Genomic DNA, 56,612 nt, shown 5'->3' with positions numbered 1-56,612 from the left:
TCTTCACGGCCTCGGGGCGCGCCACGGGTTCGTTGCCGATCACGGCAGCCAGCGCGGCACTGGGGGCCTTGCCAGCGGCGGCCTTGCGCGGTGCCTTGGTGGCAGCGGTCTTGGTGGCTGGGGCCTTTTTGGCAGCGGCAGGTTTGGCGGATTTTTTGGCTGCAGCGCTTGTCTTGCCTGCCTTGGCAGCTATCGTTTTAGCAGCAGCGCCTGGGCGCGGCGGGAACTTGCTGGGCGCAAACTCAAAGTTGACCTTGCCCGCCTCCTTGTCCCACGCCAGGTGGGCCTTGAAGGCGCGGCGCGTGCGCATGCTCACGAACTTGTCGAGCAGGTCGGTCTTGCCGGTGTCCAGCAGCTTGGTCATCTGCTCGCGCTCCACAGGCTGTTGCAGGATGATCTTGCCGCTTTTGAAGGTGCAACTCGGTGTGGGCTGCGCAGCGGTGGGCACGGCCTTGCTGCACACGTAGTTGCTGCCGTGCTCGTGCACTTCCGATCCGCAGATGGGGCAGGCACCCAGCGACGCGTCTTCAAACTCGACGATCTCGCCGGACTCTTCGCCCTTCTTGTCATCGCCAAAGTCGAATTCGAGCTTGTAGTTGTGCGCTTCGTCGTCGTACTTGATGACGATCTCGGACGTGAAGGGCCAGCCCGCCTTGGAGCGGAAGCCTTCCAGCGGGCCGATCTTCTTGTCGCGCAGCAGGGCGTTGGCCTCTGCGGTTTCAAACGTGCGGCCTGCGGGCGACTTGCCAAAGCTGAAGCCGCAGCCTTCCGAGCCGGGCTTGCCCACGCAGGCAAAGCGGCGGTAGTTCTCTTTGACCACGCCGCCGCAGTTGGGGCACGGCGATTCGAGCGTGGCGTAGTCGCCGGGGATGGTGTCGCGGTCGTATTCCTTGGCCTTCTTGACCATGCGCTCGGTCATAGCGGCGATCTCGGCCATGAAGGATTCGCGGCTGAGCAGGCCCTTTTCCATTTGCGAGAGCTTGAACTCCCACTCGCCGGTCAGGTCGGCGCGGCAGAGTTCTTCGACCTCCAGCCCGCGCAGCAGCGTCATCAGTTGAAACGCCTTGGCCGTGGGGATGATCTCGCGGCCTTCGCGCAGCATGTACTTTTCAGTCAGCAGGCCTTCAATGATGGCCGCGCGCGTGGCTGGCGTGCCCAGGCCTTTTTCCTGCATGGCTTCGCGAAGTTCGTCGTCGTCGATCTGCTTGCCCGCGCTTTCCATGGCGCCCAGCAGCGTGGCTTCGGAATAACGTGCGGGCGGTTTGGTCTTGAGGCCCTTGGGGTCCACCTGCAGGGTGTTGACCATTTCACCGGGCTTCACGGGCACCAGGTTCTGGCCCTTGTCGCCGTCCTTGCCGCCTTCCACCTCCTCCGCCGCTTCCTTGCCGTAGATGGCCAGCCAGCCCGGCTTGACCAGCACCTTGCCTTCGGTCTTGAAGCTGTGGGGCGCCACGGTGCTGATGCGCGTGGTCACGGTGTATTCAGCGCTGGGGAAGAACACCGCCATGAAGCGGCGCACCACCAGGTCGTACAGCTTTTGTTCGGCCTCGCTCAGCCCGCTGGGCGCCTGCAGCGTGGGGATGATGGCAAAGTGATCGCTCACCTTGCTGTTGTCGAAGATGCGCTTGGACGGGCGGATGTAGTTGTTGTTCAGCGCGGTGAGCGCGTGCGGCGCCAGGTGGCGCATGCCGCTGTCGGCCAGCATCTCGAAGGTCTGCTTGGCCACGGGCAGATAGTCTTCGGGCAGCGCGCGCGAGTCGGTACGTGGGTAGGTCAGGGCCTTGTGGCGCTCGTACAGGCTCTGCGCCAGCGCCAGCGTGGTCTTGGCCGAGAAGCCGAACTTGCCGTTGGCCTCACGCTGCAGGCTGGTCAGGTCGAACAGCAGGGGCGAGGCTTGCGTGGTGGGCTTGCTCTCTTCGGTGACGGTGGCCTTCTTGCCGCGCACGGCGTTGGCAATCGCCTGGGCTTCGGCTGCAGACCACACGCGGTCGGCGCGGGCCTCCACATCCTCGCCCTTCTTCCACTTGGGGTCGAACCACTTGGCGGGGTATTCACCGGCCTGGGCGCCAAAGGTGGCGTGGATTTCCCAGTAGTCGCGGCTGATGAACTTGCGGATCTTTTCTTCGCGCTCCACCACCAGCGACAGGGTGGGCGTCTGCACCCGGCCCACCGTGGTCAGGAAGAACCCGCCGTCGCGCGAGTTGAACGCCGTCATGGCGCGGGTGCCGTTGATGCCCACCAGCCAGTCGGCTTCAGAGCGGCTGCGGGCTGCACTGGCCAGTCCCGCCATCTGCTGCTCGGTGCGCAGGGCGTCAAAGCCGTCGCGGATGGCCTGGGGCGTCATGGATTGCAGCCACAGGCGCTTGACCGGCTTGCCCAGGGGCTTGGCGCCGCCAGCGTATTGCTCGATCAAACGGAAGATCAACTCACCCTCGCGGCCCGCGTCACAGGCGTTGATGAGTTGCGTCACGTCCTTGCGCTTGGCTTGCTTGACCACGGCGTTCAGGCGCGTCTTGGTCTTGTCCACGGGCTTCAGGTCGAAGTACGGTGGGATCACGGGCAGGTGCGCAAAGCTCCACTTGCCACGCTTCACGTCAAACTCTTCGGGCGCCTGGATCTCTACCAGGTGGCCCACGGCGCTGGTGACTACATAGCGGTCGTTCTCGAAGTGGTCTTCGTGTTTGTCGAACTTGCCGGCCACGGGGGTCAATGCGCGCACGATGTCTTGCGCGACAGAGGGTTTTTCTGCAATTACCAGGGTCTTGGTCATTTTGGGGCTCTCGCCAGTCATTCTGGTTGCCCGGGTTCCGGGCGCTTCTACAATTCGGGTCTCACGCGCATGCACACGCATACACGCGCACGCACACATGTGTGCACTATCAAGTTAACAGAGTTTTTGCCATGCCCCGCTCCGCATCGCCTGCCGCCCCCACCCTTGCACCGGGCCGCCGCATCCAGACCCGGCGCTCTGGCGTCCATGGCAAGGGCGTGTTTGCCGTGCAGGATATTGCGGAAGGCGAAGTCCTTGTGGAGTACACGGGCGAAGTGATTGGCTGGCAGGAAGCGCAGGACCGGCACCCGCACGACCCCCTGCAACCCAACCACACGTTCTACTTTCATGTGGATGAAGACCACGTGATCGACGCAAAGTTCGGCGGCAATTCGTCGCGCTGGATCAACCACAGCTGCAACCCCAACTGCTACGCCGATGAGCGGGACGGCCGCATTTTCATCACCGCGCTGCGCAATATCAAGGCGGGCGAAGAGCTGAACTACGACTACGGCCTGATCATCGAAGAGCGCTACACCAAGAAGCTCAAGGCCGAATACCCCTGCTGGTGCGGCAGCAAGAACTGCCGGGGCACGCTGCTGGCGCCCAAGCGCGGCTGGGCACCACCGGTGCCGTTGCCACCATCCAAACCCTCTCCAACCAAGTCTTCCGCCAAAAAAGCCAAAGCCCCCAAAGCGCCTTCAACCACCAAGCCACGGGGCCGAAGCCAGTGAGCGCCGCCTCCCCCATCCGCTGGCCCGCCGAGGCCATCTGGGAAGCAGTGTCACCGCTGTTACCGGGCTTTACCGTCGAGGTGCTGCCCACCATCGACTCCACCAACACCGAGCTGATGCGCCGCGCGCGCAACGGCCAGTGCGAGCCCACGCTGCTTGTGGCCGAGCAGCAGACCGCAGGGCGCGGGCGGCTGGGGCGGGTGTGGCAAAGCGATGTGGGGGCTTCCCTCATGATGTCGCTGGGGCTGCCGCTGGCGCCGCAGGATTGGTCGGGTCTCTCGCTCGCTGTGGGGGTGAGCGTGGCTGAAAGCCTGCAGCCCGTGCTGCCCGCTCTGGGCGCCGACCAGCCCGCGCGTGTGGGGCTCAAGTGGCCCAACGACCTCTGGCTGGGCGGCGCGGCGGGTGACCGCAAGCTGGGCGGCATCCTGGTGGAGACTGCGAGTTTTGTGGCGCCCCAGGCGGCCTCTGCTGCAACAGCCAGTGCCAGCACCGCACGGTATGTGGTGGTGGGCATCGGCATCAACGTGCTGCCGCGCAGCGCCGAGGGCATGAGCATGCCGCCCGGCAGCTTGCAGGACGTAGAGCCCGGCTTGGACGCCCCCACCGCGCTGCTGCGCATCGTGCCGCCACTGGTGGCCATGCTGCGCTCGTTTGAAGGCTACGGGTTTGGCCCCATGCAGCCCCGCTTTGCAGCCCGCGATGTGCTGCAGGGCCGGGCCGTGACGCTGAGCGACGGCCACACCGGCACGGCGCACGGCGTGGGGGACGATGGTGCGCTGCTGGTGCACACTGCGGGCGGCATGCAAGCCATCACGAGTTCCGAAATCAGCGTGCGGCCCACTGCGGTGCCTCCGGTGTGAAGAAGCTCCCTTTGTTGATCTCGATGTTCCTGAAAGGCCGCGCTCCATGCTCCGTCTTGCCGTGATCGCACTGCTGCTGGCCAACGCGGGCTACTACGCGTGGTCGCAAGGGCTGCTCAAGGACTGGGGCTTTGCCCCCGAGGAACAGGCTGAGCCGCAGCGCATGAACCAGCAGATCCGGCCCGAGACGCTGCAGATCCTGCGTGTGAACCCCAGCAAAACATCTTCTTCCCCCTCCTCTTCTTCGTCCTCCCCCCCACCCGCTCCCTCCACCCCCGGCACGGCCACCGCATCGGCCGACGTGGCGCCTTCCGCCGCTTCCTCCCCCCCCCCTGCCGATACCGCCGAATGCCTGCAGGCCGGTGTATTTGACGAACGCCAGGCCGACGCCCTGCGTACCGCCGCCGCCAACCTGCCGCCGGGCAGCTGGCTGCTGGAGCCCACGCCCATCCCGGGCCGCTGGATGGTCTACATGGGCCGCTTTGAAGACCTGGAAACGCTGGACCGCAAACGCGCCGAACTGCGGGCCCGCAAGGTAGACCACGACCGGGCAGGCGGCACACTGGAATACGGCCTCTCGCTCGGCCGCTTTTCGTCCAAAGAGGCCGCAGAGCGCGAACTGGCCAACCTGGGCAACAAGGGCGTGCGCACGGCCCGCGTGATCCAGGAGCGGCCCGAGTCCCCCGGCTTCACGCTGCGCCTGCCCGCCGTGACCGACGCACTGCGCCCGCAGTTCGACGCGCTGCGCAGCGCCATGGCGGGCAAGACGCTGCGCAACTGCGCGTAACCGCAGCAGCGGCGATGGCGGGGCCATCGCTTGCGCCGCCGGTTGTCACATCGGGACGGCGCGCGTCTCGCCGTGGCGCATGAGCCAGACCCGGTCCTGCGGCAGGCCGCGCTGCGCCAGTGCAGCGGCCACGTCGCGCGGAGGGTGGTCAAACGCCTCCTGCGTCAGCATGAACGTGCCCCAGTGCACGCCCATGGCCTGCTTGGCGTCCACATCCAGCATCAGCTGCACGGCGTCCTCGGGGTTCACGTGCATGGGTTTCATGAAATCGCGCGGCAGGTAGGCGCCGATGGGCAGGGCCAGGAAATCCACAGCCCCCAGGCGCTGGCGGATGGCCTTGAAGTCGTCGCTGTAGCCCGTATCGCCCGGAAACAGAAACCGCCAGGGGTCCCCAGCGTTCGGGCGCGCCCATTCCAGCGCGTAGCCGCCCCACAGCGAGGCGTTGGTATCCCACGGGGTGCGGCGGCTCCAGTGCTGGGCGGGCGTGAAGTGCACCCGCACACCCGGGGCGATGTCGGTGTGTTCCCACCAGTTCAGCTCGGTCACGGGGCCCATGCCGCGTTGGGTGAACCAGTCTCCCAAGCCCCGGGGCACCACAAAACGCGGCGACTGGCCCGCGTCGCGCAGGCGGCGCAAGGTGCCGTAGCAGAGGTGGTCGTAGTGGTTGTGCGAGATCAGCACCACGTCGATGGGCGGCAGCTGCTCGGGGGTCAGCGGTGCCGGTACGCGGCGTGGTGCGCCAAAGCGGCCGAGTGGCCCGGCAAAGCCGCACAGTGTCGGGTCCATGAGCACGTTCAGGCCTGCCACCTGCAGCAGGATGGACACATGGCCCAGCCAGGTGACGAACGGTGCCTGCGGGCGCTGCGCCAGGCGCGCGTGGTCCACGGGCGCGCTCCACTGCCGGGCAAAGACTTCATAGCCCCCGGCGGGGTCCGAGCGGGGTTTGAAATCGCCGCGCAGCGAGCGCCACACCATCTCGTACCAGGGGAAGTTGCCAATGACGACGCCGGGGTGGGTGTTGGCAAAACGGCTGGGTGATGGGGGCATGGTGGCAGCTTCGGGTCAAAGAGGTCGCATGATGCCGCAGCCGGGTGCGGGGCGGTGGGGCGCAGTGCGTCGCCCCTGCGGCGTGCCCGTATTCGGGCAGTGCTGTTCAGCCGCCGGCCACTTCATCGCGCGCGGCAAAACGCACGCTGAAGCGCGCGCCCGGCGGCTGCTGGCCCGGGCGGGCGTCCTCCAGCGTGACCTCGGCCTCGTGCTTGCGCGCAATCTCCAGCACGATGGGCAGGCCCAGACCGGAGCCGTCGGCCTCGCTGCCCAACGCACGGTAGAACGGCTGGAACACCAGTTCGCGTTCGGCTTCAGGCACGCCTGGGCCTGAGTCTTCGACCTGCAGCAGCAGCACATGGCCAAAGGTGTCGGCTAGCACGCGGGCCGTGACCACGCCCGGCTTGTCGGGCGTGGAAGGGGTGTAGTTGAGGGCGTTGTCCACCAGGTTGCGCACCAGTTCCTTGAGCAGCGTGGGGTTGCCGTCGAGCAGCACGCCGGACGAGCCCGGCTCTGCACCGTCGTAGCCCAGGTCGATGTGTTTTTCCAGGGCGCGGGGCACCGAGTCGCGCACCACCTCGATGGTGAGCCGGGCCAGGTCGCAGGGCTGGCGCGCAAAACCCACGCCGCTGCCCTCGGCGCGCGCCAGCGCCAGCAGCTGGTTGACGGTGTGTGTGGCGCGGATGCTGGAGCGGCCAATCTGCTGCAGCGAGCGCTTGAGTTCCTCGGTGCTGGTGCCCTCGCGCTGGGCCAGGTCGGCTTGCATGCGCAGGCCTGCCAGAGGCGTCTTGAGCTGGTGCGCCGCATCGGCCAGAAAGCGCTTTTGCGTGGCCAGCGAGTCGTTCAGGCGCTGCAGCAGGTCGTTCACCGAGGCAACGAGGGGCGCCACTTCGAGCGGCACCGTGCGGTCGTCCAGCGGGGAGAGGTCGTCGGGGTTGCGCGCGCGGATGCGCTGCTCCAGCTGGTTGAGCGGCTGGATGCCCCGCGCCAGCGCCAGCCACACCAGCAACACGGCCAGCGGCAGGATCACGAACTGCGGCAGCATCACGCCCTTGATGATTTCGGTGGCCAGCACGCTGCGCTTTTCGCGCGTTTCGGCCACCTGCACCAGCGCCACGGGGGTATCTGGCAAGGGCAGGCGCACCCAGATGTAGGCGACGCGGATCTCGATACCGCGCATTTCGCCGTCGCGCAGGCGCACCTCGCCGGACATGGGCACCTCGTCGGCGGGCGGCTCGGGCAGCTCGCGCTCGCCGGAGAGGAACTCCCCGCCGGGGCCCAGCACCTGGTAGTAGACGATGTCGGACTCATCGGCCCGCAGGATCTCGCTGGCAGGCTGGGGCAGGTTGAACTGCACCTTGTTGCCCGCCACGCCCACCAGCTGGGCGAGGGCGTGGGCGTTGTATTCGAGCGCCCGGTCAAACGGCTTGTTGGCCAGGCCCTGCGCCACCAGCCAGGTCAGCGCCAGGCTGACGGGCCACAGCAGCAGCAGCGGCGTGAGCATCCAGTCGAGGATTTCGCCGAACAGGGATCGCTGCTCTCGCTGGAATATTTTCAAGGCGTTCGCCGTGGTGTTTTTGAATGATATTGGCCTCTAGCGCTTATCTATCAAGCGCTAGTAGCTATCATTTTTAAAGCATTCAATCGGCACGTCATGTCCGTCCACAGCATGTGCAACTGACGCGGCCAACGCCAGTGCACCCGTGGAACTGGCTCCGCCAGGCCACCGGGTGCGGCCCCCTCCCGAAGGAGAGGGGGAAGGCGCGAAGCGACTCAGGGGGTGCTTCATATCAACCTGGAATCTTTTCCAAACAGTAGCCCAGGCCGCGCACGGTAGCAATGCGGATGGGCCCGCCTTCGATCTTCTTGCGCAGCCGGTGGATGTAGACCTCGATGGCGTTGTTGCTGACTTCTTCGCCCCACTCGCACAGGCGCTCCACCAGTTGCTCCTTGCTCACCAGGCGGCCCGCGCGCTGCAGCAGCACCTCCAAGAGGCCCAGCTCGCGCGCCGACAGCTCGATCATCTTGCCGTCGATGGTGGCCACGCGGCCGGCCTGGTCGTACACCAGCGGGCCGTGTTTGATGGCGCTGCTGGTGCCGCCCATTCCCCGCCGCGTGAGGGCGCGCACGCGGGCTTCCAGCTCCTGCAGGCTGAAGGGCTTGGCCATGTAGTCGTCGGCACCAAAGTCCAGGCCCTTCACACGCTCTTCCACGCTGTCAGCGGCGGTGAGGATGAGCACGGGTAAGGCGGAGCCTCGGCCGCGCAGCTTTTTGAGCACCTCCAGCCCGTGCATCTTGGGCAGGCCCAGGTCCAGGATGAGCAGGTCGAATTCGTTGTTGGTCAGGAGCGCTGCATCGGCCTCGGTGCCGCTGGCCACGTGGTCCACCACGGCTCCCGAGGCGCGCAGGGTGCGCAGCAGGCCATCGGCCAGCACCTGGTCGTCTTCGGCAATGAGAATGCGCATGCGTTGTCTCCTGGTGAGGTGGCGGCGGTCTGGTGCCGCGCCTGTACCACGATTTTAGGCGCCGCAGTGCCCCGCTGCGCAGAGAACACGGCGCCTGTGGAGCGCGTGTTCCCCGGCGGCCTTGCCCGTGAGTGCAAGGTTAGCGCGGGTCGTGCGCCAGCACCTTGCTGACCAGGGTTTTCAGGTCGGCCTGCAGCCGCGCCATGCCCTCGGGCACCTGCGCCAGCGTGCGCTCGTCCATGTAGAGCTTGCGGTTGATCTCGACCTGGATGCTGTGGCGGTGCTGCGCAGGGTTGCCATAGCGGCGCACCAGCTCCACGCCTTTGTAGGGGTGGTTGTATTCGACGCTGTAGCCACACGCGCGCAGGTGATCGCAGATCAGTGCGGACAGCGCGGGGCTGGCCGTGGTGCCGTCGCGGTCGCCCACCACGAAATCGGCGTGTTCGAGGCCCGGAAACTCGGTGGCAAAGCGCCCGGCCACGGCGGGCATGGAATGGCAGTTGAGGTGGATGCTGTAGCCGTGGCGCGCATGGGCGGCATCAATGGCCTGGGCCACTGCCGCGTGGTAGGGGCGCCAGCATTGGTCGATGCGCGCACGCACTTCGGCCACGGTGAGCTGGCGGTGGTAGATGGGCTCACCCTCGTCGGTGAACTTCCAGATCAGGCCCTTGCCCAGGCGCACCTTGCTGAGCACCTTGGGGTCGGTGGAGATGGGGTCGGTCCATTCGCCGTCGATCAGGCTGGTATCCAGCTCGGTGGTGTCGCGGTTGGCATCCAGGTAGATGCGGGGGAAGTGGGCCTCGACCCAGGCCACGCCCAGCGCCGGGGCAAAGGCGTAGATTTTTTCGACATGGGTGTCTTCCGCACGGCGCAGGGTGGCCAAGGCGAGGGCGGAGCCAAAGTCGGCGGGGTACTGAGTGCCGCTGTGGGGAGAGTCAAGCACCAGCGGTGTACTGCCGGACACCGCAGTGACGGTGGCAGATGGTTGCGTGGCCTGCCCGGGTGAACCGGTGGCTCCCGGTTGGGCGTGCTGAAAGCGGTGGTGGATCAGTTTCAAGGCTGAATGCATAGGCAGAGTGTGCGCAAAATGGGGCGGCGGGCCTAGCCGTCCAGACCGGGCGAAGACTATGGTTATCCCTGTGACGGTCTTCCCCGGCTATGGCCGCCGGGCCCGCGGGCCCGGTGTGGGTTCAATCGAGCACCACCTTGGCGTAGGCGGCAACACCCTTCATTTTCTCGATCTCACGGGCGATCTGTGCGGTGAATTCCTTGGAGGTTGTACCGGAGGGGTACAGGCCCTGACCCGCCAGGCGCTCGCGCACGGCAGGTTCCTTGAGGGCCTGGGCCACGGCCTGCTGGATGCGGTCTATGGCCGCGGCGGGCGTCCCCGCCGGGGCCACCATGCCAAACCAGGAGGGCTCGTTGGCCTGTTTGTAGCCCACCGCCGCATAGGTGGGGACATCGGGCAGGACTTCCAGCCGCACTGGCCACGACACGGCCAGCGCCCTGAGCTTTCCAGCCTTGATGTGGGGCAGCGAGGAAGCCACCTGGTCAAAGTACACCCCGACCTGGCCAGCCAGCACGTCGTTGATGGCCGGACCCGCACCGCGGTAAGGGATGTGAACCATGGAGACACCTGCGCTGCGCTTAAACAGCTCGCCCCACATGTGTCCGATGGTGCCGTTGCCCGGAGTGGCATAAGCCACTTTGCCGGGGTTGGCCTTGAGATAGCTCACCAGCTCGGCGAGGTCCTTGACGGGCAGGACGGCCGGGTTGACCACCACCACGCCGGGCGCTTTCACGATCTCGGTCACGCCCACAAAGTCCTTGATCGGATCATAAGGCAGCTTGCTGTACACGGCGGGGTTCACGCCGTGGGTGGACAGCGTGGCCACGCCCAGGGTCAAACCGTCCGCAGAGGCCCGCGCCACTTCAGCCATGCCGATGGAGCCGCCTGCGCCGCCCCGGTTTTCCAGCACCACGGGCTGCTTGAGGATGCGGGCCAGTGACTCCTGCAAGCTACGGGCGGTGATGTCGGTAGCGCCGCCGGGGGGAAAGGGCACGATGATACGCAGAGGCTTGACCTCTTGCGCCAAGGACATTCCAGGAACGAAAGATACAGCGGCCAGCGCTGAAAGCATATGACGGCGTTGCATGGGTTCTTCTCCTATAAGGAGCCACAAGGTTAAGTGAGGCATACACAACCACCAAGCAACGGATACGCCTGATAACATTCCATTCTGGAATGATTAGATCCAACAACCATGTCCTCCCTTCGTCGGCTGTCGCCCCCTTTGCACCTGTTGCGCGCGTTTTCCATGGTCACGCGGTTTGGCAGCGTCTCGCGCGCTGCCGAGGCCTTGCACCTCACGCAAAGCGCGGTCAGCAAGCAGATCAAGGAGCTGGAGGGCTGGGTGGGCGTGGCATTGTTTGAGCGCAGCCGCAAGCGCTTGGCGCTGACGCCCGCGGGCGAACGCTACGAGAAAGCCGTGCGCGCTGTGCTGGCGCAGCTGGAGGCCGCCACCCTGGAGCTGATCACCAGCGACGACGGTGGCGGGGCACTGCACCTGTCCAGCCTGCCCACGTTTGCGGCCAAGTGGCTCATCCCGCGCCTGCCGCAGTTCCAGCAGCTGAACCCGCAGGTCACGCTGCACTTCGTGCCCTACGTGCACAGCTACGACTTCGAGCGGCCCGAGCTGGACTGCTCCATTCTGTTCGGTGAAGGCCACTGGCCCGGCGCACACGCGCACTACATCACGGGCAATGAGGTGGCCTTGATCGCCCCGCGCACCCGCGTGGCCGACTGGACCATCGACACGCCAGGCGATGTGGCCCACCACACACTGATGCGCCACGTGACGGTGCCTGAAGCATGGCTGCGCTGGAGCGAGACGCACGGGGTGGAGGCCCTCATCGACCCGCTGGCCGGGCCGCAGTTCGACCAGTTCCAGACCATGATCCGCGCGGTGATGGCCGGCATGGGCCTGGCGCTGGTACCGCGCTGCCTGGTGCAGGATGAAATCACGGCGGGCCTGGTGCGCGAGCCCCTTGCCGACCATCCGCTGCGCGGCGGCTTCCGCAGCGACATGGGCTACTGGTTTTGTTACCCCGAGGGCCGCACGCAGCTGCAGGCGCTGCAGTGCTTTCGACAGTGGCTGCTGGCGTGTGACTCGCCTGGGGGTGAGACAGTGCTTTCGCCACCCACACCGGGCGCAGGGCCGATCGCGCTCGCTCCGCGGTGACGCCTTGCTGACAACAGGCCGTCGTCAACATGGGTTGACGATAGAGATATTCGTCAACTATAGTTGACGAATGCAAGCGCCACCCGCACTCCCCTCACCCGACAACCCCGAGGCCGCGCTGGCTGCCGTAGTCGCCTTGCGGCTGATGGCCGACCGGCTGGAAGCCGCCGCCGTGGCTGCGGCGCTGGAGCAAGGGTGGTCGTGGGCACAGATTGCCCAGGCCCTGGGCGTGAGCAAGCAGGCAGCGCACAAGCGCCTGTCACCCCACATGCCCCAGGCCCCACAGCGCCCCCGTTCTTGAGAAGGAGTTATCACCATGTTTCGCCAATTGCAGCACCGCTTCCAGAGCATGCGCACCCTGAGCCGCCTGTGCACCGGCGCCGAGGCACATGCCCGCGCAAGCGGCCAAGCCGCACCGGGGGCAGAGCATTTTTTGCTGGCCGCCATCGACCTTCCCGACGGGTCGGCCCGGCGTGCGCTGGAGAGCGTGGGCGTCGCACCCGCCGCCGTGCGGGATGCGATCGAGCAGCAGTACCGCGATGCGCTACGCAGCGTGGGGCTGGATGCAACCCTGCCGCAGGCGCCAGCCCTCGCGCCACCGGCCCCAGGCCTCTACCGGGCACAGCCATCGGGCCAGGAGGTCATGCAGACGCTGGCGCGCTCCCGCAAGAGCCAGGGCGGCCCCCTTCTGGGCGCCCACGTGGTGGCAGCCGTGGCCACCATGCCGCACGGCGTGGCGGCACGCACGCTGCGTGCCATGGGCATTGACGCTGACCAGCTGGTGGAAGCGGCGCAGGCCCAGGTGTCAACGGCAACAGCAACCGCAACGGGTACAGCCGACTAGCCGGGTTCAGCGCATCAACATGCCCGCCCCATCGCCGCCCGCATAGGCTTCCAGCCCAATCGCCACCACAGTGGCCACGTCATGGCCCACTTCGGCCCGGAACTCGGCCTCCGCCTGCGCCACAGCATCGCGAAACGCCTGCAGCCAGGCCAACCCCGTGGACGTAAAACACACGCGGCGGGCGCGCGCGTCCAGCGGGTCGGCCTCGCGCGTGACCAGGCCCCAGGCCTCGCACTGGTCCACCAGGTTGGCCATGGCCTGCTTGGTCATGCCCGCGCGCAGGGCCAGGTCGGTCAGTCGGTCGCCCTGCAAGGCCAGATGCCGTGTGATGTGCACATGCGCGGCCGTCACCTGGTCGCGCGCCGCCAGGTTGGACAGCGCCAGCGGCACCTCCACATTGCGCGCCATGAGCTGCAGCACGCGCGCGTCAAAACGCCGCATGGCGTGGCCGAACAGGCGACCCAGGTGGGTCTGGCGCCAGCCGTCTTCGGCAGGGGATGGAAGGGGCGAATCAGGCATCACCGAATTGTCAGGCAAACTGACTAAATTATCCTTGAAGACCTTACAACGGCTCGCATAAACTACTGTTCAAGCATCCAGCCTGTGATTAACCGCAGAGCGATGCAAGCATCCAACCTGTTGTTTTTCAAGGAGTTTCTCATGGACGTCGCAGTCAAAGGCACCAACCCCGCATTGCCCGTGAACACCGAAAAGGCCAAGGCCCTGGCCGCTGCGCTCGCCCAGATCGAGAAGCAGTTTGGCAAGGGCACGATCATGCGCCTGGGTGAAGGTGAGGTGATCGAGGACATCCAGGTTGTCTCCACCGGCTCGCTGGGCCTCGATATCGCGCTGGGCGTGGGCGGCCTGCCCCGTGGCCGTGTGGTCGAGATCTATGGCCCGGAATCGTCGGGCAAGACCACGCTCACGCTGCAGGTTATTGCCGAGATGCAGAAGCTGGGCGGTACCTGCGCGTTTGTGGATGCCGAACACGCGCTGGATGTGCAGTACGCCCAGAAACTGGGGGTGCAACTGTCCGACTTGCTGATCAGCCAGCCCGACACCGGCGAGCAGGCGCTGGAAATTGTGGACAGCCTGGTGCGCTCCGGCGCCGTGGACCTGATCGTGGTGGACTCGGTCGCCGCGCTCACGCCCAAGGCCGAAATCGAAGGCGAGATGGGCGACGCGCTGCCCGGCCTGCAGGCCCGCCTGATGAGCCAGGCGCTGCGCAAGCTGACCGCCACGATCAAGAAGACCAATTGCATGGTCATCTTCATCAACCAGATCCGCATGAAGATCGGCGTGATGTTCGGCTCGCCCGAAACCACCACCGGCGGTAACGCGCTCAAGTTCTATGCCTCCGTGCGCCTGGATATCCGCCGCACCGGCACCATCAAGAAGGGCGACGAAGCCATCGGCAACGAAACCAAGGTCAAGGTGGTCAAGAACAAGGTGAGCCCACCCTTCAAGACAGCAGAGTTCGACATCCTGTTCGGCGAAGGCATCAGCCGCGAGGGCGAAATCATCGACATGGGCGTGACCGCCAAGATCGTGGAAAAGAGCGGTGCCTGGTACGCCTACAACGGCGAAAAAATCGGCCAGGGCCGCGACAACGCGCGTGAGTTCCTGCGCGAGAACCCCGACCTCGCCCGCGAGATCGAGAACAAGGTGCGCGAAGGCCTGGGCATTGCGCTGCTGCCTGGCGCACTGCAGGCCCCTGCCGCCACTGCGGACGAGTGAACTCCGAAGTTTCAAGCAAAATTGGCTGCTAGCGCTTGATTGGCAAGCGCTAGCAGCTATCAAATTTGAAGCAAATAGATTCATGGGGTTCACCACGCTCTCGCTCAAGGGCCGGGCCCTGCGCCTGCTAAGCCAGCGGGAGCATTCCCGCAGCGAGCTGGCCGCCAAGCTGGCGCCCCATGCAGAGAGCCCCGAGGAGCTGGCCGCCCTGCTGGACCTGCTGGTGGAGCAGGACTGGCTGAGCGACCAGCGCGCGGCCCAATCCCTGGTGCACCGCCGTGGCCCCCGCCTGGGTGCAGCCCGCCTCGTTCGGGAACTGCGCAACCGGGGAGTGGCCGATGAGCTGGTGCGCGAGGCCACGGCCCCGCTGCTGACCACCGAGGTGCAGCGTGCCCGGGAGGTATGGCAGCGCAAGTTTGGCCAGGTGCCGCTGGACATGAAAGAACGCTCGCGCCAGGTCCGCTTCCTGATGGCACGCGGCTTCACGATGCATGCCATCCAGAAAGCCATTGGTGGCGATACGGACGGCGACACGAATGACGAGAACCCTTGCGCCACCTGACCCAACCTGGCAGCGTCCGCAAGCTAGGCCAGGCCAGGCCCGGTCAGCGCTGTGTTGTCAACTCTGCAGAGGTACTGCTGGCTGAGGGTGCCGCAAGCACCTCGGGTGGCAAGGGTACCCACCGGGCATCCAGGCCATTGGGGTCCACCACATACACGATGGCCTGGCCCGAGCCTCGGTCGCTCAGGATGCCCGTGATCCATGGGGCATGCGCAGACACGCTGCCGGGCACTGGGTGCACGCTGTCCTGCGACACCACGCCCACCAGACGCTCCACCAACAGCACCACCGGGCGGCCCTGGCTCTTGACCACGACCGCCACGGCCCGCCGAGGGTCGGCCAATGCAGACAGGCCCGCAATGCGGCAGGCGTCATAGGCGGGCGCCATGCGGGTGCCGCCTTCGTGGGCAATCTCCAGCATGCCGGCCAGCTGCGCCGGGCCCGGCACCTGCACCAGGCGCGCGGCCGACATGGCCTGCTGCACGTGCATGCTGTCAATGGCCAGCAGCAGGGCGCCACAGGCCACCACACCATAGCGGCGTACATTGCCGCCCGCCCCCTGCACAGATGACTGCGGCAAGGCCAGGGCACCGCCGCTGGCCACGGCGGGCTGCACGGGCATCAGCAATACGGAGTACACGGGTTCTCGGTATCCATCGTCGCGCTTGAATTCCCGGTATCCGGTGCTGACCGCCACACCCGCCAGATAGTCCCGCCCTTGCCAGTGCACGCGCTGCGCGGTGGCGGGCAGGACAGACGCAGTCGCCGCAGAGGACGTTCGTGCGCCTTGCCCGGGCTGCCGCCCTGCAGCCGCTGGTGGCACTGCGGCCCGTGCAATATCCGCCACAAAAGGCAATACAGGTTGCGCACCGCCCTGAGCGGCATCCATGCCATCCTCGTCTGCGCTGGCTAGCACGCGCCCCTGCGCATCGGTGAAGAAGCCGCGCATGCCCTGGCCCTGCGGCAGTGCGTCGCGCAGCATGGCCTTCAGCTCGGTGGCGCAGTTGAAGGCCAGCGCGATGCCGCCCACCACCGGGCCGCCCGGCGCAGCGCGCAGCGCGGCGCAGTACACATAGGCGGGCAAGCCATCGGCCAGCGCCTGGGGCTGCATGGGCGACACGGCATAGGCCTGCGAACCTTGCAAGGCCAGGGTGCGCCGGACCAGGTCGGCATCCAGTTGCAGGTCGGCGGGCAGCGTGTTGGCATCGCAGGACACGGCCACCACGAGCCCCTGGCGGTCAAACAGCGCCACGCGCCGGTACACCGTGTAGAGGCTGTTGAGGTGCGCGAGGATCTGTGCCGCGCGCTGTGCTGCAGCGGCTGATTGCCCGGGCACGCCCCGCGCCTGGATGTCACCCAGCGCATGGGCCAGTTCTTCGGACAGCGCCCACCAGCGGCAGTCGTTGGCACGTTCGTAGAGATTGCGGTCCATGATGCGGACCGCCAGGCCGGCATGGGCCTTCATCTCGGCGCGGCGCCCTGCCAGTAGCAGTCCGCGCAGTTCCTGGATGGCACCGTCGAAGACGGCAATGGTGTCCTTGCCCGTACGCCCGATCTGGTCAAACACGGCATGGATCGACGAGCCTGCGCTCACCGCCGATTCGGCCACCTTGCCATTCCAGATCACGCGGGTAAGCCCTTCTTCGATGGCGCGGGCGCGTTCCACAATGGCGCGCAGCATGGGATCATCCACCTCCATGCGCGCCGCTTCAGCCGTCGCCGGCGCGCCACCGCCCCCTGCAGACTCCTGCATACCTTGCTCGCCCTTGAACGCCGCATCCAGCCGCACCAGCGCCACCGCCCGCCAGGGCAGGCCTTGGTAGCCCTGGTAGCCCCGGGTGGTGCGCGCCTGCGCCAGGTAGTCGTGGCCCCGGTGGGTGCAAGGGCGGGCGTCAAGCGACTGCAGAGAGCCAGTGGCCAGGACCTCGCCCACCGAGAATTCAGCGGGCTTGCTGGACGCAATGACACGGTCACTGCCATCCACGAGCAGCAGCGCCACGCGGTCCTCGGGGTCGCGCAGGTCGGCAAAGATCGACTCCAGCTCGGAATGGAGTCCAAAGCGCAGCACCACGGCCCCGCAGGCGCGCCCCTGCGCCGATACAACGCGGTGCACATACAGCAGCAGATCGCCTTCGCCGGGATACCAGCCCGAGGCACCGTAGTGCTCGCCATAACCGGGCCTGTCCATCGCACCCCGCCACCACGATGGCTCCTGCACAACCAAGGCCTCGGTCACCTGCCGGTCTTGCAGGCCCAGCAACGGATGGGCACAGGCATCCAGCAGCAGGATGTCGTCATAGACGGTGTATTTGGCGCGGTACTCTTGCAACCGCTGGCGCAGCAGCGTGGCGGCATCGGGGTCGCCTTGGACTGCCGCAGCCTCCACAAAAGCCACCAGCGGTCCATCGGTGGCGATGAAGCCGACATCGGCCGTGCGCTCGAAAAGGTTGCGCACCAGAATATCGATGGCCACCTGGGCGCGGGACGCCAGGTCGCCCATGCGGTTGCTCAGGTGGGTGGTGGCAATGTGCTCCACCATCTCCTGGGCCAGCGTGGCGAACGCGGTACGCGTCTGGTCCAGTGTATGCAGGAAACCCGCCGCCTCGCCCGGGCACACGATGCGTGCAGTGGTGTCGATGACCTCCCAGCGAAGATCCAGGCGCTGCAACGCAGCTTCGAGCTTCTGCAGCGACCGCATCTGCGGCGCCACGATGTCATAAGACAGTGGAAAACCCATCAGCCCCCCCAAACATACGGCGTGCGCCAGTGGGCCTGGCGTGGTCAGCGGTCTGGAATCAGCTTAAACGATTCCGCCGGGGACGCCCATAGAAAAAACGCGCCAGGTCTGGCGCGTCGAAAACCTGCCGGGCAGACAGGAGGGTGGGGAAACCCGTAGCGGTTCAGAGACCGAGCATCAGCTGCAGGTTCTGCACTGCGGCGCCGCTGGCACCTTTGCCCAGGTTGTCCAGGCGCGCGATGACCACGGCCTGCCGGTATTGCTCGTTGGCAAACACGCGCAGCTCCAGCCTGTTGGTGTCGGTCAGCGTGTCGGCGGCGAGCTTCAAATCATCGGTGGGCGGCAGTACGCTGACCCACTGCTCGGGCGTGTTGGTGCGGCTGTAGTGACCGGCCAGCGCGTCGTGCAGGTCGCTGGCCTTGGGGGCTCCGGGCAGCAGGTCCAGGTGCAGCGGCAACTGCACCAACATGCCCTGGCGGAAGTTGCCCACGGCGGGGATGAACACCGGGCGGCGTGTGAGGCCGGTGTAGCGCAGGATCTCGGGAATGTGCTTGTGCGTCAGGCCCAGGGCGTAGGCCTCATACGGCGCTGCAGTGCCTGCCTCGTACGCTTCGATCATGGTGCGGCCGCCGCCGGAATAGCCCGACACCGAAGGCAAGCTCAAAGGGTAGTCCGCAGGGATCAGGCCGGCGTCCACCAGCGGGCGCAGCATGGCAATCGCGCCCGTGGCGTAGCAGCCGGGGTTGGAGACACGGGTGGCGTCGCGCACCGCCTGCGCCTGCGATGCAGCGAGTTCTGGAAACCCGTACACCCAGCCATCGGCCGTGCGGTGGGCCGTGCTGGCGTCGATCACCTTGACCTTGCGGCCCGAGCTGCGCTCGATCTCGTCCACCATGGCCACGGTGTCGCGCGCCGCATCGTCGTGCAGGCACAGCACCACCAGGTCGACCCCCGCGATCAGGTCGCGTTTGGCGGCCGGGTCTTTGCGCAACTCGGGCGCAATGCTGACCAGCTCGATCTGCGGCATGGCCTGCAGGCGCTCGCGGATCTGCAGGCCCGTGGTACCGGCTTCGCCATCGATAAAGACTTTGGACATGGAGGTGCTCCTGCAAAAAGGCGGCAGCGGCTGCCGGAATAGAAAAGAGAAAAAGGGGGAATGGGAAGGCTACCAGCCCAGCCCAGGGTGTAAGTTAGGCACAAGGATGGTGCGTTGCAACATGATACAGTCGCGGGTTGCCATGTCCCAAGCCCGCGGCCAGACATCTGTTCATGGTAAACGGGTAACTACCACCCTTCCCTGAGAGAGACCTCATGAAGATTCACGAATACCAAGGCAAGGAAATCTTGCGCAATTTTGGTGTGCCCGTTCCGCGTGGCATTCCCGCATTCACGGTGCAAGAAGCCGTTGAAGCAGCCCAGAAGCTCGGCGGCCCCGTGTGGGTGGTCAAGGCCCAGATCCACGCCGGTGGCCGTGGCAAGGGCGGCGGCGTGAAGGTTGCCAAGACCATTGACGACGTGAAGGCACGCGCCAGCGAAATCCTGGGCATGCAGCTGGTCACGCACCAGACGGGCGCTGAGGGCCAGAAGGTTCGCCGCCTGTACATCGAAGACGGCGCCGACATCAAGAACGAACTGTATGTGTCGCTGGTCACCGACCGCGCCACGCAAAAGGTCGCCCTGATCGCTTCGAGCGAAGGCGGCATGGACATCGAGGAAGTGGCCCACTCCACCCCTGAGAAGATCATCACCGAGATGATCGACCCGCTGACCGGAATCACCGAAGCGCAGAGCCGCAAGGTGGCAGCAGCCATCGGCCTGACCGGTGCATCGATCGATCAGGCCGTGGACATCTTCGCCAAGATCTACAAATGCTACATGGACACCGACGCGTCGCTGGTGGAAATCAACCCCCTGAACTGCGACTCCAAGGGCAACCTGATGGCCCTGGACGCGAAGTTCAACTTTGACGCCAACGCGCTGTTCCGTCACCCCGAAATCGTGGCCTTCCGCGATCTGGACGAAGAAGATCCAGCCGAAGTCGAAGCCTCCAAGTTCGACCTGGCCTACATCAGCCTGGACGGCAACATCGGCTGCCTGGTGAACGGCGCGGGCCTGGCCATGGCCACCATGGACACCATCAAGCTGTTCGGCGGCGAGCCCGCCAACTTCCTGGACGTGGGCGGCGGTGCCACCCCCGAGAAGGTGACCGAAGCCTTCAAGATCATGCTCAAGAACCCCAAGGTCGAAGGCATTCTGGTCAACATCTTCGGCGGCATCATGAAGTGCGACACCATCGCCACCGGCGTGATCACCGCCTGCAAGGCCGTGAACCTGAACGTGCCGCTGGTCGTGCGCATGAAGGGCACGAACGAAGAGCTGGGCAAGAAGATGCTGGCCGAGTCCGGCCTGCCCATCATCGCTGCAGACACCATGGCCGAAGCTGCGACCAAGATCGTTGCTGCCGTCAAGTAAGCCCGGAGAACACACATGTCGATCTACATCAACAAAGACACCAAGGTCATCACCCAGGGCATCACGGGCAAGACTGGCCAGTTCCACACCGAAAAGTGCCAGGAATACGCGAACGGCAAGAACTGCTTCGTGGCGGGCGTGAACCCCAAGAAGGCGGGCGAGTCGATCTTCAACATCCCGATCTACGCCTCCGTCAAGGAAGCCGCCCAGCAGACCGGCGCCACCGTGTCGGTGATCTACGTGCCTCCAGCAGGCGCAGCGGATGCGATCTGGGAAGCCGTGGAAGCCGACCTGGACATGGCCATCTGCATTACCGAAGGCATTCCGGTCAAGGACATGCTGATGGTGCGCAACAAGATGAAGGCCAAGGAAGCCGCAGGCGGCAAGAAGACGCTGCTGCTGGGCCCCAACTGCCCTGGCCTGATCACGCCAGACGAAATCAAGATCGGCATCATGCCCGGTCACATCCACCGCAAGGGCCGTATCGGCGTGGTGTCCCGCTCGGGCACGCTGACGTACGAAGCCGTGGCCATGCTGACCGAAGTCGGTCTGGGTCAATCGAGCGCTGTGGGCATTGGTGGCGACCCCATCAACGGCCTCAAGCACATCGACGTGATGAAGGCTTTCAACGACGATCCAGACACCGACGCCGTGATCATGATTGGCGAAATCGGCGGTCCTGACGAAGCCGAAGCCGCCCAGTGGTGCAAGGCCAACATGAAGAAGCCTATCGTGGGCTTCATCGCTGGCGTGACGGCCCCTCCCGGCAAGCGCATGGGCCACGCTGGCGCGCTGATCTCTGGCGGTGCCGACACGGCCGACGCCAAGCTGGCCATCATGGAAGAGTCGGGCTTCATCATCACCCGCAATCCTTCGGAACTGGGCAAGCTGCTCAAGGCCCAGCTGAAGTAAATCTCGCTGCGCCCGTCCGCGTCACCGCGGACACCTCGGGCTTGAGGGCTCGCAGAGGAAGGCGAATTCCAAAAAAAGCGCCCAGAACCAACGTTCCGGGCGCTTTTTTGCATGGGAAGACCAAAGTGTGCCTGGGTGGCTCGTCGCGTTAGGGTGACAAAAATGGCACACCCGATTCACGCATCCTGCCTGCCCCGACAAGAACCGCCATCGAATCCTCGATGAACCACCCATCGCATGCGGTTCGGGGTCACACCAAGCCCCCGGCAGCCCCGGCTTAAATATTGCTTTGAACAGCTCTCAATACAGAGAGTGGAATATCAGCAAGTGGGACGAACAACCTCGGGGCGGTGGCTTGGCATGTGGCGTACCGATGGTTTGCGGGGCGCATTGGCTGCGGCGGTGCTGGTTGCACTGTGCGCAGCCACGGGTGTGTTCCAGTGGCTGGAGTACCGCGTGTATGACGCTGCGACCAGCATCCACACGCCAGCCCCGTTGCCTGAAATTGCCATCATTGGCATCGACGATGCCAGCCTTGAAAGCTTGGGCAACGGCCCCTGGTCACGGGATGTCTACGCCAAGTTGATCGACCAGCTTTCGGCGGCTGGCGCCAAGACCATTGTCCTGACCCCGTCTTTTGCCGAACCCCAGTCCGACCGTGGCCTTGCCTACCTTCGCAAAATGCGGGACACGATGGCGCGGGCGGGGGACACATCCCCGCTGGCGACGGAGTTGAGCCGCACCGTAGACGAGGCGGAGAAGGCTCTGGATTCTGACGCGCGCCTGGCCGCCAGCATCCAACGGGCCGGCAACGTATTCCTGGCTTCGCGCTACACCCTGGCGGGCGGTGCCCGCACGCCGCTGCCCGCCTATGCGCACCGCAGCGTTTTGCCGAACCCTGCGAGCTTTGCGATCCCCGCCACATCGGCGCAAAACCCGGTCGCTGGGATCGGTTCGGTGGCGGCAGGCGTTGGTCATCTTTCGGTCGCCCTGGACGAAGATGGTCACCTTCGCGGCATTCCCCTTCTGCTGCGGTACGACGACGTCGGCGTGCCCTCCTTGGCCTTGCTCGCGGCGAGGCACAGTCTGCACCTGGGCCAAAACGAACTGCGGGTTCAGACGGAGCCTCAGGGCATTCGCATGGGTGGGCTGCACGTTGTGACCGACGGTTCGGCGGTGATGCATCCGCGATTTCACGCAGCGCCGGACGGTGCCTCCGCATTCCCTGTGGTGTCTTTTGCCCAGGTATCCAGCGGCAAGATTCCGCCGCAGGACTTCAAGGACAAAGTGGTACTGGTGGGTGAGACAAGCAACGCGCTGGTCACCCCGTGGGTCCAGTCCGGCGCGCGCACGATGTATCCCGTGGAGATGCTGGCGCAAACGCTGTCGGCCATACGGCTGGGCCTCGGGGTGCAACGACCTGAGTGGGTATGGACGGTGTCCTGGGGCAGCGCACTGGGAGCATTGCTCTTTGTTGCGCTGGCCCTTCCGAGACTCTCTCGTCCATCCGGGGGAGTGCTGGGCGCAGGGCTCCTGCTCCTGCTCGTCGCCACTGAGTGGGGCCTGCTGCGTTACGCAGGGTTCTGGATTCCTTTGGCGCCCGGCGTGCTGGCTTTGTTGGGAGGCATCACAGCCTTTGCCGTGCTGGGCAAGCTCAGCGCAAGAGGTACGCCCCCATCAGCGGAAACCGCCGAAACCGATCGCATGATGGGGCTTGCGCTGCAAGGGCAGGGCCAATTGGACATGGCCTTCGAGCGCTTGCGCCGAGTGCCGCCCAGCGATGCCCTGATGGACAACCTGTACCACCTGGCTCAGGACTTTGAGCGCAAGCGCAACTTTGCCAAGGCCAAGTCCGTCTACAAACACATCCTGCAGCACAACAAGGGATACAAGGATGCCCATGCACGGTACAAGCGTGTGCGGGCGCACTTGCAGAAGGAAACTGGCGCCCCGTCCAGCACACCCGCATCGATTCCCCCCACCCCAGCGCCGCGCCTGCCAGGTGATGCCGCAACCGGCATACCGATGCTGGGCCGCTATCAGATAGACAGGGAGATTGGCAAAGGGGCAATGGGCGTGGTCTACCTGGGAAGAGACCCAAAGATTGGACGCGTGGTTGCCATCAAGACCCTCGCGCTCGGCGAAGAGTTCGAGGGCGACGCACTCATCGACGCCAGAGCCCGGTTCTTTCGCGAGGCAGAAACAGCGGGGCGCCTGCAGCACCCCTGCATCGTGACGATCTTTGATGCTGGCGAGGAACACGATCTGGCCTACATCGCCATGGAGTTCCTCAAGGGCGCAGACCTGGCGCGGGCCTGCCATGCTGGGCATCTTCTACCGGTGGCCACGGTGCTTTCCATCGGAGCACGCGTTGCCGAGGCGCTGGACTACGCCCACGCACACAACGTGGTGCACCGCGACATCAAGCCTGCCAACATCATGTTCGACGCCGCCACGGATGCCGTGAAGGTGACGGATTTTGGCATTGCACGCATCACGGATTCCAGCAAGACACGCACAGGACTGGTTCTGGGAACCCCGAGTTTCATGTCACCGGAACAACTCGCAGGCAAGAAGGTAGATGGCCGGTCAGACCTCTACTCATTGGGTGTCACGTTGTTTCAGCTGATGACGGGCTCGCTGCCGCTGCGCGGGGAGTCGATGACGGAGCTGATGCACAAAATCGCCAACACGGAGGCGCCCGACATTCGGCAGCTGCGTCCCGAGCTTTCCCCCGCTGTGGCGCGCGTGGTGGCCCAGGCCCTTCAGAAACGCCCGGAGGCCCGGTACCAGACGGGCCGGCAATTTGCCGCCGACCTGCGGCTGGCGGGCGTGGCAGCCGGACAGGCGGGATCGCCGGAGCCGGGAGCAGTCGTCTATGATGCGGACCGCGATGCAACAGGGCATGAAATGGCGGATTTTCAGAGTACCGTGATGGAGCAACCCGCTGGGCGGGGCGCGGCGTTCCCGCCGATTTCAGGCGCCCGATGACGCTCGCCCCAACATCCATGACCTACGAATTTTTCGCACGCACCGACAAAGGCCGCGTGCGCACCAACAACGAAGATGCGGTGGCGGTCGACCGGGATGCTCAGGTCGCCATCCTCGCTGATGGCATGGGCGGATACAACGCTGGTGAAGTGGCAAGCGGCATGGCCACCACCTTCATCCGCACCGAGATGGCCCGCTGGTTGGGGCAAGCCGGCAGCACCCCCCAATCGACCGACGTGCGGCGAGCCCTGGAGATCTGCGTCGAGAACGCCAACCATGCCATTCTGGGTGCCTCGCTTTCCAACCCCCAATATGCGGGAATGGGCACCACCCTGGTGGTCGGGGTTTTCCACGGCAGCCGCCTCATCCTCGGGCATATTGGCGACTCCCGCTGCTATCGCCTGCGCGATGGCACCCTGCAACAGATCACACGTGACCACTCCTGGCTCCAGGAACAGGTGGATGCCGGCCTGCTTACAGCGCAGCAGGCCGCGCTGTCGTCCAATCGCAATCTCGTTACCCGTGCGCTGGGCGTAGAGCCCAATGTCATGATGGAAGTCAACGAGTTTCAGGTGGCCCCCAATGACTTGTTCCTAATGTGTTCAGACGGCCTCACGGACATGGTCGCTGACTCAGACTTGGCGGAGCTGGTGCGAACACCACTGCCTTTGGAGGAAAAAGCCACATTGCTCATCGACACTGCCAATGCGAACGGTGGGCGTGATAACGTCAGCGTACTGCTGGTGCAAGCGGCTGCGGGGGGCAAGAAACGCGGCCTTATGTCCCGATTGCTAGGGGCCGCGTAAGTGGCGCCGACAACAACAATTACTCATCACATCAGGAGTGGATCATGCCCAGAATGATCGTTTCAATCGACGGGGTTGTCATCAAGGAAGTGCAACTGACCAAAGAGCGCACTACGCTCGGCCGCCGCCCTTACAACGACATCGTGATCGATAACCTAGCCGTGAGCGGCGAACATGCCGTCATTCACATGGCAGGCCAGGATGTGGAAATTGAAGACCTGGGGAGCACCAACGGCACCTACGTCAACGCCAAGGCTGTCAAGCGCCAAGAACTGCGCAATGGCGATACCGTTGAGGTGGGCAAGTACAAGATCCGTTTCCTGCACGAGGCTGAAGGGCAAAACTTCGAGAAGACCATGATCTTCAAACCGGGAATGGTGCCTCCGTTGGGCACGGCCTCCCGGCCTGCCCCGCTGGGTGCTGCCACTGCCCCGCCCATCTCCGGGGTCATCCGTGTGATGTCTGGTGCCGCTGCGGGGCGGGAAGTGTCGCTGCAAAAGGTGGTTACCACCATCGGCAAACCTGGCGTTGCCGTGGCCTCCATTACCAAGCGGCATCAGGGCTTCGTGCTGGCCCATGTCGAGGGTCCCGACATGCCTCTGCTCAATGGCGCTTCCATCGGCACATCTCCTGTACCTCTCAAACACGGTGATCGGCTGGAGTTGGCAGGTACGGAAATGCAATTCGAACAAAGCTGACGGCCGCACCCGGGCCTCGCGCCCCATCTGGCAATTCATCTGCCGACCTTGTCGCCGGAACCCATGCAATCCAGACTTTTGCATCTGTTCCGACGGCACGCTCGCCGCACGGCAGTCACCCTGATTCCGTTAGCGTTTGCACTGCTGCACATTTCAGGCGCCCTTCATCTCCAGGTGCTGGAGCGGCTCGAAAACATCATCTACGACACCCGGCTGCGTGCGACCATGCCGCGTACGCTGGATGAGCGTATCGTCATCGTGGATATTGACGAAAAAAGCCTTGATAGGGTGGGGCATTGGCCTTGGGGACGGGACAAGCTTGCTGCTTTGACGCAAGAGCTGTTTGAACGGCAACAGGTCGCGCTGGTGGGGTTTGACGTCCTCTTCGCCGAAGCAGACGGAAGCTCAGGCCTCGCAAACCTGGAGCGGTTGGCCAAAGGGCCTTTGCGGGCGCAGACAGGCTTCAAGGAACAACTGGCGCGCCTGGCTCCCACTCTTGACTACGACGCACTCTTTGCCCACGCTCTGCAAGGCCGACCTGCGGTTCTAGGCTATTACTTCACCAGTGACCGGGACGGGAGAACAAAAGGTGTTTTGCCAGCACCCGCCTTGCCCGCAGAACGACTTCGCGGCCTACCGTTGCAGGCAACCACCTGGGGAGGTTACGGCAGCAATATTGAAGAGCTGGCGCACGCCGTGCCCGCTGCGGGCTTCTTCAACTCCATCACCGATGACGATGGCGTCGTCCGATCCCTACCGTTGCTGGCGGAGCATCAGGGAAAGTACTACGAATCCTTGGCCTTGGCGATGTACCGTACCCTGCTCGACCAGCCGGAAATCCATCCCCACTACGCCCATGCCAATCCAGAAGGGAAGCACGACATACTCCAGAGCATCGTGCTACGCCAGGATGGCCGCGATTTCGCGCTACCGGTGGACACACGGCTTGCAACCTTGATCCCCTTCCGCGGCCCGGGTGATGTAAATGGCGGGTCATTCCGCTACGTGTCCGCGTCAGACGTTCTGGAGGGCAAACTGCCAGCCAACAACCTGCAAGGCCAATTGGTTCTGGTGGGCTCGACAACCCCCGGCCTGCTCGACCTGCGTGTGACCCCCGTAGGCCGCACCTATCCCGGCGTGGAAACCCACGCCAATATGCTGTCCGCCTTTCTCGACGGCAAAAGCATCGTGCGACCCGACTACGCGGTGGGCTTTGACGCTGCACAACTGCTCTGCGCAGGTGTTTTGCTGGCCGTCGCCCTGCCCGCGCTGTCAGCCACCTCGGCAGTGCTTCTCAGCGTGGGGGTGGTTGCAACGCTGGCAGGCCTCAACCTATGGCTTTATCTCGCCCAAGGCTTGGCAATGCCACTGGCGACGGTAATCGTGATGGCGGTACTGGCATTTGCACTCAACATGGTCTACGGCTACTTTGTGGAAAGCCGATCCAAGCGGGAACTGGCTGCGCTGTTTGGCACTTACGTGCCACCCGAGTTGGTGGACGAGATGGTCAAGCAGCCCGAAAACTACAGCATGCAGGCCACCAGCCGCGAACTGACCGTCATGTTCTGCGACATGCGGGGGTTCACCGCCATGTCAGAGCAGATGGAGCCCCTGCAGCTGCAAGCTCTGCTCAATGACGTGTTCAGTCAGCTGACCCACATCATTCGCAGCCACAGGGGCACCATCGACAAGTACATGGGGGACTGCGTCATGGCGTTTTGGGGAGCGCCGGTGCCAACCGCAGAACACGCGCAACTCGCAGTGCAGGCAGCGTTGGACATGGAGCGTGCGGTTGAGCAGATCAACCTGTTGCACCGGGAGCGCGGGCTTCCGGAAATCGGTATTGGCATAGGGCTTAACACCGGCGCCATGTGCGTGGGCGACATGGGTTCGGACATCCGCCGCAGCTACACGGTCATCGGCGACGCGGTGAACTTGGGGTCTCGCCTGGAAGGCCTGTCCAAGTACTATGGCGTGCGTACCGTGGTGAGTGAATCCACCCATGCCCAGGCACCGGATTTCATCTGGCAAGAGCTGGACCTTGTGCGCGTCAAGGGCAAAGCCCAGGCTGTGGCTATCTATTCGCCAGTTGCCCCGCTGCAGACCGGAATGCCGCGCAAAGTGGAGGAATTGTCCATATGGAAACACTTCCTGGAAGCCTATCGCGCCCAGGACTGGGCACAATGCGGCAAACTGCTGGTGAACTTACAGCAAACTACCGCGCCCTCCACCCTCTACGAACTGTATGCCGCCCGAGTACAAACCATCCAGGGGCAGACCGTCGATCCCGGATGGGACGGCGCCACCAATTTCGACACCAAATAGACAGGTTGGCCCATGAAGGTTCGTGTGCTGGGCTGCTCCGGAGCCATCGCTAAAGATTGCCGGACTACGTCCTTCCTCATCGACGATAACATTCTGGTCGATGCGGGTACAGGCGTGGGCGACCTGACCCTGGACGAAATGCGAAAGATCGACCATGTGTTTCTTACCCATTCGCACCTGGACCATATTGCTGCGCTGCCGCTGATGTTGGATGCGGTCTCTTCCTTGCGCAACTCACCAGTGGAGATTCACGCCCTGCCCGCCACCATTGACGCCCTTCGCACGCACATTTTCAATAACGTCGTTTGGCCAGACTTCGGGTCTATCCCCTCAGCAGACAAACCTTTTGTTCGCTTTTGCCAATTGGAAACCGGCGAACAGCGCACCGCCGCCGGAGTTTTGGTCGAAGCACTGCCCGCCGTCCATACGGTGCCTGCGGTGGGCTACGCAATCCAAGGAAGCTCGGGCTGGTGGGCTTTTAGTGGAGACACTGAACGCAACCCCGCCTTCTGGCAGCGCGTGAACCAGTTGCCGGTGGTCATGTTAGTCATCGAAACCGCATTCGGTAACCGTGAAAGCGCCCTGGCCCGCCGAAGTCTGCACCTGTCGCCACACACCCTGCTAATGGAACTACAGTCTTGCGAGCAGCAAGACTGTCAGGTGTACATAACCCATACCAAACCAGCGGAAACAGAAGTCATCTTGCGGGAAATTCGCAGTCTGCTGGCAACCAATCTTTTGAGTACTGGCTCCGATAGCAAGGCATCCGTCGATATTGGCTGGCTGCGGGCCGGTCAGGAGTTTGCGATATAGCACTGATCGTGACATGCGCACAGTGCGCAGATCCGGATTTCACATCATGGCCTCTGGCGCCAAAATGCTTTGCGTCAAACGAAAATCGAATTTTCCGGATATTACCCAACACGGAGAACTCCTAATCTTGTTACATGCTTCCGAAGGGCCGCGAGATCCGCATGAAACGCATACAAAAGAAGCACTTGGTGACACTCTTGCGCGGACAAAAATGTCAACCGAGCCTACAGGTGTGAACCTCTATCAGGCTCACCCCCATCCCTCGTATGCTTGTTCGCCAGCAGCGCTGTTGCAGAAGGCCCCCAAGGGCTGGCACGATAAATGCTGCATCAGCACAGACCTGGAGAATCCTTCTGCAGGTTGTTCGTTTGCAATCGACCTCCGAGGAGTTTATATGAAGCGTTTCATGCAAAAGGGTTTCACCCTGATCGAACTGATGATCGTGGTAGCGATTATTGGTATCTTGGCAGCGGTGGCCTTGCCTGCCTACCAAGACTACACCGTGCGAGCACGCGTGGTTGAAGGAATTAACGTTGGTGGTGGCGCTAAAAAATTGGTTGAGACGGATGCCCAAACCGCTGCGGAACTGGCTGCTTTGGCGTTGGCATACAACGCTCAGGCCGGTGGCGTTGGCGCGACCACCAAGTATGTGACGAAGGTCAATATTGATGGCGGTACTGGTGAAACCACCATCACCTTCAACAATGCCAACATCGGTGCAATTCCTGCGAACTCCACACTGGTGTACACCCCCTACATCCGCCTTGGTGCCACGACGCCTCAACTGGCGGCTGCGCTCAAGGGCACAGATACTGGTTCCATGGATTGGGGCTGTTCATCTGATGCAAACGCCGTGTCGGCTGGTCGCGGTCTTCCTGCCCTGACCAAGGGTACTCTGCCTGCGAAGTACGCCCCTAGCGAGTGCCGTTAATCTCCGCATTGGCATACCGATGTTGAGCAAGGGGCCTTCGGGCCCCTTTTCTTTATGCATATCTCTGGGATCGAGACGATGTTTAAAGGAGGATTTATGAAGTTGATTTGCACTTGTGAGGTGAATCGCAGCGCTGGGTTCACCTTAATCGAGTTGATGATCGTCGTGGCGGTGGTTGGACTGCTTGCGGCACTTGCACTTCCCGCATATCAAGACTATGTGGTACGAACCAGAGTCGTAGAAGGGTTGGCATTGGGGGAGGATGCGCGCAATGTAGTGGCAACGGCGGCAGTCACCCAGGCCGACTTGGCCGCATCTGCGACCACGTTCAATGCGCAAGCGGGCGGGAATGGTGCGGTGTCCAAATATGTGAGCCGGGTTCAAATCAATAGTGTGACCGGCCAGGTCACTATCGTATTCAACTCCACTGCAATTGGCGCGATACCGCCGAACTCAAGCTTGGTGTATGCGCCCTATATTCAGGTAGGCGGCGCCCCCGTCCAACTCGCGCCAGCGCTCTCAGGCTCGCAGACTGGCAATTTGGATTGGGGATGCGCTTCAACGACCAATGCAGTTGCCAGCGCTCGGTTGCTGCCAGCATTGAGCTTGGGGACTCTGCCCACTCGCTATGCACCAAGTGAATGTCGGTGAATTGTTTCTGGGTTTTTGTGATAAATCGCTATGAGTGTTAGGTTGAATTCGCTTTGGGTGATTCGTTGCAAGGCTGCTGGTGTTCATTTTTTATGCTCGCTGGTTGTTCTTTCGGCTGCGGCTTTTGTTCTATTCTTTGAGTGGTTCCCCTATCCATATTGGAGCTTGGCAGGTGGAAAGCGACTCATAGAAATTATTTTTATGGTGGATTTAGTACTGGGTCCACTGCTGACTTTGCTTTTGTTTGATGTCAGAAAGACCAAGCTCGCTTTGGCATTGGATATGGCCCTAATTATCATATTGCAGATTGGCGCAATGTCGTACGGACTGTATTCCGCCTTCGTTGCTAGACCAGTGTACTTGGTTTATGAAGTTGATCGATTTGTAGTTGTGACCGCCGCTGATGTGGATCCCAATGATCTTGTTAAAGCAGAATCTGACTTTCAACAACTACCCCGACGAGGTATTAAAAAAATTGGGGTTCGTGACCCACAGTCTGCGAAGGAGCGTGCGGCGTCTTTTGAGTTGGCGTTAGCTGGAAAAGATGTGTCGCTGAGGCCAGACTACTGGAAGCACTTTGACGAAGCAAGCAAGCAGCAATTGCGGCAGAGGATGCGTAGCCTTGCAGAATTGGATGCTCGTGGTGAGAGTGAAAAAAAATTGGTGAGCGATTTTCTCAAAGAGCATAAGGAACGAATCGATGCGCTCTATTACATCCCTGTTGTATTTCGCGACCAGGTCTGGTCAGTCGTTTTGGTTGAATCAACTCTCGAAATTGCAGGATATTTGCCAATTGATGGTTTTTGATCAGGACATGCTTCAAAAACTCTTACACAACATGGGCTATAGGCGCTCACAACATTAGTTTTTAAGCCTGTTGTGTATGCAAATGCATACCAAGGTTATTTTGGCGATCGACTGTTCTGAAGTTTGCAGAATTTCCGCTTTACATTGGGCTTAGTGCAGAAGTTAATTCACGATAAATACTTAATTGTGCGGCAAAAACTCATGTTCGTTGCTAGCACCATCACTGGCCTCGACAGAAACAGCCTCACTGGTAATGCCCAATGAGGCCATTCAGATTGGCTATGGCGCTCCATTCGCATTGTGAGCTGAGAGAACACCGTTATTTGTGAGTGTTCTCTTGAGCCAAGCCGTGAGCAATTTTTCTCAGAAAACCAAACTCCGGATGGATGGTCTCCACCTTATCCATCTGTTCCAAAATAACGGGGAGTTCGCTCCACTGAGCTTTAGAAATTTTTTCCAATAGCAAACCAGACCACGCATAGCCGTCGAAGAAATGCGCCATGTACGGGTTTTCAGGACGGTGATGAATCCAGTCCTCACCTAAGGAAGCCATGCGTTCATAACTGCGCGATGCATGAGCATCCATAAGCGCCAATGCACGTGTCAAGTCACGCGGCAAAGATGTGCAGTTTTGAAACCAGCGTGGCTTGATCCAAACGCCTTGTAGCGCATCTGCGGGAAGGAACTTGATTGTCTGTCGTGCAACCTCAGCAATGCCAGCTCCTGCCTGACGAGTTTGTGCCTCAGTCCAGTCGCCTTTGCAATCCTTAAAGGGAGCTAACAGCATAATGACAGATGGTGAATAGCTTGCCAAATCACCCTTCACCTCTGCTACCAGCATCCGCGCTTGCAGCGTCAGCTTGTCTGCCGCGAAGTGCTGGATGGCAGGCGTGGGCACTTTTGCGGCCAATGGCATACCGAACTGAAGGGCCTCCATTAGCGGTCTGTTAGTCGTCGGAAGGGTCAGTAGAGTTTGGGCAGTAACGGCTTTAAAGCGAGCCCTAGGAGCTTCCAAGCCTAAAACAGGGTGAAAGTCGGAGTTGATCCGCTGTTGTGGATATGTTTTGCTGATAGCCCTCAGCACACGTGCATCCGCAATCTGTCTGAACTGAATGTGCTCAGGTCGGGATATGCCCAGACGTTCTAGATCAATGCGCACAGCATCCTGTGACATCACGGTCGAAGGGTTGAGCTTGGGAAGCTGCCCTTTCGGCGTCGCCACGATAAGAAGATCATATGAATTTGTGAGCCAAGCTGCGTAGTCGCTGAACGCTGGGGTAAGTCCTTTGAGAATAGAGCTCACCAATGCATCGTCAATCTCATAAAGCTGAACCCACTGGACGAACAGGCCTCCCTCGTTGAGGTGTCGCGGAACAAATTCGTAGAACTCTTTCGAGAACAGAGCTCCCACCCCGCTGATCCAGGGGTTGGATGGTTCCGAGATGATGATGTCGTACTTGCTGCGTTGTCCAGAAAAGTAGGATTTGGCGTCGTCAATGACTATGCGCGAGCGCGGGTCCTCGTACGCGCGGTGAACTCTCGGGCCGAAGGCGCGAGCGCCCTCGATCATTGCCTTTTCAATCTCGATTGTGTCTACGGATTGAACTCTTTTGTCAGCGAGAAGCGCATGCGTGGTCAGCCCAGAACCAAAGCCAATCACCCCAACCCGGTTTGGGGCCGAATGCATGGCTAGCGGCAGTGCGCCTGCAAGCACCATCGTTGGCTCATCTGGAGTGGCCGGTAAATCATCCCGCATCTGTATGGACGCGTCTGTTTTGCCATTAGTGGCGATTTGAATAGTCCCGTCGGGCGACGATATTGCCGCCACGCTGGTCGTTTTCCCGTCCCGGTAGTAAACAACCTCAGCCCCCGTATGCAAGCTAGTACGACCATGACGGAATACTCCGGAGGCTACGGTCATCGGGTCGAACGGAATCCGCACCGCCACGATCAGCGCTACGGCGACGAGAGCGGCGCCTATGCCAAACCGGAGCATGTCCCTTTGGTTGCTTGCATGCATGCGCAGCAGAACCAAGCCGATCCCCATATCGACGAGCGCAGCAATGCACAGCGACAGCTTCAGCCCCAAGTTAGGAATCAATAGATGGATTGCGGCAAAGACGCCCACAATTGAACCCAAAGTGTTCCAAGCGTAGACACGGCCGATGGAACGCTCGCCTTGGCCGCTGCGCAGCAATGCGACGGTGAACAGGGGCAATGTGGTGCCTGCGAAGAACGCTGCCGGCAACATGATTGCGATCGCTATAGTGGCGGTGCCGAGATTAAACACGCTGTAGCCAGCGTCTGTCTTTGCCAATGCTTGCATCAACCAGCCGACCCAGGCAAAGGTGTTGGCATATACCGCGAGGGAAGCCAAGGCGGCCACCCCCATGAACACCTGCATCCATCCTGCCAGCCGCAGCGGAGAGTCCGTTGTGTCTGCGCGTTTACGCACCCACAGCCCCCCGAACGCGATCCCTGCAATGAACGATGCAAGCATGAGTTCGAAGGCGTGCATCGTGCTGCCGACCGCCATGCTCAACATGCGGATCCAGATGATCTCGTAGGCGAAAGATGCAGCCCCTGAAAGCGCGGTGCTGAACAGCACTACCCGCAACAGAGGATTCTTTGCGAGTTTCTGGGTATCGTTGTCGCCCAAAGTGCTGCGGCTAGATATTTCCGGCTCCGGCTCACGTGCCAACCACCACGCCAAGCCCGCCACTACAAAATTCATCACACCGGCTACCGTCATGGCTCCCGGCAACCCAATGGAGGGCAGCAATACAAATACTGCAACCAATGCACCGATAGCCGCGCCAATGCTGTTGGTGAAGTACAGGCCGCCGAGGGTATGTCCGTCGCTGCCGGAGAAACGGCGAATCAAACCTCCACTCATGAGCGGAAAGGTCATGCCCAGCAGAACGGTTTGCGGAAGGATCAGCGCTGCAGCGATCAACCAGCGCGCAAGGTTGACAGTCCACGGCTCTCCCAACGCAGGAATAAGGGTGTCGTAGCTGAAGGCCGCAACGCTAGTAAAGAGCGTATGGAAAAGCAGGCCTAAAACCCCGATCACTGCCTCGATGATGGCGTAGCCTCGAATCAAATTGCGCCAGCGTTGCCCAGCCCTTGCTATCCAGGCCGCACCGATGGCCATGCCCCCCATAAAAATTGCTAGCACCAGTGCCTGTGCGTAGGCCGCATGCCCGAGAAACAAGCCCAGGTAGTGGGACCAGATTGATTGGTAAATCAACCCCGCAAAGCCGGACAGGACAAAAATGGCAAACAGACCTGTTCGCAGGCTGTCGGGTGATGACTTTTTCAATTGGAATTGCTCCCTGTGACTCTTTGAACGGGTAGTAGCAAGCAAAAATAGCGCCCGCCTGTAGTACGTCAAGGCGCTTTGGACGACAAGCGCCCTATCTCTATCTATCTACCAACTTTGCAATCTGTTGATCGTCAAGAACCTGCGTGGGTAGACGCAACAAAATACCCCGACTTGCCTCCGCGCTTTTCCTTTACCCGCACAGCAGAGATGACCATGCCTCTATCAAGAGCCTTGCACATGTCATAAATTGTCAGTAGGGCCACCTGCACGGCGGTGAGGGCTTCCATTTCCACACCCGTCGGACCAACGGTTTCCACCGTCGCAATGCATGAGATGCCTGTGGTGCCATGCTCACCGACAGCAGAGGACTCGAATTCGATAGCCACCCGCGTCAGCGCCAATGGATGACACAACGGAATCAAATCACTCGTCCTTTTGGCCGCCATGATTCCTGCAATGCGTGCAATTCCCAGCACGTCGCCTTTTTTGGCAGTCCCAGATTCGATCAAGGCCAAGGTTTCCGGCTGCATCTCGATGCGGCCGGTGGCGACGGCCACGCGGTGGGTGGCGGCCTTGGCGCCAACGTCCACCATGTGGGCTTGGCCTTGGGCATCGAAGTGGGTGAGGGGTGAGGCGGGGGTGGACATGGACAATGGAGCGAAACGTTTTTGGGGCGAAGGCATCATAAGGCGTTAGCCGTACAGGGCAACGCATGTGCATGGCCCTGAGGGTGGACAAAGGACCTTCGTGCAAAAATTTCAACAAAAATGGCTTGTAGCGCCTGTTCAGAAAGCGCTAATAGCTATAATTTTTATAGCAAATAGCATTTTGTACGCACCAGTGGCGAGTGCCCAGACGGCCTTGCCCACCCTCGGCGACCCCAGCGACCTCACCACCAGCGCCGAGCGCCGCCTGGGTGACCGCATCATCCGCGAACTCTACAGAGACCCCGACTACATCGACGACCCTGTCATTGCCGACTATGTGCAGGGTATCTGGCGCCCTTTGATGGCTGCAGCCAAGGCGCGCGGGGAGCTCTCGCCGGAGCTGGATGAGCGCTTCGCGTGGGAGATCCTGCTGGGGCGCGACCGCACGGTGAACGCGTTTGCGTTGCCGGGCGGCTATCTGGGCGTACACCTTGGCCTGATCGGGGTCGTTACCACCCGCGACGAGCTGGCCTCGGTGCTGGCCCACGAGCTCAGCCACGTCACCCAGCGCCACATCTCGCGCCTCATCACCCAGCAAAGCAAGCAGACGCCCCTGCTGCTGGGGGCGATGATTCTGGGCGCGCTGGCGGCCAGCAAGAATCCGGGCGCCACGCAGGCGCTGGTGGTGGGGGGGCAGGCGCTGGCCATGCAGAACCAGCTGAACTTTTCGCGCGACATGGAGCGCGAGGCGGACCGCATTGGCTACGGCCTGATGGCTCCTGCCGGGTTCGCGCCGCAGGGCTTTGTCAGCATGTTTGACAAGCTCCAGCAGGCCAACCGGCTCAACGACAACGGTTCGTGGCCATATCTGCGCAGCCACCCGCTGACCACCGAGCGCATGGCAGACATGCATTCGCGCCTTCCGCCCGGAGAGGCCGCCGCAGCGGCCACAGTGCCATCGACCCTGGAACACGCCATGGTTGCAGCGCGTGCCCGGGTATTGGCCAACCCCGGCGTGGACACCTTGCGCCAGTGGATTGCCGAGCCGCAAGGTTCCGGTTTTGCAGCCCTGCCCGCCTCCCGGCGCGTGGGCGTGCTGTACGCGGCTGCGCTGGGCAGCAACCAGCTTCGAGACGCTGCAGGTGCACGCGCTGCCGCAAAGAAGCTGGAGGACCTGGTGCGCAATGATGCCGCTGCCCACCGGCTTGCAAAGCTGCTCGCCGCCGAGATCGAACTGGCCGCTGGTGACGCTGCGGCCGCTGTCAACGCACTGGCTGCCGATGCGAACAACACCAGCAGCGGCAGCAGCAGCAGCAGCAACCGGCGCCCTGAACTGGTTTTGCGCACACAGGCCTTGCTGCGCGCCGGGCGCGCTGGTGAAGGAACCAGCGCCCTGCAAACCTGGGTGGCCACGCACCCCCGGGATGCGACGGCGTGGCAGCTTTTGGCGTCCACCTGGCAGGCTCAAGGCCTGGCACTGCGCGCAGTGCGCGCCGAGGCAGAGGCCCACGCCGCGCGCTATGACTATGCGGCTGCGGTAGACCGCTTCAAGGCGGGCCAGGATCTGGCACGGCGGGGTGGACCGCAGGTGGACCACATTGAGGCGTCCATCATCGACACCCGGCTGCGCGCGGTAGAGTCACTTCTTCGCGAACAGGCCGCCGAGCGCTGATTCAATCAGCACACCCAGCAGCGAATAGATCAGCGACCCGAGCAGCGCCGCGCCGAAGCCATTGACGTGGAACCCGTCCAGTACGCTGGCGGCGGCCCAGAACATGAGCGCGTTGATGACGAAGAGAAAAAGGCCGACGGTGACGATGGTGACCGGCAGCGTCAGCACCACCAGCACGGGCCGCAACACCACGTTGAACAGGCCAATGACAAAGGCCGCGATCAGCGCGGAGGTGAAGCTCTGCACTTCCACACCGCTGTAGACATAGGCCACAAACAGCAGCGATGCAGCGCTGAGAAGCCATTTCAGGAGGAGTTTCATGGCCGGAGAATAGCACCGGCCGAGGGAACCAAGAAATGCGCAAAACGGAAGCCAAGCCCCTGGCAATCAGCCCCTGCGCTGACTGCCTATTCGAAAGCCAGCATCCACAACGCTCCGCAACCCGTGAGCAGGCTGCCCAGCGTTCCTGGCATTGGCGACCAGCCTTTGTCCGGGCGCACAGGCGCAGGCTCTTGTGCCATATCCGTCTTGGGCCGGCGCGCATCTACCACCTGGGCCGCGGAGGCGCCTGCAGCCTGCAGCTGATGGGTCAGCTCCGCCAGCGGCCCCTTGGCCAGTACGGTGGTCACTCTGTCCGTGGGCACCCGCAGCACGGGAAGGATCTGGGCAAACAGCTTGTCAGCCCACTTGGCGCGCCAGTTTTCACGGGCGCTGTGGCTTACCCACTTGCTGATGCGATGGGTCATCCGTGGCGCGCAGGCCACCAGCACCCATTGTGTTCTGGCGGCCGCGTCGCGCGCGAACAAAGGTGCCAGCACCTGCTGCGCATAAACCGCGTCGTCCACATACACGATGACTCTGTCCATACCGACTCCCATTGAGGACCAAGGACAAAAGGGGGCATAGAGCCCCCTTTTGTAATGGTCGGTTCCGTATGTCTGCCTTTAGCCCTGCTGCTCGGCAGGTGCCGCCGCCGCGCGGCGCGCAACGATGATCTTGCCAGCCAGCAGAACCAGCAGCGCACCCGCCACGCTGGCACCGTACTTGATCATGTCTGTCTGTGGCAGTTTCAGCATCCACTGCCACTTGTCGGGGTTCGAGAAAGCAGGGTCCGTCACCAGCATGCCGCCAGCGATCCAGCCCAGCAGCATGCCGCCCGCCGTGATGATCATCGGGAAACGCTCCATGAGCTTGATGACCAGCTGGCTACCCCAGACGATGATCGGGATAGAGATCAGAAGGCCCAGCACGACCAGCAGGAACTGGTGCTCGCCCGCATTCTGCGCAGCGCCCGCAATGGCGATCACGTTGTCCACGCTCATCACCAGGTCGGCCACGATGATGGTCTTGATGGCGGCCAGCAGCTTGTCGCTACCTTGCACGTCGCCGTGGCCCTCTTCATCAGGAGCCAACAGTTTGACGCCAATCCACACCAGCAACAGCGCGCCCACGAACTTGAGGAACGGCAGCGCCAGCAGGGTCATCGCAAAGGCGATCAGGATCACACGCAGAACAATGGCCCCGGCAGTGCCCCAGATGATGCCCTTGGTACGCTGGGCCGGAGGCAGCTTGCGGCAGGCCAGCGCGATGACCACCGCGTTGTCGCCGCCCAGCAAGATGTCGATGATGATGATCTGGCCGAGTGCGAGCCAGAATTCGGGCGAAGCCAAAAAGTCCATAAATTCCTCAGTATCAATACACGCGAAGGGGGAGTTCGCCGCCACTGTAGCGCCGAGTCCACCCAAGGGATAAAGGGCCTGCGGTCGGGGGATCAAGGACTGCCCTGACAGGGCAAGCAACGAAAGGACGGCCTTGATCAGCCCCAGCGGGCCCATCAAAGGTCTTGCTCAGCCCGGCGCCCTTGCGGTATGCGCTGAACCCGGACCGCCGGAAGCGATGTTTCGCTTCGTACTGACGACGGTTCCGATGCCTCGCGCCCCCACGCACCAAAATTTGGCAATGCCGGAATGCAAGTCGGGAGCTACTCCCCTTCGAAGCGTCGATTGGAACATCGCCCGCACGGTCGCGCAAGGGCAGCACGATTGTGGTTATTGCGTACACGCCCCCTCAAAGGCTGCCCCAAAGGGGCCGAAGCTCCCTGCAAAACACCTTTGCCAGGGTTGCCTTGTCCGCGCGGCTATGATCCAGCCCCTTCGCTCAAACCTCCATGGCCGCCATCCACATCACCGACATCGAAGCCGCCATCAACCACTGGCGCAGCCGGGTGCCTTCGCCCGACGGAGTCTCCCTGGCCCCGGAGATCCGCGCGCTGGCAGAGGTCTATGCGCAGATGGTGTTCCGGCGCGAGGACGTGGTGGAAGAAGACCGCCTGCCCCCGGATGCCCTGGATGCCTGGCATGCCTGGTACGGCACCACGCCCGACACACCCTGTATCGCCATCTGCTCCACCAGCCAGGGCGACGACCTGTGCAAGGGGTGCGGGCGCACGTTTGACGAAGTGCAGTTCTGGCCCGCGATGGGCCCTGCCGAAAAACGCGCGGTGTGGCGACGCATCACGCTGGAGCACTCTGCGTGGCGGTTCAACCGCTATGCAGAACGGGCGGCCGAAGGGGTTTCCAAAGCGCCGGCGCCAGCGGGCGCGGCGTGACCCGCCCATTTTCTTTTCAACACATCGCCCCGCCTCGCAAGCTGCAAACACGCGGGGGCTGTACGCCCGGCAGTCAAACGGCTATGGTGGGCCCATGCTGCGCCTCACCCAAGCCCCGAACATCGCCATCGCCACGCTGTGGGCGGACTTGTTGTGCGAAGCGGGCATGACGGCCTCCGTGCAGCGCCAGTATCTGGGTGCCGCTGCGGGGCACCTGCCGCCGGACCAGTGCCTGCCCGAAATCTGGCTGGACTACGACGAACACGCCACCCGCGCACGCGCGCTGCTGCAGGAGCTTCAGGATTTGCCACAGCGCCGCTGGGCATGCCAGTGCGGCGAGACGGTCGAAGGCGGATTCGAGCAGTGCTGGCAGTGTGGCGCGCTCATGCCACGAGACTGAGCCAGAAACTACCAAATTGATAGCTGTTAGCGCTTATCCATCAAGCGCCAGAGGCCATTTTGAACAGTATTCCAGTCACTTCCAGCGCACGGGCTCCACATGCACACTGCCCTGCGTGCTGCTCAGGGTGATCGCGCCTTCCTGCACCGTAGCCTGCAGTTGCATACTGCGCTCGGCCAGCTGCGCCAGTGCCTGGGATGCCTCCGTGGGGATGCGCCAGACCTGCAGCTTTTCCAGGCGTGACAGTTTGGTCTCGATGCCTTTCCACCAGATCTCTGCGGCGTGGTTGAAGCAGTAGACGATCACAGAATCGGCCTTGCTGCAGGCCTTGGTGAGCGGCTTGTCTTCGGGCTGGCCCACCTCAATCCACACGCGCTTGCGGCCGGTGAAGTCGGTCAGCGAGGCATCCGGGTCATCCGGGTCCGACAGACCCGCACCAAATGCCAGCGTGGCGTCGCCGTTGCAGAGGTCGTTGAGCTGGTGCGCCTGGATGGCCAAAGCAGCCAGCCGGACCATCATGCGCTCGTCGGTCTCGCTTGGGTGGCGGGCCAGCGTGAGGGCGTGGTCAGCGTAGTAGCCGTGGTCGATGTCGGCGATCTGGAGGTTCGCCTTGAAGATGGTGGATTTGATGGCCATGCAGCCTCACTACTAAATAGATAGCTGCCAGCGCTTTATCTACAAGCGCTGGAGACCAGAAAGGCTATAAATCTGCAGGCTAGACGCGCCGTGCGAGTTCGGCGGCTTTGCCCACATAGCTGCCGGGCGTCATGGCCAGAAGGCGGTCTTTTTCGGCCTGGGGAATTTCCAGCGAGGCGATCAGGCCGTGCAGCGCCTCGGCGGTCACGGTCTTGCCACGGGTCACTTCCTTGAGCTTTTCGTAAGCGCCCTGCACACCAAAGCGGCGCATCACCGTCTGGATGGGCTCGGCCAGCACTTCCCACGAAGCATCCAGATCTTCGGCCAGCGCTTCTTCGTTCAGCTCCAGCTTGTTCAGGCCGGTCAACAGCGAGGCATAGGCCAGCGCCGCGTAGCCCAGGGCCACGCCCATGTTGCGCAGCACGGTGCTGTCGGTCAGATCCCGCTGCCAGCGGCTGATGGGCAGCTTTTCAGACAGGTGCTTGAGCAGCGCGTTGGCCAGGCCCAGGTTGCCTTCGGCGTTTTCAAAGTCAATCGGGTTGACCTTGTGCGGCATGGTGCTGGAACCAATCTCGCCCGCCTTCAGGCGCTGCTTGAAGTAGCCCAGGCTCACATAGCCCCAGATGTCGCGCGAGAGGTCGATCAGGATGGTGTTGGCGCGGGCCACGGCGTCGAACAGCTCGGCCATGTAGTCGTGTGGCTCGATCTGGATGCTGTAGGGCTGGAAGGTCAGGCCCAGGCCCAGGGGCTCGGGCGTTTCGATGACCTTCTTGCTGAAGGCTTCCCAGTCAAACTCGGGCCAGGCGGACAGATGGGCGTTGTAGTTGCCCACGGCGCCGTTCATCTTGCCCATGATCTTGACGGCGGCGATCTTCTCGCAGGCCGTCTGCAGGCGCATCACCACGTTGGCCATTTCCTTGCCCACGGTGGTGGGGCTGGCGGTCTGGCCGTGGGTGCGGCTGAGCATGGGCACGTCGGCAAACGCGTGGGCCATTTCGCGCAGCTTGAGCACGATGCGGTCCAGGCCCGGCAGGATGACCTGGTCGCGGCCCGAGCGCAGCTGCAGCGCATGGCTGGTGTTGTTGATGTCTTCGCTGGTGCAGGCAAAGTGCACAAATTCAGAGGCCTTTTCCAGCTCGGGGCGGGCTTCGAACTTGCTCTTGATCCAGTATTCGACCGCCTTCACGTCGTGGTTGGTGGTCTTTTCGATCTCCTTGATGGCGGCCGCGTCGGCCTCGGAGAAGTTCTTGACCAAGCCCAGCAAGTAAGCACGCGCTCCGGTCGTGAGCGGCTTGAATTCAGCAAAACCTGCATCCGACAGCGCGATGAACCAGGCCACCTCCACCTGCACGCGGCGGTGCATGTAGCCGTGCTCGCTCATGATCGGGCGCAGGGCGGCAAGTTTGGTGGCGTAACGGCCGTCAAGCGGCGACAGGGCGGTGATGGTGGACAGGCTCATGGCGCGCAATTGTAGGCGGGGTGTGTAGGCGCCACGCATCAGTCAGGCTCACGCCGGGTCGCTGTCGATAGAATCAAACCCGAATTGTTCAGCATCCCCGCGCACTGGAAGACACACCATGAAATTGATCGGAGCCACCACCAGCCCCTACGTGCGCAAGGTACGTATCGTGATGGCTGAGAAAAAGCTCGACTACCAGTTCGTGCAGGAAAACGTCTGGGCCGACGACACCCACATCGCCACCTCCAACCCGCTGGGCAAGGTGCCCTGCCTGGTGATGGAAGGCGGCGAGGCGGTGTTTGACTCCCGCGTGATCGTCGAATACCTCGACACCCTGTCGCCCGTGGGCAAGCTGATTCCGTCGCAGGGCCGCGAACGCGCCGAGGTCAAGACCTGGGAGGCGTTGGCCGACGGCGTGATGGACGCCGCCATCCTGGCGCGCCTGGAAGCCACCTGGGCCCACCGCAAGGACAGCGAACGCAGCCAGGCCTGGATCGACCGCCAACTGGTCAAGGTGAACGACGGCCTCAAGTCCATGAGCCAGGGCCTGGGCGACAAGCCGTATTGCAGCGGCATCCACCTCAGTCTGTCCGACATCGCCGTGGGCTGCGCCCTGGGCTGGCTGGAGTTCCGCTTCCCCGACATCGCCTGGCGCAACGAGTACCCCAACCTGGGTAAGCTGCTTGACAAGCTGATGCTGCGCCCGAGCTTTGCAGACACCAAGCCGTCCTGAGCGGCGGGCGCAGGCAGCCCGGGTTTGGTAAAGACCCCGCGCCGGGCTTGCCGTATGCTTGGGCGCTTATGAACGAAATGGTTCAAAAACCTTCGAAACCCGGCGATGTGCGGGCCACCCGCCAGCGCGCGGCGCGCGAGGCCGCCACCACGCCCGGGGCGGACCGGGTCCGCGTCAACGACCCCGACCGCACGATGGCCAACATCCTGCAGGTGGCCACGGCAGAGTTTGCGGACAAAGGCCTGGCCGGGGCGCGCATCGACGAAATCGCGGCATTGACCAGCACCAGCAAGCGCATGATCTACTACTACTTCGGTAGCAAGGAAGGTCTGTATGTGGCGGTGCTGGAGGATGCTTACCGGCGCATCCGGCGCATCGAATCGGAGCTGCACCTGGAAGACCTGGCGCCCGAGCAGGCCCTGCGCACGCTGGTGGGCTTCACGGTGGACTACCAGCTCGCCAACCCCGACTTCATCCGCCTGGTGATGAACGAGAACATGCACCGGGGCGAGTACATCAGCAAGTCGGCCACGATCCAGGAGCTGAACATCCCCGTCATCCATGCCGTGCGCGATGTGTACCAGCGTGGCGTGGCGGCGGGTGTGTTCCGCCCCGACGTGGACCCGGTGGACCTGCACATGTCCATCTCGGCCCTGTGCTTCTTCAACGAGGCCAACCGCCACACCTTCGGCGCTATTTTCAAGCGCTCCCTCGACACCCCTGCCGCCACGGCGCAACGCCGTGAATCGATCATCGAGATGATCGTGCGCTTTCTGCGGCCCTGACCTTCCCGGCCCTGGCGCGCACACCGGCCCGCGTCAAAAAGCTCCTCATCAGCACCCTGCGCGCGCGCCGTGCATGGCTGCGTGCTGCCATGACAAACGATGCAGGGTTTGCACCTAGATCAAATACTAACCAGTTCGTACAAAATTCTTCCCGCGTTTCAATACAACGACTGGAGACACCATGTTTGCACTGGCCGACCGCGTGCTGCGGGGATACACCCGCGTGCTGGATGCACTGTCCGGCCTGTGCTTGGCGGTGATGGTGGTGCTGGTGTTTGGCAATGTGGTGCTGCGCTACACCCTGAACTCCGGCATCACCGTGTCGGAAGAACTCTCGCGCTGGCTGTTTGTGTGGCTGACCTTCATGGGGGCCGTGGTGGCCCTGCGCGAACACGGCCACCTGGGCACGGATGCGCTGGTGTCGCGCCTGCCCGCTGTGGGCAAGAAAGCCTGCCTGGTGCTGGCGCAGATCGCCATGCTGTACGTATCGTGGTTGCTGCTCAGTGGCAGCTGGGCCCAGATGCTTATCAACTGGGAGACCGAAGCCCCGGTCACCGGCGCCTCGGTGGGCATCTTCTACGCCAGTGGCGTGCTGATGGGCGGATCGGGGATTGCCATCCTGCTGCACGACCTGCTGCGCACGCTGTTCGTTCCGCTGGCTGAGCACGAGCTGGTCATGGTGCAGGAGAGCGAAGAACTGGCGGCCCTGGCGCACCGCCCTGCGGGCACCGATGCATCCCACGAAGCGCCCGGCAGCCACCGCCCCTGAACCCTCCGCACAGGCTCTCCACCATGACCGTCACCATCTTCCTCGGCTCCCTGCTGCTCGCCATGGCGATCGGCATCCCCATCGCGTTTGCGCTGCTCATCAGCGGCGTGGCGCTGATGTGGCATTTGGACCTGTTCGACGCGCAGATCCTGGCGCAGAACGTGATCAACGGCGCCGACAGCTTTCCGCTGCTGGCCGTGCCCTTCTTCATGCTGGCGGGCGAGATCATGAATGTGGGCGGCCTGTCCAAGCGCATCGTGAAGCTGGCGCTCACGCTGGTCGGCCATGTGCCCGGCGGCTTGGGTTATGTGGCCATCATGGCGGCAGTAATCCTGGCTGCCGTGTCGGGCTCGGCCGTGGCCGATGCTGCAGCGCTGGCCTCCCTGCTGCTGCCCATGATGGTGGCAGCAGGCCACAACAAGGAGCGCTCGGCCGGGCTCATTGCGTCGGCCGGCATCATCGCCCCGGTGATCCCGCCGTCCATCGGTTTCGTGATCTTTGGCGTGGCGGCCAACGTGTCCATCAGCAAGCTGTTTCTCGCAGGCATCGTGCCCGGCATCCTGCTGGGGGTGGCGCTGGCCCTCACCTGGTGGTGGCTCGTGCGGCGCGAAGATGTGGCGCCCCCAAAGCGGGCCACCCGTGCCGAACTGGCCGTGGCCCTGCGCGAAGCCGTGTGGGCGCTGGGCCTGCCCATCATCATCCTGGTGGGGCTGCGCATGGGTGTCTTCACCCCCACCGAAGCCGCCGTGGTGGCCGCCGTGTATGCGCTGTTCGTGTCCATGGTGGTCTACCGCGAGCTGAGCTGGCACCAGCTGGCCGACATCTTCCGCGCCTCGGCCCGCACCAGCGCGGTGGTGATGTTCCTGGTGGCAGCCGCCATGGTGTCTGCCTGGCTGATCACCGTGGCCGACCTGCCCTCCAAGGTCATCGGCATGCTGGAGCCCTTCATGGGCAACCCAACGCTGCTGCTGATCGCCATCATGCTGCTGGTCATGGTGGTGGGCACGGCCATGGACATGACGCCGACCATCCTGATCCTCACGCCCGTGCTGATGCCGGTGGTCAAGGCCGCAGGCATCGACCCGGTGTACTTCGGCGTGCTCTTCATCATCAACAACGCCATCGGGCTCATCACCCCACCCGTGGGCACGGTGCTCAACGTGGTGGCTGGGGTGGGGCGCATGTCCATGTCGCAAGTCACACGCGGCGTCACGCCCTTCATGCTGGCCCAGCTGGCCGTGATGTTCCTGCTGGTGCTGTTCCCCTCCATCGTCATGGTGCCGCTGCGCTGGTTGAGTGGTTGACCCCCGTCTGCGCCCCGGCCTTTTTCTTTCCGCCCCGTTTCTGCCCCGCCTAAAACCCAAGGAGACATTTCCATGAAACTGCTCAAGACCCTGCTCGCCACGGCCCTCGTTGCCGCGTCGCTGCTGCCCGCCGCGCACGCCCAGGAGCGCACCATCAAGTTCGCCTTCCAGAACCAGAAGGACCACCCCCAGGCCCAGGGCGCGCAGAAGTTCGCCGACCTCGTCGCTGCCAAGACTAATGGCCGCATCGCGGTCAAGCTTTTCCCCGGCGGCACACTGGGGGGTGACCTGCAGACCGTGTCGGCGCTGCAAGGCGGCACGGTGGAAATGACCGTGCTCAACGCCGGCATCCTGGCTGCGCAGTCCAAGGAATTCGGCATCTACGACTTCCCGTTCCTGTTTGCCACGCCCCAAGAGGCCGATGCCGTGACCGACGGCCCCTTCGGCAAGAAACTGCTCGACAAGCTGCAGGCCAAAAACCTGGTGGGCCTGGGCTACTGGGAGCTGGGCTTCCGCAACCTCACCAACAGCAAGAAGCCCATCACCAAGGCCGAGGACATCGCGGGTCTCAAGATCCGCGTGATCCAGTCGCCGATCTACATCGACCTCTTCAACGCGCTGGGCGCCAACGCGGTGCCCATGCCTTTCCCCGAGCTGTACACCGCCATGGAACAGAAGGCCGTGGACGGCCAGGAGAACCCGTTCTCCACCATCCTGTCGTCCAAGTTTGCCGAGGTGCAGAAGTACCTCACCGTCACGCGCCACATGTACAACCCCCAGGCCGTGATCGTGAGCAAGAAGTTCTGGGACAGTCTGAACCCCGCTGACCAGAAGGCGCTGAACGACGCCATGGCCGAAGCCACGACCTTCCAGCGCGGCGTGTCGCGCGTGCAGGCCAACGTGGCGCTCGAAGACCTCAAGAAGGCGGGCATGCAGGTGTCCGAGTTCTCGCCCGCCGAGCTGGACAAGCTGCGCGCCAAGGTGAAACCCGTCGTTGAAAAACACAGCGAGAAGGTGGGCGCCGAGACCGTGCAAGAGGTCTATTCCACGCTAGCCAAACTGCGCGGCGGCAAGTAAGCCACCACTGCAACCCCTACGCTGCCGTGCGGTGAACACACCACCAACCCGGCAGCGCGCCCACCCCGCATTCCGCCCGCCCCATGAGCCTCCAGCTCCTCGATCCCCCGGTCATCCCCACCACGTCCACCATGTCTTCCACTAGCCCCCGCAAGGTGCTGATCGGGCTGATCGGCGCCGGCATCCAGAAGTCGCTGTCGCCGGCCCTGCACGAAGAAGAAGCACGCCACCACGGCATGCGCCTGCACTACCAGCTCATCGACCTGGACCGCTCGGCGTCCTCACCCGAACAACTGCCAACGCTGCTGTCGGCGGCGCGCATCATGGGATATGCGGGCTGCAACGTGACCTACCCCTGCAAGCAGGCGGTGATCCCCCACCTCGACAGCCTGTCCGAGGAAGCGCGCGCCATGGGCGCAGTGAACACGGTAGTCATCCGCGACGGACAACTGGTAGGGCACAACACCGACGGATCGGGCTGGGCCTGGGGCTTTACCCGCGCACTGCCCGGCGCTGACCTGCGACGCGTGGTACTGCTGGGCGCGGGCGGCGCGGGCGCTGCGATTGCACACGCCGTGCTGCGCCTGGGGGCACAGCACCTGAGCATCGTGGATGCACAACCCGAACGCGCCGCACAACTGGCGGCCGACGTGAATGCGCTCTATGGCGCACGCGCCGAGGCCGGTGAGATCCGCTCGGCCATGGCCCACGCCACCGGGCTGATCCACGCCACGCCCACTGGCATGGACAAGCTGCCCGGCCTGCCGCTGGACGTGGGCCTGCTGCGGCCCGCGATGTGGGTGTCCGAAGTCGTATATTTCCCGCTCGACACCGCCCTGGTGCAGGCTGCGCGCGCGCTGGGCTGCCGGGTATCCGACGGCGGCGGCATGGCCGTGGGCCAGGCCGTGGGAGCGTTTGAGCTGTTCACCGGCGAGGCCCCGGATGCGGCGCGCATGGACGCACATTTCCGCCGCCTGGTCAGCAGCGCCCGCTGACCCGTTCCGCGCACGACAACACAAGGAGCTGAACCCATGAGCACCCCGATGGTGGCCACCCGCGAAGCGCTGGGCGACATGCTCAACCCCCTGGGCCTGCAGGGCATTGAGTTCATCGAGTACGCCACCAGCCGCCCGCAGGCGCTGGGCCAGGCGTTGGAGCGCATGGGCTTTCAGCCCGTGGCGCGCCACCGCTCGCGCGAGGTGCTGCTGTACCGCCAGGGCGACATGAACATCATCGTCAACGCCCACCAGGACACCGAACGCACCGGCGTGCATGCGCCGCCCGCACTCACCGAAACACCGGTGCTGGCCGCCATCGCCTTCCGCGTGGGCAACGCAGCCGCAGCATTTCGCCGCGTGCTGGAACTGGGCGCGTGGGCCGTGCACACCGAGGTCGAGGTGATGGAGCTGAACATCCCCGCCATCCACGGCGTGGGCGCGAGCCGCATCTACTTTGTGGACCGCTGGAAGGAGTTCTCGATCTACGACGTGGACTTTGTGCCCATCCCCACCGTCAACCCGCGCCCGCCCGCGCTGCAGGGCCTGCACCTGTTTGGCGTGGTGCAGTACATCGGCCTGGGCCGCGCAGCGGACTGGATCCATTTCTACAGCGAGCTGTTCGGCTTTGCCGAGCTGGCACCCGACCAGTCGTTTGGCGTGCTCACCCATGGCCGCATCCTGGCCAGCCCCTGCGGCACGCTGCACTGGCAGCTGATTGAACCGCTGGTCGATGCGCTGGATGCCGACCCCGAGGAGCTGCTGCAGCGCGTGGCCTTTGGCACACCCGACGTGCTGGCCACGGTACAAGCGCTGCGTGCGCGCGGCGTGGAGTTTGTCGAGTCGCCCACGGGCGTGCACACCGGCACGCGCGGTGCCCTCACGCGCGCCGACACCGCCTCGCCCAGCTTCGAGCTGGTGCTCGACGCCCGCTGAGCCTGGAGACCGCCCATGCGCCAATCCACCATGCAACGCAACGTCGCCGATTTCGGCATGGATACCATCAGCCTGGCGGGCCCACTGGAGGCCAAGCTGGCCGCCGTGAAAGCCGCCGGCTTCGGCCAGATCATGCTGGCCGCGCGCGACATCGTGGGCCATCCTGAGGGCATCGAAGCCGCTGTGCACGCGGTGCGCAACAGCGGCCTGCGCGTGACGGGCTTTCAGGTGCTGCGCGACTTCGAGGGCCTGTCGGGCCACCTGCACAGCTACAAGGTGGACATTGCCAAGCAGATGATCCTGATGGCACGCGACCTGGGCGCGCCCGTGCTGCTGGCCTGCAGCTCCACCTCATCCCACGCCACGGCCGATGCCGAGGCGATTGCGCGCGACCTGCGCAAGCTCGCCCTGCTGGCGCTGCCCCATGGCATCCGCGTGGCGTTTGAAGGCCTCTCATGGGGCCGCCACATTAACGAGGTGCATCAGGCCTGGGCAGCCGTGGAGCAGGCCGATTGCCCCAACCTCGGCCTGGCCATCGACTCGTACCACCAGTTCGCCACCAGCACGCCACTCTCGGCCCTGGAAGACGTGGACCCCGCCAAGATCTATCTGGTGCAGCTGTCCGACTTCATGTGGCAGGAGACGCGCACAGTGCAGGAGCGCATCGAGACCGCGCGGCACTTTCGCGTGTTTCCTGGCGAGGGCGTGCACAGCCAGTCCCTGGCCGAGCTGGTGCGTACGCTGGATGGCATGGGCTACCAGGGCGACTACAGCTTTGAGGTCTTCAACGACGACTACCAGCAGCTGCCCCTGCCTTATGTGGCGCAGCGCGCGTGGAACAGTGCGCTGTGGCTGGCGGAGGGGGTGCTGCAGCGCGCCGTGCCGCTGCCGGGGCATCCGCGCATCAAAACCATGGCGTGATTCACCACCCGCCAACGATCAGCTGTTGGCGCGTTTCTTGAGCCAGCGCATCAGCGCGCCCACCACCGGCAGTTTTTCGTACAGCTCTTCGGCCGCGTCCCAGTAGTCGCGGTGCAAGGTCACTAGGCCTTGTTCGTCCAGCACCAGGTGCGAGGCGCCGCGCACGTTCTGCGTCACGCCCTTCTCAAAGTTCTTGAAGGCAAACAGGAAATCCCAGGTCAGAAAACATTGCTGGCCCTGCACCACGCGGCCGGTGACCACAAAACGAGGCTGCTCCAGTGCCTCGAACATGTGGGCAAAAATGCCCTGGATGGCGGGCACGCCCACCACCTCGTTGAACGGGTCCTTGAAGCGCGCCTGGGCCGCATAGAACTGGCCGATGGTCGCCACATCGGCGGGCGACAGGTTTTCAAAGAACGCAATGACGCGCGTGACGGCTTCTTCCGTGGCGATCGTGGTTTCCGGTGGGTGCATACCGTTCAAAGACCTGTGAATTTTCGAACCGCCGGAAAGTACCACCGATACGGCAGCACGCGCAGCAGTTTCATCACCCGCGTGAAGCGCTTGGGAAAGTGGATGTCGAAATGCCCCCGCTCCCAGCCCTGCACGATGGCCGCCGCCGCTGCTTCGGGTGAGATGAGGGCCGGCATGGTGAAGTCGTTGCCCGCCGTGAGCGGCGTGGCCACAAAGCCCGGGTTGATCACGCTCACGCCCATACCCAGGTCATGCAGGTCCAGGTAGAGCGCCTCGGCCAAGTTGATGAGCGCGGCCTTGGTGGGGCCATAGGCCAGGCTCTTGGGCAGCCCCCGAAAGCCCGCCACGCTGCTGATCAGGCTCACATGGCCCGGGCGCCCGGCCTGCGCTGCGGTCAGCATGGCGGGCAACACACCAGCCAGCACATGCAGCACGCCGTTGTAGTTGATCTGCTCGTGGCGCAGCATCACGTCCAGATCGAAGTCGGTGGCGCGCATGTCGCGGTAGTAGCCCGCGCAATAGCACACCATGTCGGGAACACCACCCGCCAGCACCTGCGCGGCGGCAGCCTGCACCTGTGCCGGTTCGGCGGTGTCAAAAGCCAGCGCCGTGCTGCCGGGGTGCTGCCGGGCAAAGGCGTTCAGCGCATCACCACTGCGCGCCGACACGATGACCTGCGCGCCGCGCGCATGCAGCGCAGCCGCTGTGGCCCGGCCAATGCCGCTGCTAGCCCCGATGAGCCAGGCCCGGCGGCCATGCCAGTCGCGCAGGGGAGGATTGAGGCTCATGGTGCGCGTTTGGTGAAGGACAGGGTGATCTCGCCCAGGCGGAATCCGAACTTACTCATGGTGGCGCGGTTGAGCATCACACGGTCATCGATGAGGTACATCCAGTCGTCCAGGTCCACGTTGTAGACCTTGCCGTCCACGGGTAGGGCCAGCGTGTAGTTCCAGCGGAAAGCGTTGCCACGCGTCTGGCCGTTGGCCGTGCCCACCACATCGTCGGCGGTGCCGGTATAGCGGCCGTCGGCATGCTTCGTCAGCCGCCAGATGCGGCGCTGGGTGGTGCCATCGGAGTAGGTGAAGGCTTCGTCGAGCACGCCCTCATTGCCTTTCCAGCTGCAGTCCATGACCACGGTGAAGCGCTTGACGATCTGGCCGCTGCGGTCCTGGAAGATGCCGTAGGCGTCGATCTTGCCGTTGAAATACTGGGCCAGGTCCAGCACCGGCTTTTCGCTGGCGTAGCCATCGAGGTTCTGGCTGGCGCAGCCAGCCAGAACCACAGGGGCAGCCACGGCGGCGGAGAGAAGAAGGCGTCTTTGCATGTCGGGCATCCCTTGAAAAATCAGGCACTGGCTGCACCGCGCGCAGGCCGAAGCACCAGCCAATACAGCGCCCCCGCTGCCAGCAGCTTGAGCAGACAGGGCAACACGGCATAGGCCCAGCCCAGGGTCTGCAGTCCTTCTTCGCTGCGCGTGCCGGGGGTATAGCCCAACCAGCCCAGCAGGGGCAGCGCGAGGCCTGCGGCCAAAGCCAGGTTGAGCTTGGTGGCAAAGTTCCACCAGCCGAAGTAAGCGCCTTCGTGCTGGCCGCTGTCGCCCTCGGCCGCGATCACGCCCGCCAGCAGGGCGCTGGGCAGGGCCAGGTCGGTGCCCAGCGCCACGCCGGACAGCGCGCAGACGACGAGGAACGGCACCACATCACCCGCGCCCAGAAACGCAGTCCACACAAACACGGCAATCGCCAGCAGCATGCCCGCCAACCAGGTGCGCGCCAGGCCCCAGCGCGCCACGGCATGCAGCCACAGCGGGATGGACAGCGCAGCGCACACGAAATAGGCTGCGAGGAACATGGGCTCCTGCGCGGGCGGGGCCTGCAGCCGGTCCTGAATAAAAAACAGCACCAGCGTGGCCGGTATGGCGCTGGCAATGCCGTTGAGCATGAACACCGCCAGCAGGCGGCGGAAGGCAGGGCGGCCCCAGGGCCGCCACAGGCTGGCGCGCTGCGGGGGGCGGTACACACCGGCCACGGCGACACCCGCATGCGCTGCGGGGCGCGGGGCTCTGGTCCAGGCCCACCAGCCTAGCAGCAGGGTGATGGCAAACACACTGAGCATCACCGGCAGGCCCAGCAGCGCGGGCAGCACCGATGCCAGCACCACGCCGACCAGTGCAGCACCCTCGCGCCAGGCCACGATGCGGCCACGCTGCAGCTCGTCGCCGCCCAGGCGCGCGCCCCAGGACTGGTGTGCAATGCTGAGCTGGCTGTAGGCGGTGTAAGTGATGAGCAATGCCACCAGTGCCCAGGCAATGAGCGCATCGGCCCCGCGCACCAGCGGAAAGAACAGACTGCTCAGCCCCAGTGCCAGCACCACCGCCGACACCGCGCCCACCGCCAGCACGGCGCGCACCGAACGGCCGAAGAGGTAGTCAGACAGGCGGCCCAGCAGCGGGTCGGTGAACGCATCAAACAGCCGCGCTGCCAGCAGCACCGAGCCCAACGTGGCCAGGGGCATGCCAAATTCGCGCGCATAGTGGTTGGGCAGCAGCACATACAGCGGCAGCGCCACAAACGCCAGCGGCAGGCCCAGCAGCCCATAGGCCAGGCCTGCGCTGGCGCGGATGGGCTGCGTGGAGGTCATGGTTGGCCTGCAGTGCGGGTGGCGGCCAGCAATTCCTGGCGCAGCCCGGGTTCGGAGGTCTGCGGAGACAGCCAGATGCCAAAGAACAGGCGCGAGAACTCGGCGTCCGGCACCTCACCGACGACACGCCCCGCCATCTTGAACACCGCACCCACGCCAGGCTGGTGAATGCCCAGCAGGCGGTCGCCCGACTTCACATCCGGCAACGCGGCCTGCAGCGCCTGCTGCCAGCGCGTGGCCTGTTGGGGCGTGAAGCTGCCCACGCGGCGCATCTCTTCCAGTGAGCGTTTGGCGATGGCCTCGGCCGTGAAGTCGCGGTGGTAGGTCAGCTCCAGCGCCAGCGGCTGGGCGCCGTAGTTGTCTGCGTCAAAGCCGGGCTGCACCCACAGGCGGGCGCGGTAGATCTCGAAGCCCAGAAACCGGAGCACGCCCTGGCCCGCCAGGCGCACGCCTGACAGGGGCGTGGCGGTGGCCGACTCTGCCGCCTGGGCCATCGGCACGGCCTGCGCGATAGCGGAGTTTGAATAAAAAGAGGCTCCAGCGCTTATCCATAAAGCGGTAATAGCTATGTTTTTCATAGCATTCAATCCTTCGCCAGCGTGTACTGCACCAGGTCGATGTTGCTCATCGCAAATGCCGCTTCGCAGTACGCCAGGTAGAACTCCCAGATGTGCAGGAAGCGCTGGTCAAACCCCAGCTGCAGGATTTGCGTGCGCTGCGCCAGAAAGCGCTCGCGCCAGCGCTTGAGGGTTTCGGCGTAGTCCTGGCCAAACGCAAACTCGTCGACCACGCGCAGGCCTGCCGCCTCGGCCTCTCGGCGGAACTCGCGCGGACACGGCAGGCAGCCTCCGGGGAAGATGTACTGCTGGATGAAATCCGTGGAACTGATGTAGCGCTCGAACAGGCTGTCGTCGATCACGATGCTCTGGATGCAGGCCTTGCCACCTGGCTTGAGCAGGCGGTTCACCGACTGGAAATAGGTGGGCCAGTATTCGCGGCCCACGGCCTCGACCATCTCGATGGAGCAGATGGCGTCGTACGGGCCGTCCTGGATGTCACGGTAGTCCCGCAGGCGCAGGTCGGCGTGCTCGCCCACCCCCTGCTGTGCCATGCGCTTTTGCGCGAATGCGAGCTGCTCGGTGGAGAGTGTCACTCCCGTCAGGTGGGCGCCGAATTCCACGGTCGCCATCTCGGCAAGCGCGCCCCAGCCACAGCCAATTTCCAGCACCCGAGAATTTGGCTGCACCCCCGCCATGCGCAGCGCGCGGCGCACTTTGGCGTGCTGGGCTTTGCGCATGTCGCCGCCTGCATCGCCCTCGAACCAGGCGGACGAATAGTTCATCGTGTCGTCCAGCCAGAGTTCGTAGAACGCGTTGCCCAGGTCGTAGTGGGCGTGGATGTTCTTCTGGCTGTTGGCGCGTGTGTTGCGGTTGAGCAGGTGTTTGATGCGATACAGCAGACGCCCGGCCCAGGTGCCGTAGATCACGCCTTCCACCTGCTGGCGGTTGGCGATGAAGAGCTTGAGCAGGTCGGTCAGGTGCGGCGTGGTCCAGTCGCCCGCGATGTAGCTCTCGGCAAAGCCGATGTCGCCCGACCGGAGTGCGGCACTGCACACGTTCCAGTTCTTGAGCGTGATGGCCGCCGAGGGGCCATCACCGTGGCCGAAGTGCTGCAGCGTGCCGTCGGGCAGCTGCACCGTGAGGTGGCCATGCTGCAGGCGCTGCAGCAGCTTGAGCGCCGTGCGGGCGGCAGCCGGGGTGCCAGCGGGCAGGGCCAGGGCGGTGCGGGGGGCGGTGGTGGAGTTCATGGCGGCGTTCTCGTTCGTCATGGAATTCGGCGGGTCACGATGGATGCAGGCGCCTCGGGCTTGCGGTGGAAACGCACGCGCTTGAGCCACAGCTGCAGCGCGTGCCAGTGAATGCGGGCAATGATGGCCAACGTCATGGCGGGGTAGCCCCAAAGCGCCTGGCGCAGGGTCTGCGGGGTGATGGGCTGCAAGGTGCCGCTCACGCTCGTCTGGATGAGTGGGCCGGTGTCGTCGTCGTGGTCGATGCGCACCACAGTGCGGCCCGCGTCCTGTGCCCCCGCCTCGGTACGCATGAAGCGAAAGCGGTAGCCCCCGTTCACCTCACAGAACGGCGAGACGTGGAACACCTTGCGCGCCTGCTGCTCCACCCCGTACTGCGGCGCATCCAGCAGGTAGCAGTGGCGCTCGCCAAAGGTGTTGTTGACCTCCACCACGATGGCGCGCAAGTGGCCGTCGGCGCGGTGGCAGTACCAGAAGCTCACGGGCTTGAAGGTGTAGCCCAGCACGCGCGGATAGCAGTGCAGCCAGACCTCGCCCGTGGCGTCGGTGATGCCTTCCGTACGCAGCAGCTCATCGAGCCAGGCCAGCGCACCACCCTGCGCGGCACTGCGGCCGTCGCCGTGGTCCACGTCATGGAAGCTGATGGCGCCACGCCGGTTCACCGCCAGCGCGCTGCCCAGGCCGGGCAGGCTGCGCATGGGCAGCATCAGAAAAAACGTGGGGTAGGCAAACGCATGCCGCCGGGGCCGCAGCCGCGTGTGGCGCACCTGGCCGAAGCCGATGAGGGGCGCTGCGGGTGGGGCTGCGGCGTGGCTCACGCAGCCTCCGCCAAAGGCGCTGGCAGGGCCGCCAGCAGTTGCTCGGCCACGGCCAGGCCGGACTTGAGGCCGTCTTCGTGGAAGCCGTAGCCCGTCCAGGCGCCGCAGAACCAGGTGTGCTGCTGCCCTTGCAGCTTGCCCACCTGCTGCTGCGCGCGGATGGCGGCCATGTCGAACACCGGGTGGGCGTATTCGTAGCTACCGATCACGTGTTCGGGCGCTATGTCGCGCACCGGGTTCAGCGACACCACCACGGGCTGCGCAAAGGGCACGGGCTGCAGCTGGTTGATGAGGTAGTGCAGGCACACGCGGGCCGACTCGCGGCTGCGCTGCGGGGCACGTTCGTAGTTCCACGCGGCCCAGGCGGCGCGGCGCTCGGGCAGTACCGAGGTGTCGGTGTGCAGCACGGCGCGGTTGGCCTGGTAGCGAATGGAACCCAGCACCGCGCGCTCGTGCGGCGTGGGCTGTGCCAGCAAGGCGAGCGATTGGTCCGAATGGGTGGCCAGCACCACCTTGTCAAAGTGTTCGGTGTGGCCTGCGGTCACCACGCGCACCCCGGCGGCGTCGCGTTCGATGCGGCGCACGGGGGTGTTCAGGCGCTTGTCGGCAATGCCCGCCACGATCTTGTCCACGTAGTGGCGTGCGCCACCGGACACCGTCCACCACTGCGGGCGATTGCTCACCTGGATGAGGCCGTGGTTGTGGCAGAACCGGATCATGGTGGCCACGGGGAATTTCAGCATCTGGTCGGTGGGACAGCTCCAAATGCAACCCAGCATGGGCAAGAAGTACCAGTCACGGAACGCGTCGCCAAAGCGGTGCTCGCGCAAGAAGTCTCCCAGGGGCTGCATCAGCGCGGCCTCGGCCTGCTTTTCGGCAATGCGCGTGCAAAGCTTGTTGAAGCGCAGCAGGTCGCGCAGCATGCCCAGAAAGCGCGGGTTGACCAGGTTGGAGCGCTGGGCAAACACGGTGCTGAGGTTGGTGCCGCTCCATTCCAGCGCGCGGCCACCACCAGGGCCGCTCAGGGCGCCCGGCACCCGCACCGAGAACGACATGTCCGACTTGGCGGTCTCCACGCCCAGCTCGGCCAGCAGGCGGATCAGGTGGGGGTAGGTGCGCTCGTTGAACACCAGAAAGCCGGTGTCCACCCCGTGGGTGACGGGGGTACCCGAGGCATCGGGTAGCGTGACATCGACGGTGTGGGTGTGCCCGCCGAAGTAGTCGCCTGCCTCAAACAGTGTGATGTCCGCCTGGCCGCGCAGCTGGTGCGCGACCGAGAGCCCCGAGATGCCGGAGCCGATGATGGCGATTTTCATGACCGGCTCCCTCTGGCCGGTGCACGGAATAAAAAGGTTGCGAAGCGTCCCGAAACGAATAAGAGAGGGAGGGAGGAGAAGCGCTCCAGGAGGTCAGTC

The 56,612-nt window shown here is 63.7% G+C and carries 53 protein-coding genes (1 of these 53 only partly in view); 29 read left to right on the top strand and 24 right to left on the bottom strand.

What is annotated here, in order from left to right; all coding sequences use genetic code 11:
- Positions 1-2,770, bottom strand: partial view of a DNA topoisomerase III gene (locus C8C93_RS21285; protein WP_121508208.1) — the 5' portion only. The gene continues 155 nt to the left of window position 1, outside the view; the window shows 2,770 of its 2,925 coding nt (coding positions 1-2,770); its start codon is at positions 2,768-2,770; the stop codon falls past the left edge of the window.
- Between the two features lie 131 nt (positions 2,771-2,901).
- Here C8C93_RS21285 and C8C93_RS21280 point away from each other — a divergent pair, with 131 nt between their 5' ends.
- The 3 genes from C8C93_RS21280 to C8C93_RS21270 are packed head-to-tail and all read left to right on the top strand — an operon-like array spanning position 2,902 to position 5,151.
- Positions 2,902-3,504 (top strand): SET domain-containing protein, encoded by a 603-nt coding sequence (locus C8C93_RS21280; protein ID WP_121508207.1) that lies wholly within the window; start codon positions 2,902-2,904, stop codon positions 3,502-3,504.
- Positions 3,501-4,364: a biotin--[acetyl-CoA-carboxylase] ligase gene (locus C8C93_RS21275; RefSeq protein ID WP_121508206.1), complete on the top strand. Its 864-nt coding sequence runs from the start codon at positions 3,501-3,503 to the stop codon at positions 4,362-4,364. Before C8C93_RS21280 ends, C8C93_RS21275 begins: the two co-directional genes overlap by 4 nt.
- A gap of 46 nt (positions 4,365-4,410) precedes the next feature.
- Positions 4,411-5,151, top strand: a complete 741-nt coding sequence (locus C8C93_RS21270) for an SPOR domain-containing protein (protein WP_121508205.1) — start codon at positions 4,411-4,413, stop codon at positions 5,149-5,151.
- Positions 5,152-5,196: 45 nt separating this feature from the next.
- Here C8C93_RS21270 and C8C93_RS21265 read toward each other — a convergent pair whose 3' ends face one another.
- The 5 genes from C8C93_RS21265 to C8C93_RS21245 all read right to left on the bottom strand — a co-directional run bounded on the left by C8C93_RS21265 (position 5,197) and on the right by C8C93_RS21245 (position 10,819).
- Positions 5,197-6,198 (bottom strand): MBL fold metallo-hydrolase, encoded by a 1,002-nt coding sequence (locus C8C93_RS21265; RefSeq protein ID WP_121508204.1) that lies wholly within the window; start codon positions 6,196-6,198, stop codon positions 5,197-5,199.
- A gap of 106 nt (positions 6,199-6,304) precedes the next feature.
- Complete coding sequence (locus C8C93_RS21260) at positions 6,305-7,756, bottom strand: sensor histidine kinase (RefSeq protein WP_121508203.1); 1,452 nt, start codon at positions 7,754-7,756, stop codon at positions 6,305-6,307.
- 232 nt (positions 7,757-7,988) lie between these two features.
- Positions 7,989-8,663 carry a response regulator transcription factor gene (locus C8C93_RS21255; protein ID WP_055394601.1) on the bottom strand — a complete coding sequence of 225 codons (675 nt, stop codon included), beginning with the start codon at positions 8,661-8,663 and terminating at the stop codon, positions 7,989-7,991.
- Between the two features lie 139 nt (positions 8,664-8,802).
- Positions 8,803-9,732, bottom strand: coding sequence for an N-formylglutamate amidohydrolase (locus C8C93_RS21250; RefSeq protein ID WP_121508202.1), 930 nt, complete (start codon positions 9,730-9,732; stop codon positions 8,803-8,805).
- A gap of 121 nt (positions 9,733-9,853) precedes the next feature.
- Positions 9,854-10,819, bottom strand: coding sequence for a tripartite tricarboxylate transporter substrate binding protein (locus C8C93_RS21245; protein ID WP_121421568.1), 966 nt, complete (start codon positions 10,817-10,819; stop codon positions 9,854-9,856).
- A 108-nt stretch (positions 10,820-10,927) separates the two neighbouring features.
- Here C8C93_RS21245 and C8C93_RS21240 point away from each other — a divergent pair, with 108 nt between their 5' ends.
- The 3 genes from C8C93_RS21240 (at position 10,928) to C8C93_RS21230 (ending at position 12,749) form a co-directional block, all read left to right on the top strand.
- Positions 10,928-11,905: a LysR substrate-binding domain-containing protein gene (locus tag C8C93_RS21240; protein WP_121508201.1), complete on the top strand. Its 978-nt coding sequence runs from the start codon at positions 10,928-10,930 to the stop codon at positions 11,903-11,905.
- A gap of 70 nt (positions 11,906-11,975) precedes the next feature.
- Positions 11,976-12,206 carry a helix-turn-helix domain-containing protein gene (locus tag C8C93_RS21235; protein WP_121421570.1) on the top strand — a complete coding sequence of 77 codons (231 nt, stop codon included), beginning with the start codon at positions 11,976-11,978 and terminating at the stop codon, positions 12,204-12,206.
- Positions 12,207-12,221: 15 nt separating this feature from the next.
- Entirely contained in the window at positions 12,222-12,749 is a 528-nt protein-coding gene (locus tag C8C93_RS21230; protein WP_121508200.1) for a Clp protease N-terminal domain-containing protein, read from the top strand.
- 6 nt (positions 12,750-12,755) lie between these two features.
- Here C8C93_RS21230 and C8C93_RS21225 read toward each other — a convergent pair whose 3' ends face one another.
- Entirely contained in the window at positions 12,756-13,268 is a 513-nt protein-coding gene (locus C8C93_RS21225; RefSeq protein ID WP_121421572.1) for a MarR family winged helix-turn-helix transcriptional regulator, read from the bottom strand.
- A 141-nt stretch (positions 13,269-13,409) separates the two neighbouring features.
- On the opposite strand from C8C93_RS21225, the gene recA reads away from it, so the two are divergent.
- Both recA and recX read left to right on the top strand, forming a co-directional pair.
- Positions 13,410-14,486, top strand: a complete 1,077-nt coding sequence (recA, locus tag C8C93_RS21220; protein WP_121422935.1) for a recombinase RecA — start codon at positions 13,410-13,412, stop codon at positions 14,484-14,486.
- Between the two features lie 82 nt (positions 14,487-14,568).
- Entirely contained in the window at positions 14,569-15,048 is a 480-nt protein-coding gene (recX, locus tag C8C93_RS21215) for a recombination regulator RecX (protein ID WP_121508199.1), read from the top strand.
- 43 nt (positions 15,049-15,091) lie between these two features.
- Here recX and C8C93_RS21210 read toward each other — a convergent pair whose 3' ends face one another.
- On the bottom strand, positions 15,092-17,785 hold the full coding sequence (locus tag C8C93_RS21210; RefSeq protein WP_121508198.1) for a chemotaxis protein CheW: 2,694 nt from the start codon (positions 17,783-17,785) through the stop codon (positions 15,092-15,094).
- Positions 17,786-17,948: 163 nt separating this feature from the next.
- Entirely contained in the window at positions 17,949-18,881 is a 933-nt protein-coding gene (argC, locus tag C8C93_RS21205) for an N-acetyl-gamma-glutamyl-phosphate reductase (RefSeq protein ID WP_055394578.1), read from the bottom strand.
- A 215-nt stretch (positions 18,882-19,096) separates the two neighbouring features.
- On the opposite strand from argC, the gene sucC reads away from it, so the two are divergent.
- From sucC to tfpZ, 10 genes are all read left to right on the top strand, one after another.
- A complete protein-coding gene (gene sucC / locus C8C93_RS21200) occupies positions 19,097-20,257 on the top strand; it encodes an ADP-forming succinate--CoA ligase subunit beta (protein ID WP_121508197.1) in 1,161 nt (386 codons plus the stop codon).
- Between the two features lie 15 nt (positions 20,258-20,272).
- On the top strand, positions 20,273-21,169 hold the full coding sequence (gene sucD, locus C8C93_RS21195) for a succinate--CoA ligase subunit alpha (RefSeq protein ID WP_056056609.1): 897 nt from the start codon (positions 20,273-20,275) through the stop codon (positions 21,167-21,169).
- Between the two features lie 360 nt (positions 21,170-21,529).
- Positions 21,530-24,160: a CHASE2 domain-containing serine/threonine-protein kinase gene (locus C8C93_RS21190; protein WP_121508196.1), complete on the top strand. Its 2,631-nt coding sequence runs from the start codon at positions 21,530-21,532 to the stop codon at positions 24,158-24,160.
- 17 nt (positions 24,161-24,177) lie between these two features.
- Complete coding sequence (locus tag C8C93_RS21185; RefSeq protein ID WP_121421578.1) at positions 24,178-24,966, top strand: Stp1/IreP family PP2C-type Ser/Thr phosphatase; 789 nt, start codon at positions 24,178-24,180, stop codon at positions 24,964-24,966.
- A gap of 44 nt (positions 24,967-25,010) precedes the next feature.
- The gene (locus C8C93_RS21180) at positions 25,011-25,664 is read left to right on the top strand and encodes an FHA domain-containing protein (protein WP_121421579.1); all 654 of its coding nucleotides are present in this window, start codon (positions 25,011-25,013) and stop codon (positions 25,662-25,664) included.
- A 63-nt stretch (positions 25,665-25,727) separates the two neighbouring features.
- The gene (locus C8C93_RS21175; protein ID WP_121508195.1) at positions 25,728-27,989 is read left to right on the top strand and encodes a CHASE2 domain-containing protein; all 2,262 of its coding nucleotides are present in this window, start codon (positions 25,728-25,730) and stop codon (positions 27,987-27,989) included.
- 12 nt (positions 27,990-28,001) lie between these two features.
- Entirely contained in the window at positions 28,002-28,802 is an 801-nt protein-coding gene (locus C8C93_RS21170; protein WP_121508194.1) for a 3',5'-cyclic-nucleotide phosphodiesterase, read from the top strand.
- A 46-nt stretch (positions 28,803-28,848) separates the two neighbouring features.
- Entirely contained in the window at positions 28,849-29,733 is an 885-nt protein-coding gene (locus tag C8C93_RS25615; RefSeq protein ID WP_305000496.1) for a pilin, read from the top strand.
- A gap of 78 nt (positions 29,734-29,811) precedes the next feature.
- Complete coding sequence (locus C8C93_RS21160; protein ID WP_305000495.1) at positions 29,812-30,384, top strand: pilin; 573 nt, start codon at positions 29,812-29,814, stop codon at positions 30,382-30,384.
- A gap of 42 nt (positions 30,385-30,426) precedes the next feature.
- Positions 30,427-31,191, top strand: a complete 765-nt coding sequence (gene tfpZ, locus C8C93_RS21155; protein ID WP_147433793.1) for a TfpX/TfpZ family type IV pilin accessory protein — start codon at positions 30,427-30,429, stop codon at positions 31,189-31,191.
- 319 nt (positions 31,192-31,510) lie between these two features.
- Here the strand turns inward: tfpZ and C8C93_RS21150 are convergent, their stop codons facing one another.
- A complete protein-coding gene (locus C8C93_RS21150; protein WP_121508191.1) occupies positions 31,511-34,513 on the bottom strand; it encodes a fused MFS/spermidine synthase in 3,003 nt (1,000 codons plus the stop codon).
- A gap of 134 nt (positions 34,514-34,647) precedes the next feature.
- Positions 34,648-35,163 carry a cyclic pyranopterin monophosphate synthase MoaC gene (gene moaC / locus C8C93_RS21145; protein WP_121508920.1) on the bottom strand — a complete coding sequence of 172 codons (516 nt, stop codon included), beginning with the start codon at positions 35,161-35,163 and terminating at the stop codon, positions 34,648-34,650.
- Positions 35,164-35,263: 100 nt separating this feature from the next.
- Between moaC and C8C93_RS21140 the strand changes: the two genes are divergently transcribed.
- A complete protein-coding gene (locus C8C93_RS21140; RefSeq protein WP_121508190.1) occupies positions 35,264-36,835 on the top strand; it encodes a M48 family metalloprotease in 1,572 nt (523 codons plus the stop codon).
- Here C8C93_RS21140 and C8C93_RS21135 read toward each other — a convergent pair.
- The 3 genes from C8C93_RS21135 to C8C93_RS21125 all read right to left on the bottom strand — a co-directional run bounded on the left by C8C93_RS21135 (position 36,803) and on the right by C8C93_RS21125 (position 38,514).
- Positions 36,803-37,156, bottom strand: a complete 354-nt coding sequence (locus C8C93_RS21135; RefSeq protein ID WP_055394559.1) for a phage holin family protein — start codon at positions 37,154-37,156, stop codon at positions 36,803-36,805. The two genes, C8C93_RS21140 and C8C93_RS21135, sit on opposite strands and share 33 nt — an antisense overlap.
- An 86-nt stretch (positions 37,157-37,242) precedes the next feature.
- Positions 37,243-37,701, bottom strand: coding sequence for a hypothetical protein (locus tag C8C93_RS21130; protein ID WP_121508189.1), 459 nt, complete (start codon positions 37,699-37,701; stop codon positions 37,243-37,245).
- A gap of 78 nt (positions 37,702-37,779) precedes the next feature.
- Positions 37,780-38,514 carry a TerC family protein gene (locus C8C93_RS21125; protein ID WP_055394555.1) on the bottom strand — a complete coding sequence of 245 codons (735 nt, stop codon included), beginning with the start codon at positions 38,512-38,514 and terminating at the stop codon, positions 37,780-37,782.
- Positions 38,515-39,002: 488 nt separating this feature from the next.
- On the opposite strand from C8C93_RS21125, the gene C8C93_RS21120 reads away from it, so the two are divergent.
- Both C8C93_RS21120 and C8C93_RS21115 read left to right on the top strand, forming a co-directional pair.
- Positions 39,003-39,443, top strand: a complete 441-nt coding sequence (locus C8C93_RS21120; protein WP_055394553.1) for a DUF3717 domain-containing protein — start codon at positions 39,003-39,005, stop codon at positions 39,441-39,443.
- A 94-nt stretch (positions 39,444-39,537) separates the two neighbouring features.
- Complete coding sequence (locus C8C93_RS21115) at positions 39,538-39,843, top strand: hypothetical protein (RefSeq protein ID WP_055394551.1); 306 nt, start codon at positions 39,538-39,540, stop codon at positions 39,841-39,843.
- 75 nt (positions 39,844-39,918) lie between these two features.
- Here C8C93_RS21115 and C8C93_RS21110 read toward each other — a convergent pair whose 3' ends face one another.
- Positions 39,919-40,479, bottom strand: a complete 561-nt coding sequence (locus tag C8C93_RS21110; RefSeq protein WP_008903834.1) for a YaeQ family protein — start codon at positions 40,477-40,479, stop codon at positions 39,919-39,921.
- Positions 40,480-40,558: 79 nt separating this feature from the next.
- On the bottom strand, positions 40,559-41,938 hold the full coding sequence (gene purB / locus C8C93_RS21105; protein ID WP_121508188.1) for an adenylosuccinate lyase: 1,380 nt from the start codon (positions 41,936-41,938) through the stop codon (positions 40,559-40,561).
- A 118-nt stretch (positions 41,939-42,056) separates the two neighbouring features.
- Here purB and C8C93_RS21100 point away from each other — a divergent pair, with 118 nt between their 5' ends.
- The 8 genes from C8C93_RS21100 to C8C93_RS21065 all read left to right on the top strand — a co-directional run bounded on the left by C8C93_RS21100 (position 42,057) and on the right by C8C93_RS21065 (position 49,458).
- Positions 42,057-42,671 (top strand): glutathione S-transferase N-terminal domain-containing protein, encoded by a 615-nt coding sequence (locus C8C93_RS21100; RefSeq protein WP_121508187.1) that lies wholly within the window; start codon positions 42,057-42,059, stop codon positions 42,669-42,671.
- Between the two features lie 68 nt (positions 42,672-42,739).
- Entirely contained in the window at positions 42,740-43,456 is a 717-nt protein-coding gene (locus tag C8C93_RS21095) for a TetR/AcrR family transcriptional regulator (protein WP_121508186.1), read from the top strand.
- Positions 43,457-43,637: 181 nt separating this feature from the next.
- A complete protein-coding gene (locus tag C8C93_RS21090) occupies positions 43,638-44,225 on the top strand; it encodes a TRAP transporter small permease (RefSeq protein ID WP_121508185.1) in 588 nt (195 codons plus the stop codon).
- A 23-nt stretch (positions 44,226-44,248) separates the two neighbouring features.
- Entirely contained in the window at positions 44,249-45,529 is a 1,281-nt protein-coding gene (locus tag C8C93_RS21085; protein ID WP_121421594.1) for a TRAP transporter large permease subunit, read from the top strand.
- 72 nt (positions 45,530-45,601) lie between these two features.
- Positions 45,602-46,606, top strand: a complete 1,005-nt coding sequence (locus tag C8C93_RS21080; protein WP_121508184.1) for a TRAP transporter substrate-binding protein — start codon at positions 45,602-45,604, stop codon at positions 46,604-46,606.
- A 131-nt stretch (positions 46,607-46,737) separates the two neighbouring features.
- Complete coding sequence (locus C8C93_RS21075) at positions 46,738-47,601, top strand: shikimate dehydrogenase (protein ID WP_199727125.1); 864 nt, start codon at positions 46,738-46,740, stop codon at positions 47,599-47,601.
- Between the two features lie 36 nt (positions 47,602-47,637).
- Complete coding sequence (locus tag C8C93_RS21070) at positions 47,638-48,537, top strand: VOC family protein (RefSeq protein WP_121508182.1); 900 nt, start codon at positions 47,638-47,640, stop codon at positions 48,535-48,537.
- 15 nt (positions 48,538-48,552) lie between these two features.
- Positions 48,553-49,458: a sugar phosphate isomerase/epimerase gene (locus tag C8C93_RS21065; RefSeq protein ID WP_121508181.1), complete on the top strand. Its 906-nt coding sequence runs from the start codon at positions 48,553-48,555 to the stop codon at positions 49,456-49,458.
- An 18-nt stretch (positions 49,459-49,476) separates the two neighbouring features.
- Here the strand turns inward: C8C93_RS21065 and C8C93_RS21060 are convergent, their stop codons facing one another.
- The 8 genes from C8C93_RS21060 to C8C93_RS21025 form a co-directional block, all read right to left on the bottom strand.
- Positions 49,477-49,932 (bottom strand): nuclear transport factor 2 family protein, encoded by a 456-nt coding sequence (locus C8C93_RS21060; RefSeq protein WP_121508180.1) that lies wholly within the window; start codon positions 49,930-49,932, stop codon positions 49,477-49,479.
- A 5-nt stretch (positions 49,933-49,937) separates the two neighbouring features.
- Positions 49,938-50,720 carry an SDR family oxidoreductase gene (locus tag C8C93_RS21055; RefSeq protein ID WP_121508179.1) on the bottom strand — a complete coding sequence of 261 codons (783 nt, stop codon included), beginning with the start codon at positions 50,718-50,720 and terminating at the stop codon, positions 49,938-49,940.
- The gene (locus C8C93_RS21050; protein WP_121508919.1) at positions 50,717-51,256 is read right to left on the bottom strand and encodes a DUF3833 domain-containing protein; all 540 of its coding nucleotides are present in this window, start codon (positions 51,254-51,256) and stop codon (positions 50,717-50,719) included. The genes C8C93_RS21055 and C8C93_RS21050 overlap by 4 nt, the downstream gene beginning before the upstream one ends.
- Positions 51,257-51,276: 20 nt before the next feature.
- Positions 51,277-52,572, bottom strand: coding sequence for an MFS transporter (locus C8C93_RS21045; protein WP_121508178.1), 1,296 nt, complete (start codon positions 52,570-52,572; stop codon positions 51,277-51,279).
- Positions 52,569-53,066 carry a chalcone isomerase family protein gene (locus C8C93_RS21040; protein WP_121421602.1) on the bottom strand — a complete coding sequence of 166 codons (498 nt, stop codon included), beginning with the start codon at positions 53,064-53,066 and terminating at the stop codon, positions 52,569-52,571. Before C8C93_RS21040 ends, C8C93_RS21045 begins: the two co-directional genes overlap by 4 nt.
- Positions 53,067-53,155: 89 nt before the next feature.
- On the bottom strand, positions 53,156-54,379 hold the full coding sequence (locus tag C8C93_RS21035) for a cyclopropane-fatty-acyl-phospholipid synthase family protein (protein ID WP_121508918.1): 1,224 nt from the start codon (positions 54,377-54,379) through the stop codon (positions 53,156-53,158).
- Between the two features lie 17 nt (positions 54,380-54,396).
- Positions 54,397-55,197 (bottom strand): DUF1365 domain-containing protein, encoded by an 801-nt coding sequence (locus C8C93_RS21030; protein WP_121508177.1) that lies wholly within the window; start codon positions 55,195-55,197, stop codon positions 54,397-54,399.
- Entirely contained in the window at positions 55,194-56,513 is a 1,320-nt protein-coding gene (locus C8C93_RS21025; RefSeq protein WP_121508176.1) for an NAD(P)/FAD-dependent oxidoreductase, read from the bottom strand. Before C8C93_RS21025 ends, C8C93_RS21030 begins: the two co-directional genes overlap by 4 nt.
- Positions 56,514-56,612 lie beyond the last annotated feature (99 nt).

This window comes from Acidovorax sp. 93 (assembly GCF_003633835.1).
Classification (GTDB): Bacteria; Pseudomonadota; Gammaproteobacteria; order Burkholderiales; family Burkholderiaceae_C; genus Acidovorax; species Acidovorax facilis.
This window is presented reverse-complemented; position numbering and strand designations above follow the sequence as displayed.

Coding starts and splice junctions, on each gene's coding strand:
- C8C93_RS21280 (WP_121508207.1), top strand. CDS start 2,902: ATGCCCCGCTCCGCATCGCCTGCCGCCCCCACCCTTGCACCGGGCCGC.
- C8C93_RS21270 (WP_121508205.1), top strand. CDS start 4,411: ATGCTCCGTCTTGCCGTGATCGCACTGCTGCTGGCCAACGCGGGCTAC.
- C8C93_RS21265 (WP_121508204.1), bottom strand. CDS start 6,198: ATGCCCCCATCACCCAGCCGTTTTGCCAACACCCACCCCGGCGTCGTC.
- C8C93_RS21255 (WP_055394601.1), bottom strand. CDS start 8,663: ATGCGCATTCTCATTGCCGAAGACGACCAGGTGCTGGCCGATGGCCTG.
- C8C93_RS21250 (WP_121508202.1), bottom strand. CDS start 9,732: ATGCATTCAGCCTTGAAACTGATCCACCACCGCTTTCAGCACGCCCAA.
- C8C93_RS21245 (WP_121421568.1), bottom strand. CDS start 10,819: ATGCAACGCCGTCATATGCTTTCAGCGCTGGCCGCTGTATCTTTCGTT.
- C8C93_RS21240 (WP_121508201.1), top strand. CDS start 10,928: ATGTCCTCCCTTCGTCGGCTGTCGCCCCCTTTGCACCTGTTGCGCGCG.
- C8C93_RS21235 (WP_121421570.1), top strand. CDS start 11,976: ATGCAAGCGCCACCCGCACTCCCCTCACCCGACAACCCCGAGGCCGCG.
- C8C93_RS21230 (WP_121508200.1), top strand. CDS start 12,222: ATGTTTCGCCAATTGCAGCACCGCTTCCAGAGCATGCGCACCCTGAGC.
- C8C93_RS21225 (WP_121421572.1), bottom strand. CDS start 13,268: ATGCCTGATTCGCCCCTTCCATCCCCTGCCGAAGACGGCTGGCGCCAG.
- recA (WP_121422935.1), top strand. CDS start 13,410: ATGGACGTCGCAGTCAAAGGCACCAACCCCGCATTGCCCGTGAACACC.
- recX (WP_121508199.1), top strand. CDS start 14,569: ATGGGGTTCACCACGCTCTCGCTCAAGGGCCGGGCCCTGCGCCTGCTA.
- C8C93_RS21210 (WP_121508198.1), bottom strand. CDS start 17,785: ATGGGTTTTCCACTGTCTTATGACATCGTGGCGCCGCAGATGCGGTCG.
- argC (WP_055394578.1), bottom strand. CDS start 18,881: ATGTCCAAAGTCTTTATCGATGGCGAAGCCGGTACCACGGGCCTGCAG.
- sucC (WP_121508197.1), top strand. CDS start 19,097: ATGAAGATTCACGAATACCAAGGCAAGGAAATCTTGCGCAATTTTGGT.
- sucD (WP_056056609.1), top strand. CDS start 20,273: ATGTCGATCTACATCAACAAAGACACCAAGGTCATCACCCAGGGCATC.
- C8C93_RS21190 (WP_121508196.1), top strand. CDS start 21,530: ATGTGGCGTACCGATGGTTTGCGGGGCGCATTGGCTGCGGCGGTGCTG.
- C8C93_RS21185 (WP_121421578.1), top strand. CDS start 24,178: ATGACCTACGAATTTTTCGCACGCACCGACAAAGGCCGCGTGCGCACC.
- C8C93_RS21180 (WP_121421579.1), top strand. CDS start 25,011: ATGCCCAGAATGATCGTTTCAATCGACGGGGTTGTCATCAAGGAAGTG.
- C8C93_RS21175 (WP_121508195.1), top strand. CDS start 25,728: ATGCAATCCAGACTTTTGCATCTGTTCCGACGGCACGCTCGCCGCACG.
- C8C93_RS21170 (WP_121508194.1), top strand. CDS start 28,002: ATGAAGGTTCGTGTGCTGGGCTGCTCCGGAGCCATCGCTAAAGATTGC.
- C8C93_RS25615 (WP_305000496.1), top strand. CDS start 28,849: ATGGCCTCTGGCGCCAAAATGCTTTGCGTCAAACGAAAATCGAATTTT.
- C8C93_RS21160 (WP_305000495.1), top strand. CDS start 29,812: ATGTTTAAAGGAGGATTTATGAAGTTGATTTGCACTTGTGAGGTGAAT.
- moaC (WP_121508920.1), bottom strand. CDS start 35,163: ATGTCCACCCCCGCCTCACCCCTCACCCACTTCGATGCCCAAGGCCAA.
- C8C93_RS21135 (WP_055394559.1), bottom strand. CDS start 37,156: ATGAAACTCCTCCTGAAATGGCTTCTCAGCGCTGCATCGCTGCTGTTT.
- C8C93_RS21130 (WP_121508189.1), bottom strand. CDS start 37,701: ATGGACAGAGTCATCGTGTATGTGGACGACGCGGTTTATGCGCAGCAG.
- C8C93_RS21125 (WP_055394555.1), bottom strand. CDS start 38,514: ATGGACTTTTTGGCTTCGCCCGAATTCTGGCTCGCACTCGGCCAGATC.
- C8C93_RS21120 (WP_055394553.1), top strand. CDS start 39,003: ATGGCCGCCATCCACATCACCGACATCGAAGCCGCCATCAACCACTGG.
- C8C93_RS21115 (WP_055394551.1), top strand. CDS start 39,538: ATGCTGCGCCTCACCCAAGCCCCGAACATCGCCATCGCCACGCTGTGG.
- C8C93_RS21110 (WP_008903834.1), bottom strand. CDS start 40,479: ATGGCCATCAAATCCACCATCTTCAAGGCGAACCTCCAGATCGCCGAC.
- purB (WP_121508188.1), bottom strand. CDS start 41,938: ATGAGCCTGTCCACCATCACCGCCCTGTCGCCGCTTGACGGCCGTTAC.
- C8C93_RS21100 (WP_121508187.1), top strand. CDS start 42,057: ATGAAATTGATCGGAGCCACCACCAGCCCCTACGTGCGCAAGGTACGT.
- C8C93_RS21095 (WP_121508186.1), top strand. CDS start 42,740: ATGAACGAAATGGTTCAAAAACCTTCGAAACCCGGCGATGTGCGGGCC.
- C8C93_RS21090 (WP_121508185.1), top strand. CDS start 43,638: ATGTTTGCACTGGCCGACCGCGTGCTGCGGGGATACACCCGCGTGCTG.
- C8C93_RS21085 (WP_121421594.1), top strand. CDS start 44,249: ATGACCGTCACCATCTTCCTCGGCTCCCTGCTGCTCGCCATGGCGATC.
- C8C93_RS21080 (WP_121508184.1), top strand. CDS start 45,602: ATGAAACTGCTCAAGACCCTGCTCGCCACGGCCCTCGTTGCCGCGTCG.
- C8C93_RS21075 (WP_199727125.1), top strand. CDS start 46,738: ATGTCTTCCACTAGCCCCCGCAAGGTGCTGATCGGGCTGATCGGCGCC.
- C8C93_RS21070 (WP_121508182.1), top strand. CDS start 47,638: ATGAGCACCCCGATGGTGGCCACCCGCGAAGCGCTGGGCGACATGCTC.
- C8C93_RS21065 (WP_121508181.1), top strand. CDS start 48,553: ATGCGCCAATCCACCATGCAACGCAACGTCGCCGATTTCGGCATGGAT.
- C8C93_RS21060 (WP_121508180.1), bottom strand. CDS start 49,932: ATGCACCCACCGGAAACCACGATCGCCACGGAAGAAGCCGTCACGCGC.
- C8C93_RS21055 (WP_121508179.1), bottom strand. CDS start 50,720: ATGAGCCTCAATCCTCCCCTGCGCGACTGGCATGGCCGCCGGGCCTGG.
- C8C93_RS21050 (WP_121508919.1), bottom strand. CDS start 51,256: ATGCAAAGACGCCTTCTTCTCTCCGCCGCCGTGGCTGCCCCTGTGGTT.
- C8C93_RS21045 (WP_121508178.1), bottom strand. CDS start 52,572: ATGACCTCCACGCAGCCCATCCGCGCCAGCGCAGGCCTGGCCTATGGG.
- C8C93_RS21040 (WP_121421602.1), bottom strand. CDS start 53,066: ATGGCCCAGGCGGCAGAGTCGGCCACCGCCACGCCCCTGTCAGGCGTG.
- C8C93_RS21035 (WP_121508918.1), bottom strand. CDS start 54,379: ATGAACTCCACCACCGCCCCCCGCACCGCCCTGGCCCTGCCCGCTGGC.
- C8C93_RS21025 (WP_121508176.1), bottom strand. CDS start 56,513: ATGAAAATCGCCATCATCGGCTCCGGCATCTCGGGGCTCTCGGTCGCG.